Genomic DNA, 57,671 nt, shown 5'->3' with positions numbered 1-57,671 from the left:
TATCATAACCATTTTTGGTGTGTCTGTATTATTCGCAATTTCTTCACGAGTAATACAACTTTTAGGTGCTGGTATCGGTTCAGGCTCCGATTTTACAACAGGTTGTTGCTCTTCTTTTGGTGGGTCTGATTTCTTTTCTTCAACTGGCTGAGTAATTACAGGCTTTGTATCAGGAATCGTAGGCTTTGCTTTTCCATATGGACAAAATAAGTACCAAATAATACCAAGCAAAGAAAGTAATAATAGGGCCAGAAGTAAATAATGCCACCAACGCCAAAATGATTTTGGAAGAATAACTGGTGCTGGAGCAGGTAAAACAGGGTCTTCAAAGGTATTAACAATAACCGGCTCATCATTAATAACATAAATATGATTGCCTAAACTTTTAATTCTAGGTAACCATGATGAAATGAATGCCTGCTGCTCAGCTGTTATGGGTATTAGCTTAACAGTTGTTTCGATATCGTTAATACGATATTGTAGCGTTTTTTCTATCTTAGCTTTAAGTGATTGATCACTAATTTCGTTCAATAAAACAGGTTGTCCTTCTAACTCGGTATACCAACCAATATATTGATTATCGTCAATCAATCTTGCTATTGCTAAGATAGAAAAAGTACGATCAGTTAAATACGGTTTTAGCAATGCTAACAATGAATTATATTGATCTAATAAAGATATTTTTTCAGAATTATTACGATCACACATAACTCTTGTTATTCGCTGCATTGCCTATTTATTCCCTTTTATTTAACTTCAGTTTTTGTTTGAATATTGATTAAACCAGAATATATTTATATATTCAGTGCCTTTTGCAATTGTTGAAGTTTTTTATTTAACTTTTCTAACTCAACTTGTTTTTCAAGTTCAGAACTACCTGAATTGTTAACTTTTTTCAGTTGCTGTTCTATATCTCTGACTTGAGCCTGTAGATCGTCACGGCCTTGGGCTTTTTGTTTAACTTCATCAGTTAGTTTAGTTAAATCAGTTTTTAATTTTTGCTGCTGTGCCTGTTTTTGTTTAATGCTTAATGAAGTGTTATTTTTTTGTTTTTCAATTACAGCATAAATTTCTTTAAACTGCTGATTAGCTCTTACTTCATTCTCTAGAATTTGCTTTTTTTGATCAATTCGAGCTTGGTAATTCCCTGAATAATTACAGCTGATTTTGTCCATAATACCAATGTTAGTATTAGTTGGATCACACTGTTCGGGCGTTGTTGAACAACCAACTAAAAAAATAAACGGGCTGAGTAATAGAAGATATTTTTTTTTCATAATTAGCTAACCTTAACCGCTGAACGTTGTTTTGTAACAAGATTAATTTGATTTTCAAGTACTGAAATTTGTTTATGTAATTGGCTTATTTGTTTATCAAGTTTTGATACATTCATACCTGATTGTCGTTCTTGAGATGATATTGAAATCCAATCATTTTCAACGCCTCTCATGCGTTGTAATTTATCTTGTAAATAAGCAATATTAGCATCAATTTGAACTAAATCTTTTTGAGCCTGTTTTTTATTTAAGGTTTCTTTTTTAATTTGATTATTTAATACATTAAGTGTCGCTAAATTCTTATCTAATACAGCTTTAGCTGTTTCAGTTACAGCTTGTACTTCGTAAGTGTTTTGTTGAATATCTTGGATGTAAACATCGAGGCGCATTTCAGCATCCGCATATTCTGCTCGTTTGTTGTCAAGATAATAGTTTGCTCCCATCATAACACCACAACCTACGGCTGCAGACGCAATACATACGCCTGTTTTCCCTCCTGCTAGCATACAGCCAATACCGCCCAAACCAGCACCAATAGCACAGGATTGCCACGCTGATTTACTAAAAAATTTAGCTGTATTACTTTTGGCCAATGCGGGATCGACATTTCTGGAGCTCACTCCGCCAGAACCTTGGCATCCTGTTAGAATAAGCGATACACACAAAGCAAGTGTTAGGATAATTTTATTCATCATTTATTTCCTTTTATTTCGGTACATGTTTGTAGCCAAATCGTTCGTTCGATTTTTCCCGATTCAATATATTGATTAATATGTTTGAAGTAAAGTTTTAAATAATCACTCATATTAGCTTTGCCACTATTTTCTAAAATAAATTGAGTTGATTTGGCTTGATCATTAATCGTATTTTTTTCGTAATTTGACGCAGTATTAACTATTGTGTCAGAATAATATTTCAATATAAAATCCCGTGCACTTTTAGATTCATCAACAACTTTTTTTAAATTATCTAGCTTCGCTTTTGAGCACATATTGTCATCTTCCAATGCGTCTGTTTCTTTTGGATCACAAACCTCATTGGTCATTGTTTTATATAAATTGTCATTATACTCAAATTTGCTGTTTAAATCTGAAACATTAGCGCACAAAAATGCGCCTAGCTGTAATGCCGATTGAATGGAACGATCCCGTTGTTCATCTCGAGCTTGATTAGCACTTCTTAAAAGCGTATTTAGTTTATTTAATTCTTTTTTTGTTTTTTCATCTTCAACTTGTTTGGTGATTTTTTCAAGCTCATTAACGACATTACCATTTTTTGTACTGTCTGTTTCGTTACCTAACTGACTCCATTCTTTATCTAACTCTTTGATTTTTTCATTCGAATTCATCACTTCGGTTGTATAAACTAAACGAAATCCAACATCTTTACTTTTATACGCACCTTTATCATCATAAAAAGGTTTTTCGGTACGAAAAGCACTGGTAGTTGATGATTCTGGTGTTAAATAACTCCCACCACGGACAATCACTCCACCTTGTTGACCATGGTAGCGATCTAGTTTATTCATTCGAAACGAATCAAACATCATTTCGCTTGCATTACCTAAAATATCATAAAGATCTAGCGGGTTAGGTTCTAACCTACCAATCAGTTGTAATTTACCATTAGCAGATTTTGCGCCAGAAAACCATGCATAGCTTTCGAGATTACCTTTCATCGGAAATAGGGATTCACGAAACTCCGATTCTGTCACTTTTGACCCACCGCGAGCGGCATACTCCCATTCGGTATTATTAGGTAAACGAACATAACCATTAGGTAAATTACTTGATTTTATTTTTGATTGGTTTTCAATTAACCAACGATTATATTTATCCGTAAAGGCGATGACATCAAACCAGCTAATATCAGTAATGGGAAAAGAAAGATTTACTTTAGGAGTTGGGCAAGTCTCGTTCATTACTGATTGATATTGCAATGCGGTAATCTCATATTTACCTATCAGGTAATACCGTTCTTTACCTGCATCAGAAAAACTACCAGCAATATAATTAGGTGTTGCATACTCGGCAAAACCGAGTTCTTTTTGGTTACTGCCTAAAATGATTTTAATATCATCTAACGGTTTATTGGTCGGGGTAAAAACCTTTTTCATCACTAAACTGCCATCACATGGCATAGGTAAAATCACGTCATCTTTTGTTGGTTTGGGATTATAAAATTTACTATCCCAAGGTTGAGCAAAACTTAATGATGGATGTAGATTAATTGCAGCCAATCCCCAACAAGCTAGTCGGACGTATCGAGTACAATTATGCTTCACGTAAGCTTTCTGCTGGTTGAATTTTGATAGCACGTCGCCCTCCTATAAGCACAATGCCTGCAGCAATAAATAAAGTGAGTAAAAAGGCTATGATAAGATGATAAAATTGTAATTGACTTACAACAGATTGTGAAACCAAATTTTTACCTAAAACTAAATTAAACGCATAATTACCTATTACAAAAAGAGTACAAGAGGCAACAAAAGCCAAACAGCTTAAAATCATAGCTTGGTTTATTAAATAAAGCATAATACCTTTAGAGCGAAAACCGATTAATCGCATAAAGGCAATATCTTTACGTTTGCGTTCAATATTTGATAAAAATGATCCTATAAATGATAAAACACACCCTAAAATCGCTGTAATTGCAATAACGCTAAAAATAAAATTAAGTACTCTATTAATCGCTTGCATGTTTTCAATTGCGTTAGCCTGTGTACGCGTTTCAATGTGTTTTTCTCTTAATTTAAATGCTAGTGGTGATACATTATCAAGTGAGTCTGCATAAATACGAGCTCGTGCGAACGAGGTATGTTCAGGTGGATTTAATTGTCCTGTTGAGGTTGGAAAAATGTCACTTTGATAACCATCATAATAATTTTCCATATCAATAAGTAATTCTAAAGTAACAAAAACCGCGGCACGGCTATAACGGTTTTCGGGAATAATGCCAACCACATCTAATTCAGTCATGCCTTTTTCTAGTTTTCCATCAAGCTGCCTAGTAATTACCATTTTGACTCGACTTCCTACTGTTACTTGCATTTTTTCGGCTGATAATGAACTTAATAAAATTTGTTTTTTATTATTAAGTAATGGCAAGTTTTTTGTTATTGGATCATCTTTGGCTGTAGGTATAATTTCGGCATTATTAACAAAATGGCTAGCATCTTTCATTAAATCAGCTTGCGTATTTAATGAACGAGTTAATGGAATAACAAAAGCTGTTTCTGGCTGTTTCTTTATCCACTCAAACACTTCATCTTTTAGTTGTAAATTACCAACTATTTTTACTTCTAAATTTTGCGGGTCATTAAGCAATTGCTCTCGAAGTTGAGAAACCACACCATATTTTAAACTAAATAGCAATAATAGCGGTGTAATTACTGATATTACTGAGGCAATAATACAAAATGAAACTTTTTTGTCATACCATAAGTCAGCTACAGACAAACGAGTTATAAGTAACCATTTTGATATTGCTTTAGTCATCTTTTATGCCTTATCTTGTAATGGTAGAAATTCCGAAGATTGTGAGGAGGTTAATTTAGCCGATAAAGTAAATAATCCTTTGTTAGCTATACGCTGCAGGTCATGTGTTACAATCATGGCAGCTATATTATCCTGCTGAGCTTGTTCTATAATTAAATCAAAAAGTAAATTTGCATTATAGGGATCCAATGCCGAAGTCGGCTCATCGGCAAGTAATAACGCAGGTTTATGAATAATAGAGCGAATAAAGGAAGCTCGTTGCCTTTCACCAATTGATAACTGTTTAGGATATTTATTTAGTAAATGAATAATGTTGAGTTTTTGCACTAAATAATCAAAGCGATCATTATCCACTTTTTTCTGTAATAGCTTTAACGATAATAAAATGTTGTCACGAACCGTTAAAAATGGCAGTAATCCACCTGTTTGTAACATAAAACCTAAATACTTAGCACGAACATCTGCCAATTGATCTATTTTATCTTGTTTGATGAGTGTTGCAATATCAATATCACAACTATCTATAGCCAGATTATAACAGCCAATTTCGTCTGGTTTTAGAATCATCCCCACCATTTCAAGTAAAGTACTTTTACCTGCACCACTGTCGCCCTGAATAACGACCACCTCACCAGCTTTTACAGTTAGCTTTGGTAGGCAAACACTAAAAAAGGATTTGCCTGTTGAGCGTGAAATTGCAATTTGATTGATGGTTAACATATTTTCTAACAACACAACTTTATGGCAACATTTCTAATGGTATAGGATACACATTCTCACGCGGATCGCTACCTTCAGCTAATGAAATCCAACGATCTACATCTGCATTACATTTTTGATAATAGCGAATTTTACTATTTAAATTACGAATAAATTTTTCTTGTTCAAGCCCACTCATACTTTTCCATGTATCTTGATCAAGCCCCGTTACATCGCTCTTATAAGGGATATTATCTAAATATTCACCAAGTAAACCCAAATCTGCAATTTTTGTGACAGAATCTGATTTTAATTTACTTGGATCTTGCCCCATTGCGGCAGCAACAGAGCGAAGTTGCGAAAACATATCATCGGCAGAAATCAATCCATCATTAGCTGCATTTGCAATTTTGCTAACAACATCACTCAGATCACTCAGTTGTGATTTTGTTAATAATATACGTGGCTCTGCTGTTGGTATAGTTGGTTTAACAAAATCTTTATCGGCAATCCAAGCCTTAAAAACTGACGGTGCTTTAGTACCTTTTACATCCCCTAAATAAGCAAGTTGCATTGCCTTACTTAATAACAATGCATCTTTTAACATATCAGAGTTATCATCTTTTGCATTTAGAGCATTACCAACAGAAGCTTCACCTCTATATGCTAGTTTGACTTGTTCAGATAGTGCTTGCGCTAATAAATCTACTTTTTTACCAAATTCATTAACATCACCAGCATTAACTGGGTAATAAAGTGATTTATGAATGAAATCGTTATAAGTTAAGTCTGAATATTGTGCTGCCGCTACTTGGTGATCTTTTGCACCACTTGGCGTTTTTAAATGTAGTGCATAAATGGCAACTCCTTTATGCTGAGCTTCTAGCCTTAATTGCGCTGCATCCATGCCAGTACTAGAAAGCTTATCATCCCCCGGAATCGCACTAGCATCTGTTATTAAAATCATATAACGTGCGCCAAAACTATTCCAATTAATATCATTTAATGCTTGAGCAATGCCCGCATAAGAATCTTCCGCAAAATACGAGGTAGAAACAGAAGCTTGTTTAAGTGAAGCACTTAACTTTTTAAAGTCTTCTTTATCCTTAACTTTATTTGGGTCGGCAAAAATCTTGGTAACAAATTCGAGCTTATCCGATGCTTTTAAGCTTGAGCGGAATGATATCAATCCGAATTTTACTTGTTCTTGTAGCTTTTCTTTTTCAATATGCTGATAAACTCGCGTTACCGCTTCTTTAGTTCTTGAAATATAAGGATCCATAGAAATAGTTGAATCAATAACAAACACAATAGCGGCTTTAAAAGGTACTACTTGATTTGCACTATCATCAGCAGTTTGAGCAGTGTTTTGCTTTGGGTTATTTTTTATCAATGATTCTTGTTTACTTACTGATGCGACCTCTAGCACTCGCTCATAAAACCCTCGCCCATTCATTACTTCTTCACCTTGCAAAATAGGTAATAAATAGAAATTACTTTTAAAATCTACAAACTCTTTAGGTTCTTGAGCAAGCACTTCTGGAGCTGCTTTATTCGCTTTTAGAGCTTCACGAATAGGTTTTAATAAAGTTTCAGGTTTATCGGCATCAACAATCGCAGTCAATGCAGCCTTATCCTTGAAAAATAGCAAAGGATCACGATCAACTGGATTAGTAAAAACTAATGTCATTTGCATATTCCAAGCAATAGTACATGAATCATTAATCCAACCAATAGTTTTTCCATAAGAATCTGGTCCTACATTAAGCCATTGCTGATTATTCTGATTTTTGCGATCATAAACATAATAACGTGAAAATGCAGGTAAAGATTTACCAGTAGGATCAGCAATATTACTTTTTAATTCGCATGTTGGCGTACTTAGTACACGCTGATATAGCGTTTTTTTACCTACCTGCTTAAGTGGCTCTGCGGCAAAACCAATTAATGGTAAACATGTTAAACCTATTGTGGAAATCAGTTTTGAGATAGCTAGCTTATTCATTCTTGCTCCTCACTATTTTTGTAATTGGGTTAAACGATCTTTAACGAATGTATTCTTTGGATCGTTAGTCAAAGATGTTTCATACCAATAAATAGCCGTTTCTTTATCAGCTTCAAAACAATTATTCACTTCATAAAATTTTTCGTCATACTCTTTTGCATATAGCATAGCAATGTTAGCATTTGTTTGTGCTTGATTTGCATATAAACGCTGAGCTATATTACATTTTCCTGCTTTTTTAGCTTCAGTAATTATCTGAATAATTGCTCCCGTTTCAGGTTTAGTCTGTAAACATTGTTGAATAAATGTTAAATCATCAGTAGAAATGTTGCTTAAACTACATTGTTCACTAACTTCCACTGTGGGAGTAGGTTGTAATTGTTTTTGGAAAAATAAAAAATACCACGCCGCAAGACCTAGTCCAATTAGTATCATACATCCAACAACAATAGAAACAATTAGCCCTAGGCGACTTTTTGATTTAACTGGTTCCTCAGGAGTTATTCCAGATTCTGACTCCGTTTCAATAGGTTCGACTAATGTTTCCTTTTGAGAGGTAATATTAGATTCTTCAATTAATGGCGGTTCATCTTCAACAATAGGATCATTAACTGGCTCAGGATGTTCTATAACTTGTTCTTCATTAGATAAAGTTGTTTGTGCGTTTAATGCTGTTGAGGCAAAAACAGTTTCTGCAATACTAACAACACCACCATCAACATAACTTTGATTTTGCTTATCACGAATTTGTATAAGAAATCGGAGCTGACTTTCTTGTGTCACCAAAGAGTCGACCAACCATTCACCAACGTATCCCGTTAATTTTTCATTTTCAACTGACATATTTTCAAGAGTATGCCAATTTTTTTCGGGGTTCCATTGATTCAAACCAGATAAGTAATAGCCATCCTGATTGCGTTGTACAAGTATATCAATTTGAGAACTACCACTCCATTTTTGAGCTAAAAACTTCGCAATACCGGGTTTATAACTATCTAATTCAATTCTTAATGCCATGATATCCTCTATTTTTATACTCAAATACGCGAGTATTATTCATCCGATCTATTGAATAGGGAAACATTTTCAACTCAAATAAGACTTCCCTATTACTCTATTTTTTATTTAATTTTAATTAATCTGCGATTGTTTGAAAAAATTAAGAATTTCACCCAATCGGCTATTTTGTTCTTGACTAATTTCTCGTCCTGCATGGTGCCCCACATTTTCTTGCGCAAGCATTGCAAATGCAACAAACCAATCAAATATCGCATACTGGGAATAATTTTTAGTTTTATCGTCCAGTTTCGGTAATGAATGTGATGATTGAACATTCAATTCACTTAGCGGTGAAGAAAATATCGGTTTCCCCTGATTAACTTTACTCATTGGTATATCATTTCCCTGCCCTTGAATAAAACCAAGCCATGCAATAAAATCGGCTAGTAAAGTGTGAATAGTACTAATTTGTCTAGATTCTAGATCATCACGCTTACTACCAGTATTTTCGTTATTCAAAATATGTTCGGTTAAACTTGCTTCAAGTTTCATTCGATTAGCTGCAGTAATAAGTTCTTCTACAATAAAAGAGAGTGATTTTTGATTGATACCAAAAAACTGTAAAATATGCTTATCTAATACAATATTCCTTAAATGCTCTAACCATGCCGAAAAAACAGTTTTGGCAAACTTTGATTCGGTTGGTAATGTGGCAACTTGTTTAGTGGTCAATGGTGAATTCTCATCAGAAAATAACTCGAAATCAGCATTTAAACCAAAATCATTCGATAAATTATCTAACAAATTATCATTGCTATCTTGCTGTGTTTCATTTTCTATTGTATTGGAATGATAAAGTGCTCTAATTGTTTGATCTGGTAATTCAAACACTTTAAGTAGTTCACCTAATAATAGTGCTTTACTTTGCAATTCTTTAACTGCATCAGCAATTACTTGCTTTTTCTTAACTAGCTCTTCATCACTATCCGCTTGATACCAAGTATCAAAACGCATATTAATAATGTAATCAATTTTCTCATTAAGTTGTTCAACAATACGTTGTTGTTTTACTTCCGTAATGGCAACTTGCTCCAAGTATTGGCTAATTCGGCCTATACCGCCATCATTAAGTTTTAACATGGCATCCCATGCTTCTTCTGGCTGGAACACATATTCTTTAATATCACTATTTTGCACAAATGTATTTTTTAATACATTCATTTTATCTTGATAATTTTCTCTATAATCAATCTCTTGGCTAGTGCTCGGTTCGACATTTAAAAATGGCACATCAAATCCTGGTTTTCGAACTAGAAAAATATTATTAAATTTGTGATTGTTCGACCAATTACTTAACCAATCATAACTACCAAAACGTTCTAAGATAGTTTGTTGTAACAAACCTCCTTTGCCCCAGCTATTTTTTAAATTATCTTCAGATAGTGTTAATGATGTGCCAATGCGTTTATCAAACATGGTTATTGCCCATAATAATCCCGGCTTTTTAGTAGCTCTTTTTTCAGCTGTTTCACCTTGGGTTTTATCAATCCAGCGCTCAAGTACTGGACCTACATCATTAACATCAGATTGTTTATCTGATGGTGTACAAACAACTAGCACATTCATTTCCTGGCTGTCAGTATATTTTTCAAAAAGATAAGCAACTTTACCACGCAATAAAAGCTGAGCAATTGGATTACCTTCTTTAACATCAGAAATCGATATCAAGTTTAGACGGCCTCGGTATCCAGGAAAATCAAGTAAATCTACATTTTCAAATGTTGGTACTCTGGTTTTATTGACTAATGGAAAAATTAATTCGGCAGTTAAAAAAGCCAATTGAGCTAAAGATATAGTTGTTGGTGCGCCATTTAATGGCGTTATAGTGACAGATGAATCTTTGTCGGTATTTAATCGCTCAAGAATATCAACATTCATAATACTGTCAATTTGTGACTTAGTACCGTTATTATCTTTGATTAAGACAGAAAGCGGCGCATATACCGTTTCAGCATGACTAAAACTTGATAAGGTCGTCGCTAGTTGGGTATAGATTGTGGTGAGTTCAGAAATACCACCCCATAAAACAGAAATCAGTTCACCACGATCAGATACAGGCAAATAAGGAAGAAGGTGCGTTGCTTTTTCCCAATATCCCCCTTTCAAACCTTCAAGCGAGTTACCGAAGTTCTCAGATAAATAATCATAAAGATCAACAACATCATCTTCAATAATACCGCCAACATAGCTTATTTGTTTTTTATTTTCTAACCGTTGAATCAACTGATTTAGCTGTGAAAACTCAATTTTATTGGATACTTTTTGTTGGTCAAAATCTTTAAAATAGGCATTTATTAAGATTTTTACAATTTCTATCTCTTTAAATAATTTTAATTCTAACGGATAGTTAGCTATACCACCTTTAGCAATACGGCTAAAACGAGTAACAAGACCTGTCGCTTCTTTACCACTACCTACAGGGTTTACATGATCAATAAAGTCTAAAACTTCGTTATCAACAACCGTTTCAAGCTTACCATTTTCACCCGCAGCTAGCGCTGAAATAAGGTACGATTTACCTGCCTGTGATAATCCAAAAAAACCAACTGCAACAGACTTAGTTGATACATCACCCAATCGTTTTGCACTATTACGTAAACGACGTAAATCTAAAATTAAATTATCTGCTTCACTATCTAAACGTTTAGATGAATGGCGTGTTTGATCTACCCACTCAATGGCCTTTGCTGATGCTTGATAGACCTGTTCCCAAGATTTAGGAAGTTGTTCATTTAAGTTTTTCATCGTTTTATCATTCCACTATCAAGCCAATATTGCGTACTTATTAAACCAGAGTTAACCATTGTATTTAAACTTAGTTTAATGTCCTGATTTTTATTGCAGGCTCGCCCATCAGAGGCTTTTACATCCTTAATATAAAAATTTTCGACCGTTTTTTGTTTGTTTTTTATGCCGAGAGTAACTTCTAATACGACGCCTTCAGCACTTAATCGCTTGGCCACTTCACTATTTTCAATTGTTAAAATATAAATAGGCGATGCTGGCCACCTTTCAACTTCGAGTTGCCTAAAACCAAGTCTTGTGGTGCCTCTAATTTCAAATGAGAGATCAGGGAAATCATAATCAGGATTATCTAAGTCAATATCTTGATAATAAACATTTTCTTTTTTAATCATATTAAGATTATCTAAAAGTCCAATGTATTTAACTGTTGAATATAAATCCATATTAGAAGATCTAAAATAGAAATTAGGTAATCGTAAATTTTTACTTAAAAAACAAAGCATAGCACCCACAGCAGCCGTTGTTTTAGGATCATCAATGCGTTCTTGTTTATGAAAAGGATACCAACCACCAGTATGATAACCATGTAAAGGCAAAATTCGCCCTGCAGGCATAGATAAGCGTGATCGGAAATAACTTTGAATTCCCGGTAATCGAGAAGGGCGACCAGTTAATAAAAGAACATCACACTGATAACAACTAATAATTTCGGATAATGCATCAAACGTTTTACAGATGTTGTAATAATCACCACGAATAAACAAATAATGTATACGTTTAAGGTTAATATCGATACTTAAATCAAGTACCGAAAACTCAGGGTTATTTAATGCGCGCCTAATAGGTTCATTTATAAAATTAAGCACATTGTCAGTCATAGTATTATGTTGTAATAATTCGCCAAAGGTAGAACGATAATCATGTTGCTCTGAATGTAATGGATCATAAAGTTCATACGCTTTTAATATTTGTAATCCAACCGGTGTAAATAACTGTAAAGTGAGTTGTTGGCGCAATACCGCATCTTGGATAGATAGTTGTTGTGAACCAATAATAGTAGATAAAATTGGGTTTGGATCTGCAATTCCAGCTTGTTTTAGACCATTTGTTAAAGCGGTTAGAACGGTATCTTGAATGATATCAAGTAAAATATCATCACCTGCAACTTTGAATCCATCACGAAAACGTTGCGTTGGTACAATATAAGCATTACTACTGTTGGTTTGACCACTTACACCATAATCTAATTGGTAATCGTTAATCACTAAATCTGTTGTGCCGCCACCAATATCAACTGTTGCAATAGTTAGTTTCTGTTTATTAGCTTTACCTGGACGTACCATTGAAGCAATAAATTCTTCACTGCGCCCATTATAATTATTTTGTGTCTCGTTAAAGAGGTAAACCACTTGCCCGCAAGTCGCCTCGTCCCATTGAATATACACTTCAGGGATATTTGGCCATACACTTTTTAGTTGTTCTGGATTATTGAAATCAATATTTTTATCTGAACTATCCCAACCAAGGCTTTTCCAAACCAAACCTATTGCTTGATATACGCAACTTTTAAATATTGCTTGTTCTGGTTTTGGCATAGCTGGCGGAATAGTTAAAATAATAGATCGTAAATTACGTGGAGTTTTAGCATGCTCAAGTTTATTACGCTGAGCAACACTATTCATTTGCATTAATGCATGCATTAATACTTCACATAACATAAAAGTCATCAAAGAACTACGTGAGTATTTGGGGTGGAAAACCGGCATTTTACGGTCATACTCTTCTTCAATATCATTACTTAAAATATGTAATGCTTCACCGTATTCATTAATTAAGCTTGAAAAAGGTTCTGCTGTTGCAAATGGTTCATGATCACTTTTTACATAATGAGAATTAAAACGCCAACCTTGCTCATATTTATCTTGATCCCATAAATAGCGTTTAGGGCTTGAAAGACCCGTTGCACCTTCATTACCCTCTCGCCGACTTGCAAGCCGACTTGCCTCTTGGCCTACACGGACAATACTTGGCCATCGGAATGTATCTCGTCGACCGCTTTGTAATGAAAAATGTTCTTTACCGAAAAAAGTTTGGGCAAATTCTACTCGGCTTTCAAACGGTTCATTGTAAATATGCTCTGGTTGGGTTAAGTCTCGAATTTCAAGCTCATAACGATGATTTAAACTATCTTTATCTTGGGCATGATCTTCAATTAAAATGCCACAAGTGCGTGAATTACCCACATCTAAAATCATATCAACAGGAATTGATTTAACAACATCATCTTTATTGTTTGACACAATTTTAATTGTTGGCAATTGCAAGGAGTCGGCAAGTAAGTGGATGATATTTAGGTAATGCGCATAATAAGATTTATTTTTAATCTCTTTATTAATATCATCTTTATGTATCTTTAAACGTTCAGGTTGTGGCGCAAGTTCTTGAAAGAGATCAATTAACCAACTGGTTATCCATTTGAGTTCTAAATACCATGAAACGTGATCTGAGCGATGTGCTAAACTAAATACTGCACCAGTCATCACATCGTTTTCGGTTGGCGCAAGATAAGCAACATCTTGTAAGTTAGCAAATACTTTTGTATCAAAAGCAAAAGTGATTCGATGTGTATTACCATCAGGATCTTCACCTTCAGGAATACTAACGATTCGAACTCGGCTCCAGTTATGTGGCCCTTTATCAAAACGATTTGAAGGTATTGAACGTAACATAGGAACTGGTAACCAAATGCCATCGTATAGTTTTAAGGACTGTTCAACACTAATTTCCTGTGTTGGATTAACAGCAAATGTGGGATTATCTGGTGTAAAAAATTGACCACTTTCCACATCTTCAACCAACCTAATTAGCGCACCACTCTCAGAGGGATCAATAAAGCACCCATTAACTTTACTGCGCCATTCATTATCTTTCCAATCGATTTTAAGTGCAAAGTCAAGAAACTGAATACCGCTATTCATAATAAGTGTCACTTCTTGACCATAATTGCGTAATTCTGGAAGCATATACAACCTTTATTGTTTTTTCATTGTTATTGGGAATGAAGTCCCATTATTATAAATTCCCTGACAATTAGCATTATTATTTTTGTCTGGTGTACATTGAATCTTTGGTAATTGATATTTGGTATTGTCACTACAAACAGCCTCAGTGTTACCCGATATATCTAAATTGGCATTTTTAATGTTTGTACCCACATTACCTGTACATTTGACACCATCACTACGTGTTACAGTGACTTCGCCATTCCCATCATTAAAGTTATAACTTAATTGTAATGGTTTACCAGTGGCTTTATCTTGAATACCACCATTTACAGACCATTGACCATTTAAGAATTTTGTCGATCCTTGTTTAATTGCATCAGCTGGCATAGCTAAATGATTAGTTTGATCAACAGCTGAATTAGAATCTGATTTATTATCTTTATCCGATGGCGAAGATGTCTGCTCAGCACTATCTTTATCTTGTTTATCTTGCTCGCTTTGATCATTTTGGATATTTGCATCATCTTTTTTATCAGGATCTAAAGGGGTAGATTTGTCATCTTTATCATCCGTTCTTGCCGCATCTTGCTCGCTTTTATTATCTTTAGCATCAGGATCTGGAATATTATTACTATCATTTCCATTGTCTGTAGGTAAAGAATGATCAACTGAATCACCAGCCACGTTGCTATTGGTAGGAATATTATTTGCATTGTCTAAAATCGTACCATTTGGTATAGCGTTATTGGTGACACCTAATCGATTATCAACGACAACATTTTTTGGCTCTGGATCTTTTCTATCTTGTTTTTCATCTTTTTCTGGTTGGCTAATATTACTATTATCTAAAGATACATTCGGGTTAATCGATATTTGAGGTTTTAGCCAACAGCCGCGTAATAAAAACAATGCTAACAAAAGTAACAATAAAGGTAATAACCCTAACAACCATACCCACCAACGTTTCCACCATGGTCTATTATTAATTTGTGGAGTAACTACTTCTGTGATTGTTGGCGTTACTTTTTTTGTAGGCTCTAAACAATAGAATGGAGAATTTACTTGAGGCGTTTGTGGATAAACAAACCCCCAAAAAGTAATCACTGGTTTACCATTAACAATATAAACAAATTGATTACTAGGAAAGCGTATTGCCATCAAGTTAGGTTCTAGACTTTGTGAATTGTGTTTTGGATCATAAATAAGGCGGCTGAACAATAGCTGATCGCCTTTAATATTTGGGTTACTAGCTAGTTGCTCACCTAGAGCCACAACTTTTCGCTCAAATTCCTTTAAAAGCTTAAGGGCGGATTCTTGTTCGGATTCACTAGCCGATGTCCAAGGGACTATATCATATTGCCCATCTGGTTGATTTGAATCAAAAGGAATATACCAATCAATAATATTACCTTGGTCATTGCGTTGAGGAATGGCTAAATAATCGGCAAATTGTTTGCCTAATTTAACTCTAAACGTTTCCCGAATTTGAGCTGCGACTAAATAAGCAGCTTTTCCATCATGCCCAAGCATTTTGAAATCTTTAATATCACCACTTCGAAGTAATGTATTTGCCATATATTTCTTTTCATTCCTTTATATCATTTTTATTTCTTATAATTTCTTTTTAAAATTATGACAAGTTTAACAGAAAACGCCATTATTGTAATTGATATCATCATGGATATTCTGAATTTTAAACATATCTTTTAATAGATTATGTCATAAATGGCAGAATTAATACAGATTATAAAAAATTAAATAATCAATTGAATTATAATAACTTTAATCATAATTGCGATACCATTGATGAGCTTAACTTTTATACTAAAACATATACTTTCCTGAAAGTTTTTTACAAAATTATTTTAAGAACTCATCATCTGTTAATACTCGTAATGGTTGCATATCGCTTTCACCTTTTATAACTAAAGAAGGATCGGAGCGTAAGCAAGTCCCACCATAATGTCCACCAACAGTAAAAGTACATAACTGTAGATAACGATCTTCGACTTTCGGTAAGCACCATAGTTCTTGGTAAATATTTTCTTGTTTAGCAAATCGTCCTACTGTTTTATCAAGGATCTGTTCTTGATTATTTACTAATTGAATATCACTACCACGGCGTCCAGCTATTGGTTTTATTGCATAACCTTTTTTAATTAGGCTTTCATTGAGTTCAAAAGTAGACTCTAATAGGTAACGATGATTAGGAAATAAGGACCATAATACGGGTAAAATAGCTTTATTACTTGGAATAACCGTCCACAGTGGTTCGAAAACGGAGACTTCCGGTCGTAAAAACACATCGAGCAATCTGACTGAATTTTCAGGATGCCATGTACGAATTGGTAACCCTGCAATTTGTGCCTCGCTTTCTTCTCGAAGTTGCTCTAATACTGTTTCCCAAGCCCATGTCTTCCAAACACAAGTTACTTGGCGATCTTCATCATCAACAAGTCGACCACGTTTATCCCATCTTAGTCCAGTAAGCCCTCGTAAAATTTTGCTATTAAATCCCGCTTGAGTAAGTGCTGTTTGCATAAATAATGCATGATAATTTTCTTCACTATCATTATCTTGCATAATATGAACAAAAGATTGAGCATCACTATGCTTCCAACAGTTAGCTAAAGAATTAAGCAAACCACTACTAGGATTGGTTCCTATATTCAGTCCAGCTTGAATAGCCCATTTTTGCAAAATATGACCTGCCTCAGTATGGCAAGAAGCAGAATCAGCATTATATTCATAGACTTTAAAGCCTCGTTCATCCATACAAAAATCTAACCGCCCAGTAATCATTTGGTAACGGCGCTGCTGCCATGAAAGTCTTAATCTTGGCCATAATATTTCTGGGATATTAAAATTAAGTAATAAATTATCGTCCTTTAATACTTTATCTGTGGCATGCAAATACATTAAATGTAATTCATTGGTTGCGCGAATAAGCTCTTGTTCGGCACTTTCAGAAATAGTGAAATAGCGATAGTGATCATCATGACTAATAGCATGACCTGTCGCTGAAACATACGCACTTTCTAATGGATCTGATTCATTTAACCAATTTTTATCAAATTGACCTTGGTTTTCAATATGCGCGCTATGAATTTCAAGTAACGGTTTAGGAATTTTAGGTTGCGGTAAACTATATTCAGTCTTGTCAGTTTGAATCATCCACCCTAAGATTTTCGTATCATCAAACGAGTCATGTAATTGGTAACCGTCACTGGTCACTGTCATTTTAAGTTCACGAGTCCATTGCTGCCCAATTGGTAAACGCTTATGTATGACATTTTGTTCTGCTATCCGTACTTTATCTTTAAATACTTCAGTAATGATCGCCACATGACCTGTACGGTCAAAAAAACCACCATCATCCCAAACAAGTAACGCACCAGCCTCGGGCTTTTTTTTGCTTCCGTTTGCAAAAGCTTGCAAAGGTAAAATCGCTTCATTAACAACTTTCCTTAGAAAACGTAGTGAAAAAATTTCATGCGCCATACCAACATCTGTAAAAACAATACCATAGTTTAAAAATAAAAATCGCCTTGCAAATTCAACGCATTGCCATTTATATCCCATATATTCATAACCAGAATAGCTACGAAAAGATGCATCATTAGGGTATTGTTTTTGATCTAAAGTTTCATAATCAGATGAATAAATGGCAACGCCACCTGGCGCATACCCTAATAATGTACCAAAAGGTTCTTTATTATTGGACTTAGATGACATGTTATTTTAGCCTTATTAGTAAATAGCAAGATACGTTAATTACACTATGTTATAATTTTCTATCATAGATCAAAATATATACTTTAAAAAGCAATGTTTATTATTCGTTACTTGAAGAATAGTAAACTGCCTATATATAGTGTTTATTCTTGGTAGTCGTAACGATACATCGAACCAAATAAACGAGAAAAATAAAATTATGCAAAAAACTAAATTAAATGAGTTATTAGAGTTTCCATGCTCTTTTACCTATAAAGTAATGGGAGAAGCAAAACCAGAGCTTGTAGACAAAGTGGTATCAGTGATTCAACGCCATGCTCCTGGCGATTATACGCCATCAATCAAACCTAGTAGTAAAGGTAATTATCATTCTGTATCAATTACCATTAATGCAACGCATATCGATCAGGTCGAAAATCTTTATAAAGAATTAGGTGAAATCGATATTGTAAGAATGGTTTTATAGTGTTTTACTTTTTGCTAAAAATTGAAAGTTTTATCGGTATAGATAAGGCTTTCTGCTATACAATAAAAAATTCAATAAAATCAATGCCCTACCTGAATGATTTTTAGTGAATATTCATCTTTATTACAACAAAAGAATTAATTAGAAAATATTATAGAATCAATGTATTTTATTAAGATATTCAAATTAGTATTGTATAAGCAGTAACATAAATTCATTCAAGATGATAAAGCGCAAGATAGTGTTAACTGCCTTGCGCTTTTAATAAAAAACAAATTATCCTAAAATTTTCACTAATTCTTTTGTTACTTCAGTTACAGCTTGCGTTCCATCAATACGGAAATATTGTGTCCGCCCTTCTTTGGCTTCATGCTGATAATAACTAATTAGTGGTTTAGTCAAATCGTGATATTCAACAAGGCGTTTACGAACGATTTCTTCGTTATCATCTTTGCGAATAGTAAGTGGTTCACCAGTCACATCATCAACATTTTCAACCTTTGGTGGATTATGGCGAATGTGATAAACACGACCTGAAGGAGCATGAATTCGTCGCCCACTCATACGATCAATAATCACTGCGTCTGGTACATCAAATTCAAGCACATAGTCAACATTTATGCCAGCTGTTTTCATTGCATCTGCTTGTGGAACCGTGCGAGGGAAGCCATCTAGCAAAAAGCCATTAGCACAATCGCTTTGTGCAATACGTTCTTTAACTAATGCAATAACGAGTTCATCGGTAACTAGCTTACCGGCATCCATTAACTCCTTAGCTTGTAAACCAAGTGGACTACCAGCTTTTACTGCTGCTCGCAACATATCACCAGTTGAAATTTGAGGAATACCATATTTTTGCATAATAAATTGTGCTTGTGTTCCCTTTCCAGCTCCTGGTGCTCCTAATAAAATAATTCTCATAAAATAACCTCTTATAGCTTTAATATAAATAAAGCTTCTATTCTGGTAGATAATGAAATATCACCTTACTGCTGGATATTAAACCATCAGTTGGGCAAATATAGTTAACCGCTCCACAACCTTTGATCATTTGAGCTTTTTGCAAACAAGTTGGGCAAATATACTGTTCAAGATAATGTTGCTTACAATGAGGACAATTAAAATTCTGTGGCGAAACAACACTCATTTTATGATGACACTTTGGACAAAGGCCTTCTTTCCCTGAATCATTCATTAATTTTCCTGACATAAATTAGTTTCGCCCTCTTACATGCTTCATTAATCGACGACGTTTACGTTGCTGTGATGCAGTTAAAGTATTTTTTCTACCTTCGAATGGGTTAGCCCCTTCTTTAAACTGAATTCGAATTGGTGATCCCATGATTTTTAGTGATCGTCTAAAATAGTTCATCAAATAACGTTTATAAGAATCTGGTAGATCTTCTACTTGGTTACCATGAATCACAACAATTGGTGGATTATAACCACCAGCATGTGCATATTTCAGTTTAACACGTCGTCCTCGAACTAAAGGCGGCTGATGGTCATCTTGTGCCATTTGCATAATCTTGGTTAATAATGCGGTATTAACACGACGTGTTGCACAATCATATGCTTCTTGAATCGAATCAAATAAGTTACCAACACCACTACCATGCAACGCAGAAATAAAGTGCACACGAGCAAAATCAATAAAATCTAATCTATCATCTAATGTCGTTTTAACTTGCTCTTTGATATCTTGTGATAAACCATCCCATTTATTAACGGCTATCACAAGTGAGCGCCCACTATTAATAATAAAACCAAGCAATGATAAGTCTTGATCGGATACACCTTCTCTGGCATCAATAACTAAAATAACTACATTAGCATCTTCAATTGCTTGTAACGTTTTAATAACTGAAAATTTTTCAACTGTTTCAGTAACTTTTCCTCGTTTACGTACACCAGCCGTATCAATCAAGATATATTCACGTTCATCTCGATTCATTGGTATATAGATACTGTCTCGAGTTGTCCCTGGCATATCATATACAACAACTCGCTCTTCACCTAAAATTCGATTAGTTAGTGTTGACTTACCAACATTTGGTCGGCCAACAATAGCAACTTTGATAGGTTGATTGATTAATGATTCTGTTTCATCAACAAAATCATCACATAATTCAGTTAGATTATCTAATTGTTGATTATCATCCGAGTTATTATCTTCGTTATTATCGAACTGGAAAATAGGATCTAATACAGTTTCAATTAATGAACTTACGCCACGACCATGACTAGCTGCAATTGGGTGAATTTCTCCCAATCCTAAACCATAAAAATCAGAAATCGCAGTATCGACATCAATACCATCAATTTTATTGGCTACTAAAAAAGTAGCTTTATCGCGAGAACGGAGATGTTTTGCAATAGCATGATCAGCTGGCATTGTACCAGCTCTAGCATCAACCAAGAAAAGAACAATATCAGCTTCTTCTATTGCTTGTAGGGATTGTTCAGCCATAAAGCTTTCAACCCCATCTTCTGTTCCATCAATACCACCAGTATCAATCAAGATATATTCATGGCCCTTGATCTCAGCTCTTCCATATTTACGATCACGAGTTAATCCAGGAAAGTCAGCCACTAAGGCATCTCGAGTTCGTGTTAACCGATTAAATAGAGTCGACTTTCCAACATTTGGACGACCAACAAGCGCTACAACAGGTACCATGTTTCTTCTCTAGATTACTTTAATTCTTTGTAAAGGCGTAAATATCACCATTTTTAGCTTGGACAATTAACTTATTGCTTACAACTAATGGTTTAGATATTAATCCGCTACTACTCACTTGTGTTTTAGCAACAAGTTCACCGTTTTCAGCATTTAACCAATATAGGTAACCTTCAAAATCACCAAACACGACATAATTCTGGTAGATGACAGGATCAGTTAACAAACGATGAGTAAAGTTTGACTGAGTCCAAAGTTCTCCGCCACCACTCTTAGCGATGGCCCGAACATTGTCATCCTGATCAATAACAAACAATCTATCGGTATCAACAGCAAAGCTATGAATAGATCCAAGTACTTTACGCCAAACAGTTTGACCATTACTTAAATCAAGCGCAACAACACTACCATTATAACCAACAGAATAGACTAAATTACCTTCAACTACCGGAGTAGAATCAACATCATTTAATTTTGCTATTTCTGTAGAGCCTGATGGCTGTGAAATGCGTTGTTGCCAAATTAATTGGCCATCATTAATATAGTAAGCATTTACTCGACCATTATCATCACCAACGATTGCTGCACCATGAGCGATAGTGGGTGTAGAGTTACCTCTTATTGATAATGTTGGAACTTCGAAGGAAACATCCCACAAATAATCACCAGTGTCACGATTAATACCTTGAAGAACACCATTAGCAGTATGAATTATTAATTTGTTATCAGAAGATACCGGGCGGGCAAGTACTTCCCCTTTCACTGCTTTTTCCCAAACAACTCTACCATTGAGACGATCTAACGCATAGACAATGGCACGTTCACTACCTACATAGACATATTTATCATCAGCACTTACACCACCTGAAAATAGTGCAGTTTTACTACTGAAAAGTGTACTTTTAGATAAATTGACATCCCATATAGTATTACCACTTGATAAATCAATTGCCTTAACTTGTCCACTACGACTCGCTACATAGATAGCATTATCATAATTAATCGGACCTAATAATGAATAAATATGAGTATTACCAGCAGTACTATTTTTCCATACTTGTTGAATAGAAAATTGATTATCTACTTTCGGTGACGGTGCAATTTGTACAATCTCATCTTCTTTACCGAATAAAGAACACCCAGCTAGTGAAAAAACAAAAACACCAACAAAAAGATATTTTGATAACTTCATTGTATAGACCCTTATAGCAGGATAAATTAATTTTTACTTTCTTCAGATGCAGCTTGCTTCGCTTTAGCTTCTTGCTCTGCTTTTTCTTTGGCTGCTTGAGCCTCTTTTTCTGCCTTTTCTTTAGTAGCTAAAACTTCTTGTTCAACTTCTTGTTTTGCTTTTAAATATTCAGCTTGGTTCAACTTCATTTTAATACTTTCTTCTAAATCTTTAGTTGGTGAAGAAGTCAAAGCAACATTATAAGCACTCACTGCGTCAGCATAACGAGTCATTTTAACAAGCACATCACCTCGGAGATCATTAATTACGGCACCCCAACTTTCATTAGTTACATTACCTAAAGATGTTAGGCTTTCTTGATATTGACCTTGTTGATACTGTAAGCGTGCTATACGAATATTGGTAATCGCTTTAACAGGCTCAGAATCCGCTTTCTTTAATGCATCAACTAACAAGGCTTGTGCCTCAGGATAATCTTTTAATACCTCAACATAAAATTTTGCTGCACGCAAATTAGCAAACACGCTATAAATAGTAGCGTTGTTTTTAGCAAAAGATACTAATTCATTAACAGAATCTGGTTTATTATCATCTAATTGAGCAATTAATTGTTCATACTTATCTGATGATGCTATCGCCTTTTCAACTTTATATGATTGCCAATAACGCCAGCCATAAAAGGCCAATAATCCAATCACAATAATGGCAACCATAATTTTCCATGTTTTAGCAAAAAAACCTTTTATCTCTTCAATTTGTTCTTCACTGGATAACTGATGACTCACGTTTTTCTCCTATTTCCTTTACTTAATAGACAAACAAGTTTGGACAATATCTGCTTGTGCCACTTCAACTTGTTCGCCTGTTTGTAAATTTTTAATCATTACTGTCTGATTAGCTAATTCATTTTCACCAATAATAACTGCTATCTTAGCACCTAATTTATCTGCTTTGGTAAATTGTTTCTTAAAATTACTGCTACCATAATTTGTCATGATTCGCCAATCAGGTAGACCATCACGCAATTGCTCTGCAACATTTTGAGCAACTGAAATGGTTTTTTCATCACCAGAGGTGATCATATAAATATCAATCGAATTATCACCATTAAATGATGGATTAACCGCTTGAACTAATAATACTAAACGTTCAACTCCCATTGCAAAACCAACTGCTGGTGTTGGTTTTCCTCCAAGTTGGCCTACAAGACCATCATATCGTCCACCACCGCAAACGGTTCCCTGTGCCCCTAGGCTGTTAGTTACCCATTCAAAAACTGTTCGATTATAGTAATCCAAACCGCGTACTAATCTTTGATTAATATTATATTCTATCCCAGCACTATCCAATAGTCGGCATAAGTTTTCGAAGTGAATTTTGGACTCCTCATCTAAATAATCAAACAATTTTGGAGCTTGATTCAGCAGCTCTTGAACAACTGGATTTTTTGAATCAAGTATGCGCAACGGATTAGTATACATTCTACGTAAACAATCTTCATCCAATTTATCTTTATATTGTTCAAGAAAAGTAACTAATGCATTTCGATAGTTGACCCTAGCCTCAAGCGAACCAATTGAATTAAGTTCAAGAGAAGTATGCTGTTCGATACCAAGTGCTCTCCAAAAACGAGCCGTTAATAAAATCAGCTCGGCGTCAATATTGGGCCCTTCAAGTCCAAAGACTTCAACACCAAATTGATGAAATTGACGATAACGCCCTTTTTGTGGTTTTTCGTAACGAAATGCCGGTCCTAAATACCAAAGGCGTTGTTCTTGATTATAAAAAAGTCCGTGCTCAATTCCTGCACGAACACAACCTGCAGTAATTTCTGGGCGTAAAGTAATGCTTTCATCATTTCGATCATTGAAAGTATACATCTCTTTTTCAACAATATCGGTGATTTCTCCGACCGCTCGCTTAAATAGTGCGGTATCTTCAACAATAGGCGTTCTAATTTCGTTGTAGCCATAACTGTTTAGTACACCTTTAACGATTTTTTCAATCTGTTGCCAACTTGCACTATCTGTTGGGAGTAAATCGTTCATCCCTCGTATAGATTGGATCTTTTTCTCTGTCATTTATTTATTCACTATCTAATAAAATTATAATTCAGTTGCTGCAATTCTGTTTTTCAATATTAATGCTTTAGCACGAATTCTAGCTTCTAACTCATCAATCATTTGTTCATTATCAATACGACCAATACGTACACCATCTTCATAAAAACCACTTTTGTTATGACCGCCAGCAACTCCCATAGTTGAAGCTAATGCCTCCCCAGGACCGTTAACCACACAACCAATAATTGATACATCCATCGGTGTAATAATATCTTCTAATCGCTGTTCTAATGTATTGACTGTATTAATCACATCAAACTCTTGGCGAGAACAGGTTGGACAGGCAATAAAATTAATGCCACGAGACCGTATACGCAGCGATTTTAAAATATCAAATCCAACTTTCACTTCTTCTGTAGGATCAGCAGCTAAGGAAACTCGAAGTGTATCGCCAATGCCTTCTGATAGCAATAACCCCAATCCAATGGCCGATTTAATAGCACCACTTCGAACACCACCTGCTTCAGTTATACCTAGATGTAATGGCTGCTTTATTTGCTTAGCTAGCAATCGATAAGCATCAACGGCAGTAAACACATCAGATGCTTTTACACTGACCTTAAACTGCTCAAAATTAAGTCGATCAAGTATATCGACATGGCGCATCGCTGATTCAACTATCGCTTTTGGTGTAGGTTCACCATACTTTTCTTGAATATCTTTTTCTAGAGAACCAGAATTAACGCCGATTCGTATCGGGATATTTTTATCTTTAGCACAATCAACAACAGCTCGAATTCTTGATTCATTACCTATGTTGCCAGGATTGATTCTTAAGCAATCAACGCCATATTCAGCAACTTTTAATGCAATACGATAATCAAAATGAATATCAGCAATGAGTGGAACTTTTGCCTGCTGCTTAATAAATTTAAAAGCTTCAGCTGCATCCATTGTAGGTATAGAAACACGCACAATATCTACACCAACACGTTCAAGTGCTTGAATTTGGGCTACTGTTTTTTCTACATCTGTGGTTCGAGTATTTGTCATTGATTGAACTGCAATCGGAGCTCCACTACCAATAGGAACATTGCCGACATAAATTCGGGTAGATTCTCGTCTAACAATTGGTGAATCTTGATGACTCATACATACTTAACCATTTTACAAAATAACTAGTAATGATCTTAACAAGATTTAAGACAAATGTCTGTATGAGAATAAGAAAATTTGCTAACTATTAACACGAGTAGCTGAGGCTGGAGAAATATAATGACTTACTTCAATAAGATTACTTTTATTATCTTTATTGGCATAATATAAAATTACACCAAGCGCACAAAGAATTATAAATATTCCCCAAAAAATAAAAGGAGCTTTTCTAGTTCTTTTTGTTTTAAATGCTTGCGTTTGAACTTTCTTTTGTTGAGACTTAGATTGTTTAGTTAATTCATCGAAATACGGTTGATAGTGTTCTGATGATAAGCCAACAATTTCGGCATAAGAACGAATATAACCTTTTACAAAAACAAGTGGGACGTGAGGTAATTGGTCATTTTCGATATCAACAATTACTGTCTTTCGCACATGAATTTTATTGGCAATATCATCTTGAGTTAAACCCATTTGTTCTCGTAAATCAACGAGCATCACTCCTAATGAAATATTATCCATCATACCCTCATTTAATACTAATCGTTAGCTAATTTAATCTTTACAAACAGTTACATATTTTTACAATTAATCAATTTTATTTGCATTAAACCATTGTGCTGGTTTTTCAATTTCATTTTGAGCTGCAACTAATTGTAATTCATATTCATCTTGTTTTAAGGTTTCAAGCATAACCGCATACACGGCCGAAGTAGTATGTTCTAAAGCTTCAACCAATGATTTCCCAAGTAAAACATTAGCTAAAAAAAGTCCACTTGTCATATCACCAACACCAACGGGTTGTCTTACACCAAAGTCAACTAGTGGTCGGTCAATATGCCATGCTTCTTCGCTAGTTACAAGCAACATTTCAAAGCGATCAATTTTATATCCAGCTCTGCTTAAATGTTTAACTAAAATCGCTTTAGGCCCTTTTTTACATAACTCTCGACAAGCTAAAATTGCTTCATCAACATTATTAATACGTTGTTTTCCATTAAGCTCTTCAAGTTCCAAAATATTGGGTGCCATCATATCAGCCATAGGCAATGCTGTATTGCATAAAAACTCAGAAACACCTGGTGCAACAAAACATCCTTTTTCAGGATGTCCCATTACAGGATCGCAAAAGTAAATAGCATTAGGATTAACAGCTTTTACTTTTTTAACTATTTCAATAATTGCATTACCTTGTTCAGGTGATCCCATATAACCACTTAATACTGCATCACACCGTTTCAATTCATCAATTTCATTAATTCCATCAGCAATTTCGGTTAAATGCGATGCAGACATTACCGTTCCAGTCCATTGTCGATATTGAGTATGATTAGAAAATTGTACGGTGTTTAAAGGCCAAACATTTACGCCTATTCGACGCATAGGAAATACAGCCGCACTATTCCCTGCATGACCAAATACAACATGTGACTGAATCGATAAAATATTTCTCATGAAATTAACTCCAAATTAACAAACAGTAATATTTTTTACCACGACGAAGTAAAGTATAACGATTATATAGTTTATCGCTATCAGTAAAATGATAATCAGTTGTAGTGTTACGTTCACTATTAACAGAAATAGCATTAGATTCAATCATCGTTCTAGCTTGTCCTCTTGATGGTGCAAATTCCGCATTAACAATTGCTTGTTGTAAATCAACATTTTCCTCAACAGCTAATGTTGGCATACCATCTTGAGCTAATTGTTCAAAGTCAGCTTCAGACAAGTCAGTTAATTTACCAGAGAATAGGCTTTCTGTAATACGTTTTGCTGCGATCAATCCTTCTTCACCATGAACTAAGCGTGTAACTTGCTCAGCAAGTACATATTGAGCTCGTGGTGCAACACCACTATTTTTATCTTCCTCTTCCAATGCATCAATTTCACTTAGAGGCATAAATGTGAAGAATTTTAAGAATCGATAAACATCAGCATCAGCAGTATTTATCCAGAATTGATAGAATTTATAAGGACTTGTCTTCTTAGGGTCTAGCCATACGGCACCACTTTCAGTTTTACCAAATTTGGTCCCATCGGATTTAGTGATTAACGGTACAGTCAAACCATAAACTTGTTTTTGATGTAAACGACGGGTTAAATCAATACCTGCAGTAATATTACCCCACTGATCAGACCCACCAATTTGTAAAACAACATCATGTGATTTATTCAAACAAGCAAAATCATAAGATTGTAACAAGCTATAAGAAAATTCAGTAAATGAAATACCCACCTCATCACGATCTATACGTTGTTTTACTGATTCTTTATTAATCATCGCATTAACTGAAAAATACTTACCAACATCACGTAAAAATGTCAGTACATTCATGCCACTAAACCAATCATAGTTATTAGCCACAATCGCTGAATTTTCACCACAATTAAAATCTAAAAATGGTGACACTTGTTGTTTGATCTTTTCACTCCACTCAATAACTGTTTCCTCAGTATTAAGTTTTCGTTCAACAGCTTTAAAACTTGGATCGCCAATTAATCCAGTTGCTCCCCCTACAAGCGCAACAGGTTTATGACCAGCTAACTGAAAACGTTTTAAACAAAGTAATGGAACTAAATGACCGAGATGCAAACTATCTGCTGTTGGATCAAAACCACAATAAAGCGCAATAGGATTTTGTTCAATTTGTTCTATTAGTGCTTTTTCATCAGTAAGCTGAGCAATCAGCCCACGTTCTTGTAGTTGTTTGATCACATTTTTTGTCATGATATTTTACCTATTAAATTTATTACAGTTATATTCTAGTTTAAATAAAATTTATTCTAATTTATTTTGTTGTGATAACGTTTATACGCTTGTTTAAAATGATCTGCTACTGTTTCGTTTGGTTTTTTATCAAAAAGACTAAAAATAATAATAGCTATAGAAGCAAATAAAAATCCAGGGATAAGCGAATACAAATTAAACCAATTAAAATTAATCCATAGCAACACAGTTATGGCACCGGTTATCATTCCAGCTAGCGCTCCATTACGTGTCATACGCGACCAAAAAACAGAAAATACGATTATAGGACCAAACGCCGCACCAAATCCAGCCCAAGCATGACTCACTAAATCAAGTACACTATTATTTGGATTAATAGCTAATAAAATAGCAATAACTGAAACTAATAGCACCATTATACGACCAACCCAAACCAGTTCCTTCTGTTTTGCTTTTGGTCTAAAAAACGCACGATAAAAATCTTCTGTTAGAGCACTTGAGCAAACTAATAACTGACAACTTAATGTACTCATGACTGCAGCTAAAATAGCTGCCAACAAAATACCAGCAATCCAAGGATTAAAAAGTAATTTCGACAATTCGATAAAAATACGTTCATGTTTACCATCGTTAATCAAGTAAGATAAATCTGGATTATGAGCAAAAAAGGCGATACCAAAAAAACCAACCGTGATTGCGCCAGCTAAACACAAAATCATCCATGTCATACTAATCCGTCGAGCGTTTTTCATTACTTCATGTGAATCAGCAGCCATAAATCTGGCTAAAATATGAGGTTGCCCAAAATATCCAAGCCCCCAACCTAATAATGAAATAATGGCAATAAAATCCATATGAGCAAATAAATTGGTATAATCTGAATTGAGCGATTCAATATATATCAATGCATCAGAAAGCCCACCAGCATTCACCATAACCATAATTGGCGTTAGAATAAGTGCAAACATCATTAAACTAGCTTGAATAGTATCAGTCCAGCTTACTGCTAAAAAACCACCGATAAACGTATAGGCAATTGTTGCACCTGCACCCGCTAACATCGCCCAGCCATAGCTCATACCAAATGTACTCTCGAATAACTTTGCGCCTGCAACTACACCAGAAGCACAATAAATGGTAAAAAATATTAGAATAATGACAGCTGAAATAATGCGTAGAAGTGAGCTTTTATCATCAAATCGACGAGCAAAATAATCGGGTAAAGTTAATGAATTATGATTGATTTCAGTAAAGACTCGTAATCGTCCTGCAATGAGTAGCCAATTTAAATAAGCACCAATAATCAATCCGATTGCAATCCAACTTTGTGAAATACCAAACAAAAAAACAGCACCAGGTAATCCCATTAATAGCCAACCACTCATATCTGATGCGCCAGCTGAAAGCGCAGTCACAACACTACCGATACGACGCCCACCTAAAATATAATCACCAAAATTTTGCGTTGAGCGAAACGCAAAAAAACCTATGGCAATCATGCCTAAAATATATACAGCAAAGGTGACAATCATTGGTAAGGGCATATCTTTAAAAAACCTTATTTGATAAAATTAAGAAATAGTACGCTAGCTTATCATAAAATGACTATGCTAAAAAGTCAGTGAGTATAAATGTGAATAGACAAATAATAAAAAACTAAACAACATTAAAAATAAAAATATCTTACAATTATTAATCAGTATGTTTCATCGTTCCCATCTATATTAAAAAAACTAAAGGCAACTTACAGATAAACAGTAAATAAAAGTATATAATATGCACCTTACTATTTTTTAATAAAATTATTTTGTGAAACAATCTACCCGAATTCAAATTCTAGAAAGATTAAAGGATCATATTAAAGATCCAACAACAGAACTAGTGTATGAAACACCTTTTGAACTATTAATCGCAGTAGTACTTTCTGCTCAAGCGACTGACGTTAGTGTAAACAAAGCCACAAAACCACTGTTTGCTATTGCAAATACGGCTGAACAAATTTTGGCTCTTGGTATTGAGAAATTAAAAAGCTACATCCGCACCATTGGCCTTTATAACAGTAAAGCAGATAACATTATAAAAACATGTCAAATTTTGGTAGATAAATATCAGGGTGAAGTCCCTGAAAGTTTTGATGCACTAATTGAATTACCGGGTGTTGGTCGTAAAACGGCAAATGTTGTGTTAAACACCGCTTTCGGTTGGCCTACCATTGCAGTTGATACACACATATTTAGAGTAAGCAACCGTACAGGTTTTGCACCAGGTAAAACGGTAGAGGTTGTTGAAGAAAAATTACTGAAAGTCGTACCTAAAGAATATAAAATAAATTGTCACCACTGGCTAATATTACATGGCCGTTATACCTGTATTGCTAGAAAGCCTAGATGTGGATCCTGTGTTATAGAAGATTTGTGCGAATTTAAAGAAAAAATTTACCCAGAGTAGAAATCAATGCCAAATAAATTTAATTTAGACCAAGATGATATAAACTTGTTTAAAAATAGTATTGGTAACATCACCAAAAAACTAAAACAAGATACTGTCGTTCATAAACCACAGAAACGTTCACAAAAAGCAATAGAAACCCAAAAACAGCAATATGAAAAAATTAATGCTGAATTTTATTTTTCTGATGATTATCAGCCGCTATTGCAAGAAGACCCAATTCGCTATAGCCGAGAAAATGCAGATCCCTACGAAGTAAAAAAATTGCGCCGTGGATTTTATGAACCAGAATTCTTTTTGGATCTACATGGGTTAACTCAACAAGAGGCTAAAAAAGAAATTGCCGCTCTTATCGCAGCATGTTTACATGAAAGAGCTCATTGTGCTTGTATCATGTATGGACATGGGAAAAACATCTTAAAAAAACAAACACCCATGTGGCTAGCTCAACATCCTCATGTTATCTGTTTTCATCAAGCGCCTAAAGAATTTGGTGGCAACGCAGCACTTCTCATTTTATTTGATATCGAGAACAAACTAATAAATAGTTAGCTTTTGAAAACTTAACTATCTAGATAATCATAAAAATAATTTTTTACTCTTCTTCCGTCAATTTTCATCTAAACCTTTGTGATGACATTAGCATGTAGATAAAAAACAAAAAATAAAATAACGTTAACTAAAGAATAATGTTTAAAAAATAGTTGTTAATAACATAAAACAAAAAAACCAGCTTAGCGATAACGTCAAGCTGGTAAACATTGGAAGCAATGTGAGCAATGTCATACTTTTTCAAAAGCCTCTAAAGCTCTAACAAAGTACGAATTAATGATAATGATAATGATTATCATTAACAAAATCAAGCATTTTTTTATTTTTCTAAGCTAAATAAAAATAAACGCTTTATTCACTAATTTCATAATAAGAGGATTGATATTTAACAATATAAAAAATAAGCAGAATATTCCTATTCTGCTTTTTATAAAAAATTATACGCAATGGCTAATTTAGGCGAAATAAAATAGAGTATAATACTTATTATTTTTGATAAATAAATTCAACACCTTCTTCATCGCTTTCGTCCCAGTCATCAAAATCATCGTCATCATCAAAAGCCTCATCCATTGCTTGTTGATGGTAATCATCCCACATAAATTCCACTTTTTCAGGTGATGACTCTTCTTGTTCGGCTTCACGTGGATGCGCATTGATATATTCCATTAAGTCCCAACATAAGGCCTTTATACCTTCTTGATTAATGGCTGAAATAATATAATATTTATCTTGCCAATCAAGTGCCCTAGCTATTTCAGCTGCACGTTTAGCGCTCTCTTCAGGACCTAATACATCCATTTTATTAAATACCAACCAACGTGGTTTATTAGCTAATTTTTCACTATATTGTTGAACCTCTTTGATTATTACTTTAGCATTTTCTATCGGATCTGATTCATCTACTGGTGCCATATCGATCAAATGAACTAAAACACGACAACGTTCAAGATGTTTTAAGAAACGAATACCAAGTCCTGCACCGTCTGATGCCCCCTCTATTAAACCAGGAATATCAGCAACAACAAAACTTTGTTCATTATCCATTCTTACTACACCTAAACTAGGCACTAAGGTAGTAAATGGGTAATCTGCAACTTTCGGTTTAGCTGCTGAAACTGAGCGAATAAAAGTTGATTTACCAGCATTAGGCAAGCCCAACATCCCCACATCAGCAAGTAATAATAATTCTAATAATACATCGCGCTTTTCACCTGGAGTACCATCAGTTTTTTGTCTTGGCGCACGATTTACCGATGATTTAAAACGCGCATTTCCAAGCCCATGAAAACCGCCCTTGGCAACCAATACTTTTTGTTGGTGATGCGTTAAATCACCAATAATTTCACCTGTATATTTGTCGGTAATTCGTGTTCCCACAGGCACTTTAACGGTAATATCTCGACCACGCTTACCCGTACAATCAGAACCTTGTCCATTTTGGCCACGCTCAGCGCGGTAATTTTTTTCAAACTGAAAATCAACTAATGTATTTAAATTCTCATCAGCAATAAAAAAGACATCACCACCATCGCCACCGTCGCCACCATCAGGACCACCTTTAGGTATATACTTTTCTCGGCGAAAACCGACACAACCATTTCCACCATCTCCAGCTTCAACACGGATTGATGCTTCATCAACAAATTTCATTATTCTTCCCCTTTATTGCGGTTAATTAGCCAGCCTTTCCTTGGATGCCAAATATAATGCCCCATAGCAAACTTTTCAGGCCAAATTAAAGCAAACAAATCTGAAAAGATGAGCGAAAATAATGGCGTTAAAGTTGTTATTGCACTCACTTGTGCTGCTTGCCAGCGCTCCATAGCCATCACTAACGCACCATAAGCAATAATAGTATTTAAACCACAAAATATGATAGCAAACAGTTGAGTTGCATCAGCATTTATAATTTTACTTGACGACGTAAAAGGCAACAAAAAAACAGTACAAATAAGGTAAATTAACCAAAGTAACTGTTCTGCACGTAATTTCTGTAATAGTACTTTTTGAGCAAGCGCATAGCAAGCCCATGATACCGAAGCCAGTAAACCAAACCACACACCAATACCATACGAAGACATATTAGAAAACAGATCTACAATATTTTTATTAAAAAATAACGCAAGCCCAACTAATAATACTAAAATACCAATAATTTGAGTCGGCCTGAGTCGCTCTCTAAAAATAAAAGCACTTGAAATCATAAAAATCACAATGCCAGTTTGCCCGACAACCTGAGCGGTTGTAGCTGAAAGATACTGAACTGCACTTGCAAACAGTGCAAAATTACCCAACAACCCAAAACCTGCAATCATCAATAAAACAAAACGACGATGTTTTCTGAACATCATTAAATTAGGAAATTGCTTTTTGTAAGCCAACCAAATAGTAATACCAAGAGCTGAAATAGCCAATCTCGACCAAGCTAATGTCAATGGATCAACAACCACTAGCGCATATTTCATTGCAATTGGCACAATGCCCCACATCACTGCGGTTAACATGGCAAGTGCAAAACCTAATTTAACATTTTGCTGCTTTATCATATCACCATCAATTTTATATTAACTTCAAGAAATGAAAAAAGCCCCACAATAATTGTGAGGCTTCTAAAACTTTTTGAACCGTTTATGAATTAACTGTTAGCAACTACACTAACATAACGACGATTCTTAGGTCCTTTAACTTCAAACTTTACTTGTCCATCAATTAAGGCAAATAGAGTATGATCACGACCACAACCTACATTAGTGCCTGGGTGGAATTGAGTTCCACGTTGACGAACTAAAATGTTACCAGCAAGAACTTCTTGACTACCATAACGTTTAACCCCTAAACGTTTACTTTGGGAATCACGACCATTACGTGATGAACCACCAGCCTTCTTATGTGCCATTGTTCGATACTCCTATTAAGCGATTGCAGTGATCTTCACATCAGTGAACCACTGACGGTGACCTTGTTGTTTACGATAGTGTTTACGACGACGGAATTTAACAATTTTCACTTTATCGCCACGACCGTGCTCAACAATTTCTGCTTTAATTGTTGCACCTTCAACAAACGGAGCACCAACTTTGATGTCTTCACCATTTGCTACCATTAAAACTTTATCGAAAACAACTTCTGCACCTGTTTCGACTTCAATTTTTTCCAAGCGAACGACTTGTCCTTCGCTAACTCGGTGTTGTTTACCACCACTTTGGAAAACTGCGTACATACTTAACTCCGCAATAAAAAGCAGACGATTACTTGATTAAACATATATGTCTGCGTGATTAATCTTATAGGGCGTGAATTTTACGCAAATTTTATTCTTGTTGCAAGCGCTGTTTAACAAAAGATCGCAAAAAGTTACAAAAAAGATCAGATAGATACTCTTTTCAAGCTACAATAACCATAAATTACTATTTAGCTAAAATAAAATTACAAAATAATATTGAGTGTTTATATGTCGAAAATAAAAATTCGCCCCACCGAATCAATTATTAATCGTTTAACACTATTACTGTTCTGTTTAGGTGCTATTGCTTTAATCGCTTTATCATTTTCAATCCAGGTAGCCAATGATACAAAAGGTGGGGCATATATGGTTAATCAATTAGGCTTACTAAGAATGAAGAACTACCAAATACTAACAATGGTTCCACTCAATAAGAAAGATTATGATAATTTAAATATTTTTATTAATATTTCTTCATCACAAAAACATTTAACGCTTTTAAAACGCTATAATTTAATTAATGAATTTAATCAGTTAGAAACTGATTGGAATACTCGACTTATTACTAAAATACAGCAAGCACAAAAAATCGATGAAATAAGAATTGATATTGAAAGCTATGTTGCTCGTATCAACCATTTGGTAGATAAGATTGATCAAAAAACCGAAAACAAAATTTATTATATTTCTCAATTACAACAATTATTTATTGTTATTATCGTAATTTTTTTAGCTGTTCAAATTTATTACTTACGTTACTACCTTCTTGCACCATGGCAAAAATTAGTTAGTATGGCTGAAGCAATTTCTAGCCACAATTTTAAAGCGCGTTTTAATATTAAAAGCAGAAAGAATGAATTTGATCTTTTAGGGCTAGCTTTTAACAAAATGTCCGAGCAAATTGAATCACAATATTTATTGTTAGAAAAACAAGTTGCAGAAAAAACAGCTAAATTACAACAAACCAATAAAATTGTTTCATTTCAATATCAAACAATTAAGCAACTACATACTTCAGAGCCATTGTGTGAACGTTTTCTAAAAATACTACACAAATTAGAAGATTTAGTACCATTAACTCAATTTAAAATCCGTTTTTATGAATCAAATGATCCTGAGCATTATCAACAAATCAGTTACGATAATGAGCAAAAATTACCTTATTGCCAAAATTCTAAATGCAAAGCTTGTTTAAGCTCATCAAAATCTTATCAAAAAAATAACTTTCAACGCCATTGGCACCTTCAAGAAAACGGGGAAAAATATGGGATATTATTTGCTTTGCAGCCAAAAAATATCATATTAACCAATGAACAAGAAAACTTAATTGTGGGAGTTATCGAGCAAATGACTACTGCAATGAAGCTCGATAGACAAATTGAACAACAAAAACAATATTTATTAATAAAAGAACGCTCAGCAATGGCCAGAGAGCTGCATGATTCCATTGCTCAATCTCTATCTTGTTTAAAAATACACCTCAGCTGCTTACAAATGCAATCAGATTTAACATCACAAAGCAGTATTGATTTATTGGCAACAATGCGTAAAGAAGTCAATATAACCTACTCTCAACTAAGAGAACTAATTACCTCTTTTCGCTTACGCCTTAACCAAACGGGTTTTTATGCAAATTTAATGGAATTAATTGAGGAATTTAATCAAAAATTACAATTCAATATTCAGTTTGAATATTTATTGCCGCTGAATATTATCAATAGTAAATATGCATTTCATTTATTACAAATTATTCGTGAAGGACTAAATAACATATATAAACATGCTAAAGCCACACAGGTTATTGTCAGTTTAAAAATTGATGATCATCAAATTATTTCCGTCTGTATTGAGGATAATGGCATTGGTTTACAAAACAATATTAAACAGGATAATAGTTATGGTCTAATCATTATGCGTGATAGAGTTGAAATACTAAATGGTAATTTAACAATAAACAGTCCTCCCCACAAAGGGACACAAATTATGATAGCATTTAAGGTTAATAAAACCATTTCATTCAAAGCAATAGAAGAGTAAAAATGGAACAAATAAATTGCTCAATACTTCTTATTGATGATCATCCAATGTTAAGAAATGGCGTAAAACAGCTGATAAATACAGTCAACCATTTTGACATTGTGGGAGAAACTGGCTCTGGAATAGAAGGCGTTAAATTAGCCGAAGAGCTTGATCCTGATATTATTCTACTTGATATCAATATGCAAGATGTTAATGGATTAGAAATATTACGCTACTTGCGTGAAAAAAAAATATCGAGTCGCATTATTATGTTTACAGTATCAGATGCAAAAGAAGATATAATCACCGCACTAAAAACAGGTGCTGATGGCTATTTATTAAAAGATATGGAGCCTGAAGATTTTCTAAAATCACTACAAGAAATCTCGATTGGAAAGCTAATTATGGATAATGCTATTTCACATATTATCCTCAATTATATGCGTAATAACGAACAACTAACTACAAAACAGATGCATGATGTCAGTTTATTGACACCAAGAGAAAATGAAATTTTTAATTTATTAGTACAAGGACTACCAAATAAGCTAATTGCAAAAGATTTAGGTATCGTTGAAAGCACAGTCAAAGTACATATCAAAAGTATATTCAAAAAACTTAATTTTAAATCAAGAATGGAAATGACAGTATGGTATTTACAAAGTAAGGAATAAACGTATACATTGAAAAATAAAATATATCTTGTTCAGCGATGCACCAGATAAAATCATTTATTCAACAGAATAACAAACATCACAAAACGGAGTATAGCATTTAAAAAATATAGAAAACTACCATGATCTATTATAGAATTAGATTAAAAAACAGCCACTATTTATAATAATAAAAATACCAAATCTAAACTAGGAATATTTGAAATGCCAATATTGATAAATGCTTATTCTACAGTCACTCATCCACCAGCCATTAATTTTCCCTGCGAGCGTCTATACCATCGCGGATTGGATGATTCTGAGTTGACGAAACACCTTGATGGTTTTATCGGTTATGTCATGCAAGCAGGAGATGGGCAGATGAATTCACGCCGTTATGCTTTGTATCGCCATATCCAACGAGTTAAACATCAATTTACCTTTGAGATTGAAGAAGATAATTTCAATGAATTTACCACTTGGGGCTGGCAGGCGAATGCAATTATATTTATGCCTGATGGAACTATTCGGAATCCTGACGGAGATGTATTACAAGATCCTGATGGTAACATTGATTTAGATGTAATCGTCCCTTATCCACTAGAAGCATTAAAGCGAAAAACAAAAACTGAACAGTATTTAGCCAAATTGGGGTTGCATACACCTACACATTTACCACCGGTTATTGCCGAATCGGAAGTAATACTTAGAACACCTGACGAAGTAGCTAAACGAGCCTTAGCAATAATGTTAACAGGTATTCAGGCTGAAAGTTTTAGAGAAAATGATCCAATTAATCCGATGGAATTTAAAGAACGTTGTCCAATGGGGTTTGAGGCTTTATCAAATAATGAGCGTGACTTTATTTATAGCGGGCAGCCGACAGAGCAAGATGTGATAGATATGTCTTGGAAATACGAAGCATTATTACCTTTACAATGGGCTATCAATTGGCAATCTGAGCTCCCTTTTGCTGATACTATCTGCGATGTTTCATCGTTAGTTGACCAAGGAATGCAACATAGTGGACAAGATTTTTCAACCGTGGCCTTAAGACCAGTTAGTGAATTGTTGGATGCTTTAGATTTACACTACCGCTTACATTGGATAACCACAGATTTTCGAATGAAAGATAAGCAACCTCCCGCATCGATTATAAGTGATGTTATTCAAGAGCGTCATTATGCTTTAAATTGGTTAACCAATTTTGAAAATGCTGATTGGGATGATGTCGATACACCAACCTAATATTTTCATCTTCTCATTTGTTGACATCATATTTAATATGGTGTCAAAGTTCTAAATATTAACCATAATATCAAAGCTAATAAATAGTTTAAACTTTCGTTTTCTATCTTTTTAAATCGCTAAATATTTGCTGATTATGTCACATCACCATAAAAAGAATTAACACGATCCTTACCAAAATATTATACATAGCCCTCTCTATCATTTTTTTATTTTGATAATATTGTTGTTCATATTGTTCTAGCAATACCTAGTTCTTGGCTGAACAACCACGCATACAATAATAATAGATTTCAATATATTTAAATAGTGCTTTATTGGCTAGCATCCTCGGTCACTGCGAACGAGCATATTTTTAAGAAAGTAGCGCCGAAACAAAGCTTGCTTTAATGTATTACAGACTAAATGACGGTCTAGGTAACGACTCGTTTGCCTAGCTTTTCGATATTATGAAAGTTAATATTCCCCCATAAAATCGTTCAGGTAGAGTATTGATTTTATTAAAGTTTTTTAAATTTAATGTTTTTGTAAAATCAAATACTTATAGTTTGCTTTATGTTTTTATTACGATGTTTTTTGGATTATTTACCACTCTTACAAATTGCTGACAACTGCAGCAGGATAGCAAAGAGACCATTTTATCCCAGCTAAAGCCAAAAATTGCTAAGAAAATCGCTCTATCTTCTTAGCTCATACATTGCTACTAAAACTATTTAAAGCAAAAGCTCAAAACGTCCGAAACTATACCGAATAAAAACAACCATTAAAGTTTACTTTTTTTAATAGATTGTCTGCTATTGAGAATATAATTCCCCCCAGCAGTCAAGGACTAAATCCGAAAGGCTAATTAGCAGCACAAAGTCCATTCCTACTAGCTCTCCCACCGAGCACATCACCGTCGTCCGAGTCAACACCGAATAAGTAATTATTTCCAGTATCACTTGTCCAGTAGTTGCGACTAGCAAAATCTGCGTTGGTATAACAGCTCATATCTCCCCACTCAGTAAAAAAGCCTACGCCAATTCGACGCTGGTAATGATTACCAGATGATGATGGGATGGCACCGACAGAACCTTGACACCAGTGACCTGACCACTTACCGGAACAAACCGCATTAGTTAAATCCCTTACCTGTGGAAAACGATAACCTAAATGGCTACACCAAGAAGCTTGTTTAGAAGCGTCAGTCGCTCGAAATCCACGATTAACGAACCATTGCTTCAACACAAACCCATACTTGACAACCACACTACCTTGACTATCTCTACCCACTAACTCGAATGTTTGAGGCAAGGTTGGCTTGCTAATTGGACTTGGGGAATCTGAGCTTTTTTGGTTATCACTTGCCCTAGGACCCGTTAGCGTAACGCGCATTACCTCTACTGAATGATTGGATATCCAATTATCGCCTGCATTTGGTAACGTCCTTGTCACAGTAGCTGTTATTCCCCCATGTGTAACAGAAGCCCAAGTCAACTGGCGACCTCCCCCTATGTCTAAATCAAAGTACAAGCCATCTGCACCTGTTGTCGGAAAATTTTGTTCATAAGTTGCTGGATTAGTTGATTGGACTAGAAATCCTTTAGTTGGATTCCAAATATTAGCTGGACCAGCGTAATCACCTTCACCATAGGTTAGATTTGGTCTTACATGACAGATTTTAGGAGGTAAATTTGGGCTGATGTAGTACTCCACCGATTGACGGTGGAAATAATTTGTATCTGGTACACCGTACTGTGTTTTTAAAGCCCCCTCTGTACTACTTAATATCACCTTATAAGGTGCTTTACAAATATCTAAAATATCATTACGACTAACAGCATTACCATTTTTATCGGAAAAATAAGCAGATAGATTTCCTTTTGCGGTTACGCCATTTATTCCCTGACCATCACCATCATCATCGCCCCAATAATGATAAGTGTTCACTATATCATTTAAACTGACTGAATCAACTGATGAGGGAATCAACATGTGAATATCACTTAAAGTACTTCCTTTAGGTAAAGTTATTGGATTTGTTACGCTTGATGTATTGGTTGATGGAGTAACTATTGTTCCATCCAATAGAGTGATATTCAATAAATCATCGGTTGTGATCGCTTTAGTTTTACCACCATCAAATGTTAAATATGGTGCACTACCTTCTATAACATTACTAGTATGCGCAGTTAATGCCTGCAAATTAGGCGAATACGGCAATAACAACAATGGCACTAATACCAACGTTTTTTTTGTAGATAATTGTATGGATAATTTCGATGCTAAAAATGAAGTAAGTGTAAAAACTCGTCTAACGTGGTTATTTAATAAATTTAAGACATAGGTTTGCCAGTGCTGGTGTCTGGTGTTGATAAGTATACTGCATAACATCCCTTTTGTAAAGTAATATATTGTTTTATTTTATTTTTTTAACGATCTATAATCTATAAAATATAGCTGAATTAATTCTAATTTTTAAAATTATAATGTTTAAAAAAAATTTGGCTACATTTTTAACTAAAAATTTTGTAAAGATTTATTAAGATACTTGATTTTTTTTGGATGTGCTGAGTTTCGATCGTTTTTATCTTGTAATAAAACACACTCGGCTCAATAAAACAGAGTATTATAAAAAAATGAAAAATAGAAGAATTAAATTCCATTAACTCTTTTCCTTCATCAGGATGTGCTGTCACCTAAGCGAAATTAGCACGCCAAATAATAATATTTGGTAAATTATTGATATAAATGTTATTTCTTTCACGAAAAACTAAAATTTAAACACAGATTTTTATCTGTACTATTTCAATCAATTACGCCATAATGTTATAAAAATAACAGTGCTTGGCTATATTTGTTATTTTTATAACATCCCTATTTATTTACAGACTAACAATATTTAATTAAACATTATTACAAAGACATTTTAAGGATCTCGTTATGAGTTATGCAAAGTATATCGATCATACTTTACTTGCAATGAACGCAACAAAAGACCAAATCACTAAACTCTGTGAAGAAGCTAAACAATATCATTTTTATTCAGTTTGTGTAAATTCAGGCTATGTTCCTTTAGTGGCTAGTTTACTAAAAGGTAGCGATGTAAAAGTGTGTTCAGTCGTTGGCTTTCCTTTAGGTGCAATGCTAACTAGCGCTAAAGCCTTTGAAACCGAAATGGCGGTTAAAGCAGGTGCGCAAGAAATCGATATGGTCATCAATGTGGGTTGGTTAAAAAGCAATGATTGGGATGCGGTTAAACAAGATATTGAGGCGGTATTTAATGCTTGTGGCGCTGTGCCATTAAAAGTGATTTTAGAAACTTGTTTATTAACTAAAGACGAAATTGTTAAAGTTTGTGAAATTTGTAAGCAAATCGGTGTTGCTTTTGTTAAAACCTCGACTGGGTTTAGTGTATCTGGCGCAACGGTTGAGGATGTTAAGTTGATGCGTGATACCGTTGGCAATGAGATGGGCGTTAAGGCATCGGGTGGTATTCGTGATCGTCAAACGGCTGAAAAAATGGTTCAAGCGGGGGCTTCGCGTTTAGGGGCTAGTGCTGGTATTGCGATTGTTTCTGGTGATGTAACTTCGACCAGTGATTATTAATCAATGATATCAATTAATAAGCTACTTATGTAGCTTGTTATTATTGATTTATAGGATCAGCATGGAAACACAATCACAAAAAAGAGTGAATGATCTTATTCAACTTTTAAAAAAAACAGATAAGATTCATTTAAAAGAAGCCGCTAAGTTGTTGGCTGTTTCAGAAATGACCATTCGCCGAGATTTGAGCAATGTTGGTTGTTCCCTAAGTGTTTTAGGTGGCTATGTTGTTAGTGATGCTCGTCATCAAATTACCCCGTATTTTTTGTCAGACCAACAAGATAAACAGGTTTATGAAAAACAATATATTGCCAATATAGCTAGTAAATACATTGTAGAAAACGATACCGTCTTTTTTGATTGCGGTACGACTATTCCTTTTATTATTGATGCCATTGATGATGAAATAACTTTTACTGCTATCTGTTATTCATTAAACGCATTTTTAGCATTACAAAATAAATCTAATTGTAAGACAATTTTATGTGGTGGTCATTATCAGGCTAATAATGCGATTTTTAGCGCTATTGGACAGCATAGTGAATTAAATTCGATTTGCCCAAATAAAGCATTTATTTCGGCCGCAGGGATTGATATTAAGCAAGGCGTAACTTGTTATCATTTTGATGAAGTTGATATGAAATTGCAGGCGATAAAAAAATCAGGTCAAAATATTTTGATTGCCGATCATACTAAATTTAATCAAGTTAAACCGGCTTTTATTGGTGAGTTAACTCTGTTTAATCAAATTATTACAGATAAAGTGCCAACCAAGCAATTTATTAATTTTTTAGCTAACCATAATATAGATTTAATGTATTAATATGAAAAATATCACAATTTTAGGTTCGACAGGTTCAATTGGTTGCAGTACGCTAGCGGTTATTGCTCAAAATCCACATCTATTTAAGGCTTATGCTTTAGTAGGAGGTAATAATGTTGCCAAAATGACTGAGCAATGTCTGGCTTTTAAGCCTAAATACGTTGCCATGGCAACAGCGCAAGCTGAGACGGCATTAAGAGCAAATCTTGCAAATCTAAAATTGGATATTGAAGTGTTAAGTGGTGAACAAGCCATTTGCGACTTATCGCAGTTTCCCGAGGTCGATCAAGTGATGGCCGCAATCGTTGGAGCCGCAGGATTAAAACCAATCCTTGCTGCGATTAAAAAAGGTAAGCGTATTTTGTTGGCCAATAAAGAATCGCTAGTAACCTGTGGACATTTATTTATGCAAGCGGTTAAAGAGTATGGTGCTGAGTTGTTGCCGGTAGATAGCGAACATAACGCTATTTTTCAAAGTTTACCAACGACGGTACAGCATGATTTAGGTTTTGCTAACCTTGCTGAGCATGGTATTACTAAAATCGTGTTAACAGGTTCTGGCGGACCATTTCGTGATTGGGATTTAGCTAAACTGGCACATGTCACCCCCGAGCAAGCGGTTGCTCACCCTAATTGGTCGATGGGTAAAAAAATATCTGTTGATTCAGCAACGATGATGAATAAAGGGCTGGAATATATTGAAGCTCGTTGGCTATTTAATGCTAGTGCCAACGAAATGGAAATTATTATTCATCCGCAATCAATTATCCATTCAATGGTACGTTATCAAGATGGTAGTGTGATAGCTGAACTTGGTGTGCCTGATATGTGCACGCCAATTGCTTATGCCATGTCTTACCCCGATCGTGTTCCTTCAAGCGTACCACCTTTAGATTTTACGCAAATTTCGTCGTTAACATTTAAACAACCTGACTTTGACCGTTATCCATGTTTAAAATTGGCAATCAATGCCTTTAATCAAGGGCAAGCGGCTACCACGGCGCTCAATGCCGCCAATGAAGTTGCGGTTGAAGCATTTTTGCAACATAAAATTGGTTTTATGGATATTGCTAAAAATGTATCAAAAGTATTAGATCAATTGGCTTTCCCTGAGCCATCGACAATTGATGATGTTTTTATGATAGATCAGTGGGCAAGATCACAATGTAGTCGGTATTAAATGCTATTTGATTTTATAAACAGTAATTTAACTAAATAGTTGAGTTATTAAATAGTTAAATTACTGAGTAGTTAAGTTATTGAGTGGTAAAGGGCAGTCAATCATAATTATATTTTGAAACTATTGTATTCAATCTTGCTGCCCTATTAGTAAGTTTTTACTATTTTTAGTATGCCATTTGTTTTGCTGTTAATGTTGGATTATCGCTAATAAATGATTGTAAAAATGTACTATCAGGTAGTGCAGTTAATGCGCCTTTTTTGGTTGTAGCTAAGGCTCCACAAGCGCTGGCAATGGTCATCATGCTTTCTAACATCAGTTTATCCTCAGGCATGCCTGAGGATGCAATACTGCTGAGTAATCCTGCGACAAAAGCATCACCTGCACCGGTTGTATCAACACTATTTACATGGTACGAATCAAACGAAAATGTTTTACCTTTCCATAATACAATGCTGCCATCTTTACCTTTGGTAATTAATTTTAATGGTGCTTCATAGTGTTGTTGTAGTTTATTTAATGCTTCACTCCAATCATTGCTTTGAGTTAACCAAAATAGTTCTTCGTCTGATAGTTTGAGGATATCAGCATCATGACAAAATTGAGTAATAGTGGTGCGCATTTCGTCTTTATTGGCCCACATCTGTTCGCGCAAGTTAACATCAAAGCTGATTAGGCCATTTTTAGCGGTAAGCTGTTCAATCGCAGTTTTAAGTGTTTGACGGCAGGTGTGGCCAACTAGCGCCAAAGAGCAAAAGTGTAAAATATCTTGGTTAAAATTAGGAATTGCTTGCTGAGATAAAAATTGATCAGCTGAAGGTGAAACCAAAAAAGTAAAACTACGTTCACCGTTTTTTCCTAAATCAACAACCACAGTACTTGTTCGATGATGTTCATCTTTTTCAAGGCTTTGGCAATCAACGTTATATTGGCGGAATGTGGTTTCCATAAAATCACCAAAAGGGTCATTACCAACACGACCAATAAACGCTGAAGGCAGTCCTAATTTTGCAATACCAATTGCAACATTTGCAGGTGCGCCACCAGCACATGCTTTATAATTCATATCACCAAATGGCAATAAATCAATAACGGCATCCCCAAGGGACCAAACTTTAGTATTATTCATTTTTTAACTCGATTATAGTCAGTTACTGCGGTAATCTAGTATAGAGACAGATTACTTGAGTTTTTTGAAATATGTCATCTTTTTACTTTTTAGTAAAGTCATTAATAGTTAATCTGTTGTTGAATTTATAATAGTCATTTTTTAATAGTCCGTCATAGACTAAATCATTTGACAAAAAATTCATTGTTAACGTTAAAAATATGTGACTATCATCACATATTTTATCGCTAATTTCATTAACAGTTAACGTTAACAATTAAATTAAGATACTATTAAATAAAGGTATCTAATATTGGATAAAAAAGGGGTTTTTATGTCTACTGCTATTGATAAAGCCAATCTAGCTGTTAAAAATTTAGAAAAAGTAATGAATAAACAATATTATCCACATTTTCATTTAGCTCCACCAGCTGGTTGGATGAATGATCCTAACGGTTTGATTTACTTTAAAGGTCAATATCATGCCTTTTATCAGCATCATCCTTATGATGAAAATTGGGGACCAATGCATTGGGGACATGTTGTTAGTGATGATTTAGTCACATGGCGAAGGTTGCCAATAGCTATTGCTCCCGATCAAGAATTTGATAAGTCAGGCTGTTTTTCTGGATCGGCCGTAGATAACAATGGTGAGTTATGCTTAATTTATACTGGTCATATTTGGTTGAGTGGCCAAGGTTATGATGAACAGATTCGACAAAGCCAATGTCTTGCAATTAGTAAAGATGGCATTCATTTTGAAAAGCAAGGCACAGTACTTATACCCCAAGACGGAGTAATGCACTTTCGCGATCCTAAAGTGTGGCAACAAGATGGTAAATGGTGGATGGTTGTTGGTCAAAGAACGCCAAATAATGTTGGTCAAGTTTTACTATTTAGATCTGATGATTTAAATGAATGGCAATTGGATCATGTTGTAGTGAGTGATATCGATCCTGATGTTTATATGCTTGAATGCCCTGACTTTTTTCCACTTGGTGATAAATGGGTTTTGATGTTTTCACCACAAGGGTTGAAAGCAAAAGGTTATCAGTATCGTAATCAATTCCAATCAGGCTATATAGTAGGTAATTGGCAACCTGGGCAGCAATTTTCAATAGTTAAACCTTTTCAAGAAATGGATTTTGGACACGATTTTTATGCACCGCAATCATTTCTTGCCGCTGATGGACGTCGTATTATTTTTGCTTGGATGGATATGTGGCAGTCAGCCATGCCAAGCAAAAAAGATAAATGGGCAGGCGCATTTACACTTCCTCGTGAACTGATTTTAGATCAAGATAATAAAGTCAGAAATCGCCCAGTAAAAGAACTTGAAGCATTGCGCGAAAAGCCAAAATCATTTGATGAAATAACACTTAATAGTGAAATTAAAAATACCAATATTGAGTCAATTTGTTGTGAACTTTGTGTTGAATTTGATCTAAAAGAAAGTGATGCTGAGCGTTTTGGTTTGCAACTTGCTGCCACTGAAAATGGTAAACAAGCAACATTACTATATGTTGATTTACAATCTAATCGTATTGTTCTTGATCGTAGTTTATCTGGTCTTGAATTAACTGGTTATCGTAGCGTACCATTATCAGAAAGCCAAAAATTAACTTTACATGTGTATGTTGATGCTTCATCTGTAGAAGTATTTGTTAATGGTGATTTATATAGCCTTTCAAGCCGTATCTATCCAAAATTACCAGCGGAGCGAGTAGTTAATTTATTTGCTGAAAATGGTAGCACCAAAATAACCAAATTAGATAGCTGGCAGTTAAAATCTATTTATGCGTAATTGATGATTGAATTGATCGCCATTGGGCGGTCAATTTATTTAAGTAAGTTATAATGAATTCCTTTCTAAATAAGGTGATGCTACCTGTATTATCTGTTTTTGGTTTTTGTTATTAATTATATGTAAAGCTGCTTGTTCTCCAATCTCATAATGAGGCAATTGCACTGTTGTCAGTGGTGGATAAAATAGTTCACCAGTACCTACCATGTTATCGTAACCTAATACAGCCACATCAGAAGGAATATGAAGTCCTTGACCGAGTAAATATTGATAAGCAACAAAAGCTATTCGATCATTACCGCAAATTAATACATCAAAATCGGGTTTTTTATTACAATGCTGTTTGAGTATATCAACCGTCATCATATATTCTTGAGCAAGATCATCTGATAAAGTTGAGGTATGGTAACTAGTAATCTCATTTAAATTGTAACCGGCATCTAACCACGCTTGCTCAACGGCTTTACGTCGAGTTTTTCCTGCTAATGTGGTTTCTGATAAATAGATGCATAATGGTTTTTTATAGCCTTTCTTTATTACTTGTTGCATGGCTTGATATTGACCCAAATAGTCATTTGGAATATAGCAAGCTAGTTGTTTTGAATCACTTATACAGTTGGCTAATACAACATTTTTATCTAATAACTTTTCAGGAAGTTCAACTTTTCTTAATCCCATTGTGGTATAGATAATACCGTTAGGGCGATATGATAGCAGGGTGTTTATTGCATGATCGGGATCTTTATCATCAAATAAATTAACAATAAAGGTATTCCAACCATGATCTTGTGCGGTCTTTTCTATGGCTTGTAGTAATTCTACCGAAAATGGCGTCATTGCTGTTTCTAATGCCAAAACACCAATTGCACTTGGTCCTGACTTATCACCACGAATCTTCCTTGCCGATAAGTCAGGTACGTAATTAAGGTGCTCAATAGCTTGTTTAACGCGCTTATAAGTTTCTTTATTTAATTTTTCAGGGTTATTTATTGCGCGTGAAACCGTCATCAATGAAACAGATGCTAGCTTTGCAACATCCTTAAGTGAAGCCATAGTTAAATCCTTTTGTTTAACAAGATAAAAATGATTATCAGCCATTACTATGCATGATGATACCACAAATAGAAATGATAAAAAGTGTGAGGTAAGTAACATTTATGACAATTGGTTCTATCTATTTAGTATCAAATATGACAATAATGTTAACATTAACATATTAACGTTAAACTTCATCGATTTTCAACAATATAAGAGTAATAAACATGAATATGATAAAAAATAGAAACTATTGGTTCTCGTCTGGTTACCTTATTACTTTTTATGCTGCGTGGTCGCTGTGGTGGTCCTTTTACGCAATTTGGCTAAAAAGTAAAATTGACTTATCCGGTGAGCAGTTAGGTATTGTTTATGCGGCTAATTCTGCCGCAGCCATGTTTTTCATGATTTTCTATGGCATTATCCAAGATAAATTACAAATAGGTAAAGCCGTAGTGACCTTCCAAAGTATTATCATGGTTCTTATTGGCCCTTTTTTAATTTATGTGTATGAGCCTTTATTAAAAAATGATTTTATTTGGGGTGTTTGTATCGGTGCACCAGTTTTAAGTGCCAGCTTTATTTCGGGCAGTGCTTTGATTGACTCTTTTATTGAACGTATTAGTCGATTATTTGGCTTTGAATTTGGTCCTGCTCGTTTTTGGGGATCATTTGGTTATGCTGCTGCAACGTTTGTTGCCGGTATTTTATTTGGTATTGATCCTCATATTAACTTTTGGATGGCGTCGGGTGTTGCGGTTATCTTTTTCACCATTAATATAGTATTTAAGCCAAAACAATATCAAGCATCACCAACTGAAAATAACGATACTGCTTTAGTAGAAAAAACAACGACTATACCAACAATGGGCGAAATCTTATCGCTGTTTGGTTTGCAAAAATTTTGGTTGTTTGTGTTGTTTGTTATTGGTACTTATAGTTTTTATACTATCTATGATCAGCAGTTATTTCCTAATTTTTATACTGGTTTTTTTGAAAAACCAGAAGATGGCTATCAAGTTTACGGTTATTTAAATTCCTTCCAAGTCTTTTTAGAAGCAACTTGTATGATTATTGCTCCTTATTTTATTAACAAAATGGGAGCTAAAAAATCGCTATTAGTTGCTGCATTAGTTATGATTTGCCGAATTGCATTATCTGCAACGTTAGATAATATTTATCTGATATCATTCGTTAAGTTATTTCATGCAATTGAAATTCCATTATTTATTTTGGCGATGTTTAAATATATTGTAGGTAATTTTGATGCTCGGTTATCTGCTACACTTTATTTAGTTGGTTTTAATATTTCATCAAATCTTGGCGTTATTGTGTTGTCATGGTTTGTGGGTAAATTATTTGATAATACAGGATATGCGACAACATTTTATGTGCTTGCAGGTGTTGTTTTGATTACTTCAATAATAGCTATATTTACTTTAAGTGACGAGAAAAAAGCAAAACAACAATAATTTTAAATTAGCCCTTATAATTATAAATATGGAAACATATTGTTTCCATATTGATGTTAAATCAATACAATCCTTGCTTCTAAGGAAAGTTTGCGAAACAATATTAGCAATTTAGATAATATGTATAGGGACTTGTAGTGAACGATGTAAAAGTAGTTGTTAAACCCGAGATGTTATGGAAAACCATTCGACAAGAAGCCTCTGAGTTAGTTGAAAGCGAGCCGATGTTAGCTAGTTATTTCCATGCAACTTTACTCAATCATGAAGATCTGGGGAGTGCTTTAAGCTATATTTTAGCTAATAAGCTTGTTTCTCAGGTTATGCCCGCTATTGAAATTCGTGAAATTGCCCGTCAGGCTTATCAAGCGGACCAAAATATTATTCAGTCAGCTATATGCGATATCATGGCTGTTTATATTCGCGATCCAGCCACTAATTACTATTCAACACCACTTCTTTATTACAAAGGATTTTTATCCTTGCAAGCTTATCGAATTGCACATTGGCTTTGGAAGGAAAACCGTAAATCATTGGCTATTTTTTTACAAAGCCAAATTGCGATTGTATTTGGTGTTGATATTCACCCTGCGGCAAAAATTGGCTGTGGAGTAATGTTTGATCACGCAACAGGTATTGTGATTGGAGAAACAGTGGTAATTGAAAATGATGTTTCTATTTTACAATCGGTTACATTAGGCGGAACGGGTAAAGAAAATGGTGATCGCCATCCAAAAATTCGTGAAGGGGTGATGATTGGAGCTCATTCAACGATTTTAGGTAATATTGAAATAGGTAAAGGTGCTAAAATTGGAGCTGGCTCTGTTGTGTTAGATCCCGTACCTCAGCATACAACCGTTGCAGGTGTACCAGCCAAAGTGGTGGGTTGCCCTGATTGCGAAAAACCAGCATTAAATATGGATCAAGATATTTAATTGTTATTAGATAATAAAAAACTCCGTTGATAAACACAGACGGAGTTTTTAATAATTGATTGGCTACTTATTGTTAAGATTTACATCCATTGTTGGGTATGGAATATTAATATTATTTTCAGTTAATCCATTTTTGATATTTTCAAGCAGCTCACCTTTTACCGCGCCATAATTTTCGTTTAATGTCCAAACTAACACATTAAAATTCATCGAGGACGCATCTAAAACATCTAATCGAATGGTAGGCTCTTTGGATGTTAATATATTATTAGTTTTATCAACTGCTTGCTTTAATACTTGATAGACTTTTTGAATATCTGAATCATAACCAACATTAACCACCAAATCTAAACGTCTTTCTGGTAAGCGAGTATAGTTGATAATATTAGCACTTACTACTTGGCTGTTAGGAATTATAACTAGTTCGTTGGTTGGTGTAACAATAGATGTTGAGAAAATTTGTATAGAATCAATAATACCTTGCTGACTATTGATTATTACCGTTTCACCAACTTTAAATGGTCGAAAAATAATTAAAATCACTCCAGCCGCAAAGTTAGATAGTGAACCTTGTAACGCTAAACCAACAGCTAAGCCAGCCGCACCAATCACTGCAACAATAGATGCTGTTTGTACTCCTAATTGACCTAAAACAGCAACCAATGTCATTACAATAGTCGCATAGTATGCTAATGCACTGACAAATTTAACAACAGTTGGATCAACGTGTCGATTTGATAATATTCTTTTTAATTGGTTGCTAATAAATCTAGCGATAGTTCTACCAATCACAAAAATAACAATGGCAAAGCAAAAATGAGCAATATAGCTAAATACAACCCCATCATATTTTTCAATAAATGAAAGGGTATAATTTAAAAAACCTTCAAAATTCATATTATTATCCTCAGTAATGGGTAATAGAAATTTTTTTTAAAGTATTTTAATTCACAATTGGCTAAACAAGTTGTTTGATTAATAAAGACCAACGTGTATCAAAATTAGTTGTTGGTAGATATTTAAAACCTGAACGAGAATAACGTGCCATCATTCCCTCGCAAAAAGCTAATAATTGGCTAGATAAAATACGTTCATCAGTTATGAAGGCAACACCTTCACGAATTTTTCGCTCGCGTAAAACTTGTTTAATTTGAGTTTCAATTCGTTCAAATAGCTGGCTAATACGTTCTTGTAACTGATCTTGCTCAAACATTAATGCGTGCCCAGTCATAATTCTGGTTAATCCTGGGTTCTTTTCAGAAAATCCTAATATCAAAGCAAGAATAAGTTGTAACCGAGTAAATGTATTTGGCTCTTCATGCATGATCACATTTATACGGGATAACAAAATATCTTCAATATAGACAATTAAACTTTCAAACATTTTTGTTTTACTTGGAAAATGTCGATATAAAGCTGCTTCAGAAACACCTACTGTTGCAGCTAATTTAGCTGTAGTTATTCTTTGAGTGCCTTCATTCGATTCAAGCATTTTTGCCAATGCTTGTAAGATATCTTCTTTGCGATTTCTATTTTTGCTACTCACGATCATTTTTTACCCGAATGTCCAAAACCACCTTCGCCTCGTGCTGATTCAACAAATTCATCAACAATGTTAAATTCGGCTTGTACAACCGGAACAATGATTAGTTGGGCAATTCGATCGCCTGCTTCAATCACAAAAGGAGTTTGGCTTCGATTCCAAACAGGAACAAATAGTTGTCCTTGATAATCTGAATCAATCAAACCCACCAAATTACCAAGTACAATACCATTTTTTGAACCAAGCCCTGAACGCGGTAACACTAATGCCGCTAAACTAGGATCAGCAATATGCATTGATAAACCAGTCGGGGTTAGGATAGTTTCTCCTGGTTTTATTTCGGTTGTTTTATCAAACATTGCTCTTAAATCAATGCCTGCAGATCCTTCAGTTGCATAAGTAGGCAGAGGAAATTCGTTACCTAAACGTTTGTCTAATACTTTTATATCAATTTTTCTTTTCATCATGACTCGCTTTATATCGTGTTATAACAGTTTGAAGTAACTGTGTTGCTAATTGGTTTTTACTGCTTAATGGTAACGTTTGCTCACCATTTTGCCAATACAGTGTTAATGCATTTTGATCGGAATTAAAGCCAATGGTTTTATCAGAAACATCATTAGCACAAATTAAATCTAAGTTTTTTGCGGTTAATTTTTTTAGTGCATAAGCTTTAACATCATTAGTTTCAGCGGAAAATCCTACCACAAAAGGGCGATGTGTTTTTAGCGCTGCGACACTTGCTACAATATCGGGATTTTTAACTAATTCAATCACAAGCTCATCGTTATCGCCCGTTTTTTTAATTTTTTGTGTCGCAATTGTTTTAGCATGATAGTCGGCAACAGCGGCACAAGAAATAAAAATATTTGATTTTTTAGCGTAATTCATTGCTTCATCGTACATCTGTTTAGCGCTTTTAACGTCAATTCGGTTGACATTATTCGGCGTATGTAAATGAACCGGTCCACTAATTAATGTGACATTGGCACCCATTTGAGCAGCGGCGTTTGCAATTGCAAACCCCATTTTTCCTGAACTGTAATTACTAATATAACGAACTGGATCGATTTCTTCGATTGTTGGTCCTGCCGTAATGGTAATTGATATATCTGAAAGCACTGAGGTTGATTTAAAATAGTGGGTTATTTCTTCAACAATAGTGAGCGGCTCAAGCATACGTCCTGGTCCAACATCACCGCAGGCTTGAAAACCACTGTCTGGACCTAAAATTAAGGTATTTCTTGACGCTAATACAGATAAATTATGTTGAGTTGCGGCGGCTTTATACATTTGTTGATTCATCGCCGGAGCAATGGCAATTGGCGAAGATGTTGCTAAACAAATTGTTGATAACAAATCATCGGCAATACCATTTGCCATTTTAGCAATAATATTGGCGGTTGCAGGCGCAATTAATACTAAATCAGCCCATTTGGCAAGTTCAATATGACTCATAGAAAGCTCGGCCGATGGATCAAAGAGATCGCTAGAAACCTGATTGCCAGAAACAGCTTGAAGCGTCATTTTAGTGACAAAATGGCTAGCAGAATCAGTCAAAACAACACGCACTTGTGCGCCACATTTTTTTAAATGACGAACCAGATCAGGGCATTTATAAGCAGCAATGCCGCCAGTAATTCCTAATAAGATACGTTTACCTGTTAGACTCATAAGCCAGCTTCCTTCCTACCAAAATGAAAGCGTTATATTACCACAATTAAGTTAGATAATAAGTAGCTCTTTCGCATTGGCTAATGTTGCGTCTGTAATTTTATCGCCGCCTAATAATCTCGCTAACTCGTTTAATCGCCCATTTTCGTTTAATTTTTGCATATCTGTAGTGGTTTTTTTACCATTAGTTTGTTTACTAACAAAATAGTGTTGGTTAGCTTGTCCTGCAACTTGTGGTAAATGAGTAACGGTAATTACTTGAGTTGATTGTCCAAGCTGCCTTAATAGTTGCCCCACTTTTGCGGCGGTTGGACCGCTGATCCCAACATCGATTTCATCAAAGATTAGAGCTGGCGTATCCATTTTTTGAGCAGTTAACACCTGAATTGCCAAAGCAATACGCGACAACTCACCGCCTGAAGCAACTTTAGCCAGAGGTTGGGGACTTTGTCCTACATTAGTACTAACTAAAAAAGTGACTTGATCAGCACCATCTTCATTTAATCGATTTTCGTCAAAAGAAATATCGATACTAAATTGTCCATTAGGCATAGATAATTCATGCATAATAGTGGTTACTTTTTTAGCTAATGTTTTGCTTATCGTTAACCTTTTTTGATGCAATTTTGTAGCAATTTCAACAGCGATTTGATGGTATTTAGTAATATCATTTTTAAGTTGTTCACTTTGTTCATCTTGCTGATTAATTTGTTTAAATTCAGCTAACAAAGTTTGATGTAAATCTGGCAATTCTTCGGGCAAGACATGATGTTTACGCGCCAAAGCAATTTGTTTAGATAACCGCTGTTCTAGTTGCATAACTCGAGCAGGATCAAGCTCTAAACGTTCACTATAGTGACGAAGCTCATCGCTTGCTTCTTTAATTTGAATAGATGCCTCTTCCAACATGTTATAAACATTATTTAACGCTGGATCGAGCGAGGTTAGTTCTTGAACACTATTTTTTACACTGCTTAGTAAATTACTAACGTTATAGTCGTCTGCCTCGTCTAACAACATGACAGATTGCTGGCTTAGATTAATTAACTGTTCGCTATTAGATAACCGTTTGTACTCTTCATCAATTTGTTGAAACTCCCCTTCAATGGGCGAAAATTCATTAAGTTCTTTTAATTGATATTGCAAAAGCTGCATATGCGCATCACGCTCTTGCCTTGTTGTTTCGTATTGTTGGTAAGCCCGTGTTGCTTCTTTCCATTGCTTATAGGCTTGATGCATTTGAGCAAGTAGTGTTGATTCATTCATATAATGATTTAACAACAACTGCTGATAATCACTGCGTAACAGGCGTTGATGCTCGTGTTGCCCATGAATTTGAATCAACATTTGCCCCAAATCTTTTAATTGCGAAATAGGAACAGCTCGACCATTAATAAACGCTTTAGAACGCCCATCTTGATTAATTACTCGTCGCAAAATGCACTCATTGCCCTCATCAAGTTGGTTTTCACGTAACCAAGCAAAAGCCGCTGGCGTATCATCAAGCACAAAACAAGCCGAAATATCAACACGATCAGCCCCATGCCGAATAGATGAAGCATCAGAACGATTTCCTAAACATAATCCCAATGCATCAATAGCAATCGACTTTCCTGCTCCTGTTTCCCCCGTAATAGCGGTCATCCCAATAGTAAAGTCGACAAGAAGTTGATCTACAATAGCAAAATTATTAATAGTTAGTTGAGTTATCATAATAAATTAATACATAAGGCTAGTTATAATATTGGCAGTATAGCAGTAAAAATACTGTAAATAAATACAGTCTATTTATTTTTTTGAAATGTTTAAAAAATGATTTTTTAGGATATAGATTTGTTGTTATTTTATAATTACAGTAATATTGTACAGTTATATTTTTAGTAATTTGGATACAGATATGAGTTATACATATATAGATTTATTTGCAGGAATTGGAGGGTTTCATTTAGCGTTAAAAAAAGCTGGAATGGAGTGCGTGTTTGCATCAGAAATAGACAAATACGCTAGAGAAACATATATAAATAACCATCATATTAATGAAAATATTTTTAACGACGATATAAGAAAAATTAGCCCATTTGAAATTCCCGATCATGATATTTTATGTGCTGGTTTTCCATGTCAACCCTTTTCACAAGCTGGACAGAAAAAAGGGTTTAAAGATGGAAGTAACTCGGAAAGAGGTAATTTGTTTTTCTGTATAGCTGATATTCTTGCTGAAAAAAGGCCAAAAGCTTTCATTTTAGAAAATGTAAAGCACTTACTAAATCATGATAATGGAAAAACTTTTGAAATAATAAAAAACACTTTAGAAAACTTAAATTATATTGTCCATTATAAAATAATTAAAGCTAGCGATTTTGGAAAACCTCAACATCGACCAAGAATTTATATTATTGGTTTTAATAAAGATTTAGTCTGTCAAGCGGATTATCAATTTCCTCAGGCAATCCCGCTTGAAGAAACTATGTCTGATATTTGGGAAGCTCCCTGCGAGCGTCAAATAGGATTTACATTAAGAGTAGGAGGAAGAGGTTCTTCTATTGATGATAGAAGAAATTGGGATTCATATAGAGTTAATGGAGAAGTAAAGCAGTTGACGCCATTGCAGGGTAAGAGAATGATGGGGTTTCCCGATGATTTTATTTTGCCAAAATCTATTACTCAAGCAATGAAACAATTAGGTAACAGTGTTTGTGTAAACGTTGTGTTTTATTTAGCTAAATCAGTGCAATATCATTTAGACAAATATAGTTTAAATTTTACTGGAGATAAAAAAATGAATAAAGGAGAATGGAGCGAAGTTTATGCTTTTTTTAAATTATTAATTGAGAATAAATTATATTTTGGTAATGAAATAGCAGAAAAGTTAAATGATTACGTTACCGTCATAGCTTTAGCTCATAATAAAGGAGAGCCTGTTTATGAAATATTTGGAAGTGAAATTATATTTAAAAATAAAAATAATAGTGAAATAAAAAGATTAAAAGTTTCATCACTAATTTCTTCTGAAAAAATTGAATTATTTTTAAATGAAATAAAAAATAGTCGAAAAAATTCTTTCAATATTCCAGATATAGAAGATATTCTGACGAAATTAGATATAATTAATGTTGTCAAGGGTTCATCAACAGAAAAAGGGGATTTACAAATAGCATTTGATTATCCTAATTATCCTAACGGACTTTATCCTATTGGTATTAAATCTGATTTAGGTGCAAAACCGACATTATTAAATGCTTCAGCAGCAACCAATTTTATTTATGAAATAAATGGTTTTAATGGTGATATGGATTTAATAAACTCCATAGAAACAAAGTCTAAAATAAAAGATAGATTAAAAGAGATTATAAATAGTAATGGCAAGTTAATATTTTCTCGCTGTGAAGTTAAGATCCATCAAGATAACCTAATGTTAGTTGACTCTAAAATGCCTGAGATATTATCCGAAATATTATTATCTTATTATTTAGGTAAGGGAGCTAAAATTTCAGAACTTGTTATAGACACCCAAAAAGCAGCAAGAATTCAATCATATCTAAAAGCTGTATTATTGGGTATGTTTTCTTCAAAAAAATGGGATGGATATGAAAAATCTACAGGAAGTATTTTAGTTAAAAATGATGGTGATTTAAGATTATTCCATGTTATAAAGGAAGATATTTTGAAAAAATATTTATTTAACCATAGTAAGCTAGATACTCCATCCTCAACCAGACATAGATTCGGCTCTATATATAAGGAAAATAATAAATTTTTTATAAAATTAAATTTGCAAATTAGAATGCTCTAATCTATATATGCAAATACTTCCCCCATGGTTAGTACAAAACTCTCGAAGAAAATTACGTTATTATTGGAAAACCTAGGGGGGAATAATCAATTTTATACCACGAAAGCTGAGATCTTTTTTGGGAACAATAATACACGCATCCAATATTGCACACATTGATCCTCGCCAAAATATTAGACAGTGCCCGCCTCTATCATTTTTTCGTTTTGGTAATATTGTTGTTCATATTGTTCAGGTGATACCCAGTCATTGGCTGAATGACGG

General features: G+C 34.5%; 48 protein-coding genes (1 of these 48 running past the window's edge). 13 read left to right on the top strand and 35 right to left on the bottom strand.

Going from position 1 to position 57,671, the window contains the following annotated elements; genetic code table 11:
* The 12 genes from ACGH6S_RS01205 to gss all read right to left on the bottom strand — a co-directional run.
* Positions 1-729: the 5' portion of a VWA domain-containing protein gene (locus ACGH6S_RS01205; RefSeq protein WP_411578217.1), read on the bottom strand. 639 nt of this gene lie to the left of the window's left edge; only the first 729 of its 1,368 coding nucleotides appear in the window; its start codon is at positions 727-729; the stop codon falls past the left edge of the window.
* Positions 730-794: 65 nt separating this feature from the next.
* Positions 795-1,277, bottom strand: coding sequence for a hypothetical protein (locus ACGH6S_RS01200; RefSeq protein WP_085164554.1), 483 nt, complete (start codon positions 1,275-1,277; stop codon positions 795-797).
* 2 nt (positions 1,278-1,279) lie between these two features.
* Entirely contained in the window at positions 1,280-1,972 is a 693-nt protein-coding gene (locus ACGH6S_RS01195) for a hypothetical protein (protein ID WP_296299834.1), read from the bottom strand.
* A complete protein-coding gene (locus tag ACGH6S_RS01190; protein ID WP_411578216.1) occupies positions 1,969-3,594 on the bottom strand; it encodes an SUMF1/EgtB/PvdO family nonheme iron enzyme in 1,626 nt (541 codons plus the stop codon). The genes ACGH6S_RS01195 and ACGH6S_RS01190 overlap by 4 nt, the downstream gene beginning before the upstream one ends.
* On the bottom strand, positions 3,551-4,774 hold the full coding sequence (locus ACGH6S_RS01185; RefSeq protein ID WP_085164559.1) for an ABC transporter permease: 1,224 nt from the start codon (positions 4,772-4,774) through the stop codon (positions 3,551-3,553). Before ACGH6S_RS01185 ends, ACGH6S_RS01190 begins: the two co-directional genes overlap by 44 nt.
* Before the next feature lie 3 nt (positions 4,775-4,777).
* Entirely contained in the window at positions 4,778-5,494 is a 717-nt protein-coding gene (locus ACGH6S_RS01180; RefSeq protein ID WP_065625390.1) for an ABC transporter ATP-binding protein, read from the bottom strand.
* 19 nt (positions 5,495-5,513) lie between these two features.
* On the bottom strand, positions 5,514-7,478 hold the full coding sequence (locus ACGH6S_RS01175; protein WP_411578215.1) for a vWA domain-containing protein: 1,965 nt from the start codon (positions 7,476-7,478) through the stop codon (positions 5,514-5,516).
* A gap of 12 nt (positions 7,479-7,490) precedes the next feature.
* Positions 7,491-8,495: a hypothetical protein gene (locus tag ACGH6S_RS01170; protein ID WP_085164565.1), complete on the bottom strand. Its 1,005-nt coding sequence runs from the start codon at positions 8,493-8,495 to the stop codon at positions 7,491-7,493.
* 114 nt (positions 8,496-8,609) lie between these two features.
* Positions 8,610-11,282 (bottom strand): putative virulence factor, encoded by a 2,673-nt coding sequence (locus tag ACGH6S_RS01165; RefSeq protein WP_411578214.1) that lies wholly within the window; start codon positions 11,280-11,282, stop codon positions 8,610-8,612.
* On the bottom strand, positions 11,279-14,305 hold the full coding sequence (locus ACGH6S_RS01160; protein WP_065609325.1) for a virulence factor SrfB: 3,027 nt from the start codon (positions 14,303-14,305) through the stop codon (positions 11,279-11,281). The genes ACGH6S_RS01165 and ACGH6S_RS01160 overlap by 4 nt, the downstream gene beginning before the upstream one ends.
* A gap of 9 nt (positions 14,306-14,314) precedes the next feature.
* A complete protein-coding gene (locus ACGH6S_RS01155) occupies positions 14,315-15,862 on the bottom strand; it encodes an SrfA family protein (protein ID WP_411578213.1) in 1,548 nt (515 codons plus the stop codon).
* Between the two features lie 285 nt (positions 15,863-16,147).
* On the bottom strand, positions 16,148-18,022 hold the full coding sequence (gene gss, locus ACGH6S_RS01150; protein ID WP_411578212.1) for a bifunctional glutathionylspermidine amidase/synthase: 1,875 nt from the start codon (positions 18,020-18,022) through the stop codon (positions 16,148-16,150).
* A gap of 199 nt (positions 18,023-18,221) precedes the next feature.
* Here gss and ybeD point away from each other — a divergent pair, with 199 nt between their 5' ends.
* On the top strand, positions 18,222-18,488 hold the full coding sequence (gene ybeD / locus ACGH6S_RS01145; RefSeq protein ID WP_034913328.1) for a DUF493 family protein YbeD: 267 nt from the start codon (positions 18,222-18,224) through the stop codon (positions 18,486-18,488).
* Between the two features lie 276 nt (positions 18,489-18,764).
* Here ybeD and adk read toward each other — a convergent pair whose 3' ends face one another.
* The 11 genes from adk to putP form a co-directional block, all read right to left on the bottom strand.
* Complete coding sequence (gene adk / locus ACGH6S_RS01140; RefSeq protein ID WP_034913307.1) at positions 18,765-19,409, bottom strand: adenylate kinase; 645 nt, start codon at positions 19,407-19,409, stop codon at positions 18,765-18,767.
* Between the two features lie 37 nt (positions 19,410-19,446).
* Positions 19,447-19,698 carry a zinc-ribbon domain-containing protein gene (locus ACGH6S_RS01135; protein WP_081296711.1) on the bottom strand — a complete coding sequence of 84 codons (252 nt, stop codon included), beginning with the start codon at positions 19,696-19,698 and terminating at the stop codon, positions 19,447-19,449.
* A gap of 3 nt (positions 19,699-19,701) precedes the next feature.
* Positions 19,702-21,168, bottom strand: a complete 1,467-nt coding sequence (der, locus tag ACGH6S_RS01130; protein ID WP_296317467.1) for a ribosome biogenesis GTPase Der — start codon at positions 21,166-21,168, stop codon at positions 19,702-19,704.
* A gap of 19 nt (positions 21,169-21,187) precedes the next feature.
* A complete protein-coding gene (bamB, locus tag ACGH6S_RS01125; protein ID WP_065590195.1) occupies positions 21,188-22,360 on the bottom strand; it encodes an outer membrane protein assembly factor BamB in 1,173 nt (390 codons plus the stop codon).
* 26 nt (positions 22,361-22,386) lie between these two features.
* Positions 22,387-23,145, bottom strand: coding sequence for a tetratricopeptide repeat protein (locus ACGH6S_RS01120; protein ID WP_411578211.1), 759 nt, complete (start codon positions 23,143-23,145; stop codon positions 22,387-22,389).
* An 18-nt stretch (positions 23,146-23,163) separates the two neighbouring features.
* On the bottom strand, positions 23,164-24,441 hold the full coding sequence (gene hisS, locus ACGH6S_RS01115) for a histidine--tRNA ligase (protein ID WP_411578210.1): 1,278 nt from the start codon (positions 24,439-24,441) through the stop codon (positions 23,164-23,166).
* 24 nt (positions 24,442-24,465) lie between these two features.
* Positions 24,466-25,575, bottom strand: coding sequence for a flavodoxin-dependent (E)-4-hydroxy-3-methylbut-2-enyl-diphosphate synthase (ispG, locus tag ACGH6S_RS01110; protein ID WP_065590198.1), 1,110 nt, complete (start codon positions 25,573-25,575; stop codon positions 24,466-24,468).
* A gap of 84 nt (positions 25,576-25,659) precedes the next feature.
* Positions 25,660-26,103 carry a helix-turn-helix domain-containing protein gene (locus ACGH6S_RS01105; protein WP_296299857.1) on the bottom strand — a complete coding sequence of 148 codons (444 nt, stop codon included), beginning with the start codon at positions 26,101-26,103 and terminating at the stop codon, positions 25,660-25,662.
* 63 nt (positions 26,104-26,166) lie between these two features.
* Positions 26,167-27,033, bottom strand: a complete 867-nt coding sequence (gene pdxY, locus ACGH6S_RS01100) for a pyridoxal kinase PdxY (protein WP_174798833.1) — start codon at positions 27,031-27,033, stop codon at positions 26,167-26,169.
* Positions 27,034-27,037: 4 nt separating this feature from the next.
* Complete coding sequence (tyrS, locus tag ACGH6S_RS01095) at positions 27,038-28,309, bottom strand: tyrosine--tRNA ligase (RefSeq protein WP_411578209.1); 1,272 nt, start codon at positions 28,307-28,309, stop codon at positions 27,038-27,040.
* 56 nt (positions 28,310-28,365) lie between these two features.
* Positions 28,366-29,853 carry a sodium/proline symporter PutP gene (gene putP, locus ACGH6S_RS01090; RefSeq protein ID WP_174798832.1) on the bottom strand — a complete coding sequence of 496 codons (1,488 nt, stop codon included), beginning with the start codon at positions 29,851-29,853 and terminating at the stop codon, positions 28,366-28,368.
* Between the two features lie 265 nt (positions 29,854-30,118).
* Here putP and nth point away from each other — a divergent pair, with 265 nt between their 5' ends.
* Entirely contained in the window at positions 30,119-30,757 is a 639-nt protein-coding gene (gene nth / locus ACGH6S_RS01085; protein WP_065561076.1) for an endonuclease III, read from the top strand.
* Between the two features lie 6 nt (positions 30,758-30,763).
* Positions 30,764-31,309, top strand: coding sequence for an endonuclease SmrB (smrB, locus tag ACGH6S_RS01080; protein ID WP_065590202.1), 546 nt, complete (start codon positions 30,764-30,766; stop codon positions 31,307-31,309).
* Positions 31,310-31,795: 486 nt separating this feature from the next.
* Here smrB and cgtA read toward each other — a convergent pair whose 3' ends face one another.
* From cgtA to rplU, 4 genes are all read right to left on the bottom strand, one after another.
* Positions 31,796-32,962 carry an Obg family GTPase CgtA gene (cgtA, locus tag ACGH6S_RS01075; RefSeq protein ID WP_065590203.1) on the bottom strand — a complete coding sequence of 389 codons (1,167 nt, stop codon included), beginning with the start codon at positions 32,960-32,962 and terminating at the stop codon, positions 31,796-31,798.
* On the bottom strand, positions 32,962-33,858 hold the full coding sequence (locus tag ACGH6S_RS01070; protein WP_411578208.1) for a DMT family transporter: 897 nt from the start codon (positions 33,856-33,858) through the stop codon (positions 32,962-32,964). The genes cgtA and ACGH6S_RS01070 overlap by 1 nt, the downstream gene beginning before the upstream one ends.
* An 89-nt stretch (positions 33,859-33,947) precedes the next feature.
* Complete coding sequence (rpmA, locus tag ACGH6S_RS01065; RefSeq protein WP_034915250.1) at positions 33,948-34,208, bottom strand: 50S ribosomal protein L27; 261 nt, start codon at positions 34,206-34,208, stop codon at positions 33,948-33,950.
* A gap of 15 nt (positions 34,209-34,223) precedes the next feature.
* Positions 34,224-34,532 (bottom strand): 50S ribosomal protein L21, encoded by a 309-nt coding sequence (rplU, locus tag ACGH6S_RS01060; protein ID WP_025314436.1) that lies wholly within the window; start codon positions 34,530-34,532, stop codon positions 34,224-34,226.
* Between the two features lie 231 nt (positions 34,533-34,763).
* On the opposite strand from rplU, the gene narX reads away from it, so the two are divergent.
* From narX to ACGH6S_RS01045, 3 genes are all read left to right on the top strand, one after another.
* Complete coding sequence (gene narX / locus ACGH6S_RS01055; protein WP_296299866.1) at positions 34,764-36,572, top strand: nitrate/nitrite two-component system sensor histidine kinase NarX; 1,809 nt, start codon at positions 34,764-34,766, stop codon at positions 36,570-36,572.
* Positions 36,573-36,574: 2 nt separating this feature from the next.
* Positions 36,575-37,228 carry a two-component system response regulator NarL gene (narL, locus tag ACGH6S_RS01050; RefSeq protein ID WP_065590206.1) on the top strand — a complete coding sequence of 218 codons (654 nt, stop codon included), beginning with the start codon at positions 36,575-36,577 and terminating at the stop codon, positions 37,226-37,228.
* Between the two features lie 204 nt (positions 37,229-37,432).
* A complete protein-coding gene (locus tag ACGH6S_RS01045) occupies positions 37,433-38,455 on the top strand; it encodes a DUF4272 domain-containing protein (RefSeq protein WP_065590207.1) in 1,023 nt (340 codons plus the stop codon).
* 843 nt (positions 38,456-39,298) lie between these two features.
* On the opposite strand, the gene ACGH6S_RS01040 is transcribed toward ACGH6S_RS01045, so the two are convergent.
* The gene (locus ACGH6S_RS01040) at positions 39,299-40,828 is read right to left on the bottom strand and encodes a hypothetical protein (protein ID WP_411578207.1); all 1,530 of its coding nucleotides are present in this window, start codon (positions 40,826-40,828) and stop codon (positions 39,299-39,301) included.
* A gap of 549 nt (positions 40,829-41,377) precedes the next feature.
* Here ACGH6S_RS01040 and deoC point away from each other — a divergent pair.
* From deoC to ispC, 3 genes are all read left to right on the top strand, one after another.
* Positions 41,378-42,043 carry a deoxyribose-phosphate aldolase gene (gene deoC / locus ACGH6S_RS01035; RefSeq protein WP_065639686.1) on the top strand — a complete coding sequence of 222 codons (666 nt, stop codon included), beginning with the start codon at positions 41,378-41,380 and terminating at the stop codon, positions 42,041-42,043.
* Between the two features lie 61 nt (positions 42,044-42,104).
* Positions 42,105-42,866, top strand: coding sequence for a DNA-binding transcriptional repressor DeoR (gene deoR, locus ACGH6S_RS01030; RefSeq protein ID WP_174798830.1), 762 nt, complete (start codon positions 42,105-42,107; stop codon positions 42,864-42,866).
* Position 42,867: 1 nt separating this feature from the next.
* Entirely contained in the window at positions 42,868-44,046 is a 1,179-nt protein-coding gene (ispC, locus tag ACGH6S_RS01025; protein WP_411578206.1) for a 1-deoxy-D-xylulose-5-phosphate reductoisomerase, read from the top strand.
* 166 nt (positions 44,047-44,212) lie between these two features.
* Here ispC and ACGH6S_RS01020 read toward each other — a convergent pair whose 3' ends face one another.
* The gene (locus tag ACGH6S_RS01020) at positions 44,213-45,175 is read right to left on the bottom strand and encodes an aminoimidazole riboside kinase (protein ID WP_411578205.1); all 963 of its coding nucleotides are present in this window, start codon (positions 45,173-45,175) and stop codon (positions 44,213-44,215) included.
* Positions 45,176-45,488: 313 nt separating this feature from the next.
* Between ACGH6S_RS01020 and ACGH6S_RS01015 the strand changes: the two genes are divergently transcribed.
* A complete protein-coding gene (locus ACGH6S_RS01015; RefSeq protein ID WP_411578204.1) occupies positions 45,489-46,958 on the top strand; it encodes a glycoside hydrolase family 32 protein in 1,470 nt (489 codons plus the stop codon).
* A gap of 48 nt (positions 46,959-47,006) precedes the next feature.
* Here ACGH6S_RS01015 and ACGH6S_RS01010 read toward each other — a convergent pair whose 3' ends face one another.
* The gene (locus ACGH6S_RS01010; protein WP_034909633.1) at positions 47,007-48,011 is read right to left on the bottom strand and encodes a LacI family DNA-binding transcriptional regulator; all 1,005 of its coding nucleotides are present in this window, start codon (positions 48,009-48,011) and stop codon (positions 47,007-47,009) included.
* Between the two features lie 209 nt (positions 48,012-48,220).
* Here ACGH6S_RS01010 and ACGH6S_RS01005 point away from each other — a divergent pair, with 209 nt between their 5' ends.
* Positions 48,221-49,465, top strand: coding sequence for an oligosaccharide MFS transporter (locus tag ACGH6S_RS01005; RefSeq protein ID WP_065590214.1), 1,245 nt, complete (start codon positions 48,221-48,223; stop codon positions 49,463-49,465).
* A gap of 170 nt (positions 49,466-49,635) precedes the next feature.
* Positions 49,636-50,397, top strand: a complete 762-nt coding sequence (gene cysE, locus ACGH6S_RS01000) for a serine O-acetyltransferase (protein ID WP_034909630.1) — start codon at positions 49,636-49,638, stop codon at positions 50,395-50,397.
* A gap of 63 nt (positions 50,398-50,460) precedes the next feature.
* On the opposite strand, the gene ACGH6S_RS00995 is transcribed toward cysE, so the two are convergent.
* From ACGH6S_RS00995 to recN, 5 genes are all read right to left on the bottom strand, one after another.
* Positions 50,461-51,294, bottom strand: coding sequence for a mechanosensitive ion channel domain-containing protein (locus ACGH6S_RS00995; protein WP_085164619.1), 834 nt, complete (start codon positions 51,292-51,294; stop codon positions 50,461-50,463).
* Between the two features lie 61 nt (positions 51,295-51,355).
* A complete protein-coding gene (gene slmA, locus ACGH6S_RS00990; protein WP_034909580.1) occupies positions 51,356-51,949 on the bottom strand; it encodes a nucleoid occlusion factor SlmA in 594 nt (197 codons plus the stop codon).
* On the bottom strand, positions 51,946-52,404 hold the full coding sequence (dut, locus tag ACGH6S_RS00985; RefSeq protein WP_034909576.1) for a dUTP diphosphatase: 459 nt from the start codon (positions 52,402-52,404) through the stop codon (positions 51,946-51,948). Before dut ends, slmA begins: the two co-directional genes overlap by 4 nt.
* Positions 52,388-53,614, bottom strand: coding sequence for a bifunctional phosphopantothenoylcysteine decarboxylase/phosphopantothenate--cysteine ligase CoaBC (gene coaBC, locus ACGH6S_RS00980; RefSeq protein ID WP_296299891.1), 1,227 nt, complete (start codon positions 53,612-53,614; stop codon positions 52,388-52,390). Before coaBC ends, dut begins: the two co-directional genes overlap by 17 nt.
* A gap of 51 nt (positions 53,615-53,665) precedes the next feature.
* A complete protein-coding gene (gene recN, locus ACGH6S_RS00975; RefSeq protein WP_411578203.1) occupies positions 53,666-55,327 on the bottom strand; it encodes a DNA repair protein RecN in 1,662 nt (553 codons plus the stop codon).
* A gap of 184 nt (positions 55,328-55,511) precedes the next feature.
* Here recN and ACGH6S_RS00970 point away from each other — a divergent pair, with 184 nt between their 5' ends.
* The gene (locus tag ACGH6S_RS00970) at positions 55,512-57,407 is read left to right on the top strand and encodes an HpaII family restriction endonuclease (RefSeq protein WP_411578202.1); all 1,896 of its coding nucleotides are present in this window, start codon (positions 55,512-55,514) and stop codon (positions 57,405-57,407) included.
* Positions 57,408-57,671 lie beyond the last annotated feature (264 nt).

The sequence above is a fragment of the Gilliamella sp. BG3 genome (genome assembly GCF_046635605.1).
GTDB lineage: Bacteria > Pseudomonadota > Gammaproteobacteria > Enterobacterales > Orbaceae > Gilliamella > Gilliamella bombi.
Note: the sequence above shows the minus strand (reverse complement) of the source record. Positions and strands in the feature narration are given on the sequence as shown.

Excerpts from the sequence above, each read along its gene's own strand:
- ACGH6S_RS01040 (WP_411578207.1), bottom strand. The coding sequence starts at position 40,828 with ATGTTATGCAGTATACTTATCAACACCAGACACCAGCACTGGCAAACC.
- dut (WP_034909576.1), bottom strand. The coding sequence starts at position 52,404 with ATGAAAAGAAAAATTGATATAAAAGTATTAGACAAACGTTTAGGTAAC.
- ACGH6S_RS01175 (WP_411578215.1), bottom strand. The coding sequence starts at position 7,478 with ATGAATAAGCTAGCTATCTCAAAACTGATTTCCACAATAGGTTTAACA.
- tyrS (WP_411578209.1), bottom strand. The coding sequence starts at position 28,309 with ATGACAAAAAATGTGATCAAACAACTACAAGAACGTGGGCTGATTGCT.
- cgtA (WP_065590203.1), bottom strand. The coding sequence starts at position 32,962 with ATGAAATTTGTTGATGAAGCATCAATCCGTGTTGAAGCTGGAGATGGT.
- bamB (WP_065590195.1), bottom strand. The coding sequence starts at position 22,360 with ATGAAGTTATCAAAATATCTTTTTGTTGGTGTTTTTGTTTTTTCACTA.
- deoR (WP_174798830.1), top strand. The coding sequence starts at position 42,105 with ATGGAAACACAATCACAAAAAAGAGTGAATGATCTTATTCAACTTTTA.
- ACGH6S_RS01015 (WP_411578204.1), top strand. The coding sequence starts at position 45,489 with ATGTCTACTGCTATTGATAAAGCCAATCTAGCTGTTAAAAATTTAGAA.
- ispC (WP_411578206.1), top strand. The coding sequence starts at position 42,868 with ATGAAAAATATCACAATTTTAGGTTCGACAGGTTCAATTGGTTGCAGT.
- ACGH6S_RS01105 (WP_296299857.1), bottom strand. The coding sequence starts at position 26,103 with ATGATGGATAATATTTCATTAGGAGTGATGCTCGTTGATTTACGAGAA.
- ACGH6S_RS01020 (WP_411578205.1), bottom strand. The coding sequence starts at position 45,175 with ATGAATAATACTAAAGTTTGGTCCCTTGGGGATGCCGTTATTGATTTA.
- cysE (WP_034909630.1), top strand. The coding sequence starts at position 49,636 with ATGTTATGGAAAACCATTCGACAAGAAGCCTCTGAGTTAGTTGAAAGC.
- ACGH6S_RS01010 (WP_034909633.1), bottom strand. The coding sequence starts at position 48,011 with ATGGCTTCACTTAAGGATGTTGCAAAGCTAGCATCTGTTTCATTGATG.
- ACGH6S_RS01195 (WP_296299834.1), bottom strand. The coding sequence starts at position 1,972 with ATGATGAATAAAATTATCCTAACACTTGCTTTGTGTGTATCGCTTATT.
- der (WP_296317467.1), bottom strand. The coding sequence starts at position 21,168 with ATGGTACCTGTTGTAGCGCTTGTTGGTCGTCCAAATGTTGGAAAGTCG.
- ACGH6S_RS01170 (WP_085164565.1), bottom strand. The coding sequence starts at position 8,495 with ATGGCATTAAGAATTGAATTAGATAGTTATAAACCCGGTATTGCGAAG.
- ybeD (WP_034913328.1), top strand. The coding sequence starts at position 18,222 with ATGCAAAAAACTAAATTAAATGAGTTATTAGAGTTTCCATGCTCTTTT.
- smrB (WP_065590202.1), top strand. The coding sequence starts at position 30,764 with ATGCCAAATAAATTTAATTTAGACCAAGATGATATAAACTTGTTTAAA.
- rplU (WP_025314436.1), bottom strand. The coding sequence starts at position 34,532 with ATGTACGCAGTTTTCCAAAGTGGTGGTAAACAACACCGAGTTAGCGAA.
- ispG (WP_065590198.1), bottom strand. The coding sequence starts at position 25,575 with ATGAGTCATCAAGATTCACCAATTGTTAGACGAGAATCTACCCGAATT.
- ACGH6S_RS00995 (WP_085164619.1), bottom strand. The coding sequence starts at position 51,294 with ATGAATTTTGAAGGTTTTTTAAATTATACCCTTTCATTTATTGAAAAA.
- gss (WP_411578212.1), bottom strand. The coding sequence starts at position 18,022 with ATGTCATCTAAGTCCAATAATAAAGAACCTTTTGGTACATTATTAGGG.
- ACGH6S_RS01045 (WP_065590207.1), top strand. The coding sequence starts at position 37,433 with ATGCCAATATTGATAAATGCTTATTCTACAGTCACTCATCCACCAGCC.
- hisS (WP_411578210.1), bottom strand. The coding sequence starts at position 24,441 with ATGACAGAGAAAAAGATCCAATCTATACGAGGGATGAACGATTTACTC.
- recN (WP_411578203.1), bottom strand. The coding sequence starts at position 55,327 with ATGATAACTCAACTAACTATTAATAATTTTGCTATTGTAGATCAACTT.
- ACGH6S_RS01165 (WP_411578214.1), bottom strand. The coding sequence starts at position 11,282 with ATGAAAAACTTAAATGAACAACTTCCTAAATCTTGGGAACAGGTCTAT.
- coaBC (WP_296299891.1), bottom strand. The coding sequence starts at position 53,614 with ATGAGTCTAACAGGTAAACGTATCTTATTAGGAATTACTGGCGGCATT.
- narL (WP_065590206.1), top strand. The coding sequence starts at position 36,575 with ATGGAACAAATAAATTGCTCAATACTTCTTATTGATGATCATCCAATG.
- ACGH6S_RS01005 (WP_065590214.1), top strand. The coding sequence starts at position 48,221 with ATGAATATGATAAAAAATAGAAACTATTGGTTCTCGTCTGGTTACCTT.
- pdxY (WP_174798833.1), bottom strand. The coding sequence starts at position 27,033 with ATGAGAAATATTTTATCGATTCAGTCACATGTTGTATTTGGTCATGCA.
- ACGH6S_RS01155 (WP_411578213.1), bottom strand. The coding sequence starts at position 15,862 with ATGGCAAATACATTACTTCGAAGTGGTGATATTAAAGATTTCAAAATG.
- ACGH6S_RS01185 (WP_085164559.1), bottom strand. The coding sequence starts at position 4,774 with ATGACTAAAGCAATATCAAAATGGTTACTTATAACTCGTTTGTCTGTA.
- ACGH6S_RS01135 (WP_081296711.1), bottom strand. The coding sequence starts at position 19,698 with ATGTCAGGAAAATTAATGAATGATTCAGGGAAAGAAGGCCTTTGTCCA.
- ACGH6S_RS01160 (WP_065609325.1), bottom strand. The coding sequence starts at position 14,305 with ATGCTTCCAGAATTACGCAATTATGGTCAAGAAGTGACACTTATTATG.
- adk (WP_034913307.1), bottom strand. The coding sequence starts at position 19,409 with ATGAGAATTATTTTATTAGGAGCACCAGGAGCTGGAAAGGGAACACAA.
- rpmA (WP_034915250.1), bottom strand. The coding sequence starts at position 34,208 with ATGGCACATAAGAAGGCTGGTGGTTCATCACGTAATGGTCGTGATTCC.
- ACGH6S_RS01200 (WP_085164554.1), bottom strand. The coding sequence starts at position 1,277 with ATGAAAAAAAAATATCTTCTATTACTCAGCCCGTTTATTTTTTTAGTT.
- narX (WP_296299866.1), top strand. The coding sequence starts at position 34,764 with ATGTCGAAAATAAAAATTCGCCCCACCGAATCAATTATTAATCGTTTA.
- ACGH6S_RS01180 (WP_065625390.1), bottom strand. The coding sequence starts at position 5,494 with ATGTTAACCATCAATCAAATTGCAATTTCACGCTCAACAGGCAAATCC.
- putP (WP_174798832.1), bottom strand. The coding sequence starts at position 29,853 with ATGCCCTTACCAATGATTGTCACCTTTGCTGTATATATTTTAGGCATG.
- ACGH6S_RS00970 (WP_411578202.1), top strand. The coding sequence starts at position 55,512 with ATGAGTTATACATATATAGATTTATTTGCAGGAATTGGAGGGTTTCAT.
- ACGH6S_RS01070 (WP_411578208.1), bottom strand. The coding sequence starts at position 33,858 with ATGATAAAGCAGCAAAATGTTAAATTAGGTTTTGCACTTGCCATGTTA.
- slmA (WP_034909580.1), bottom strand. The coding sequence starts at position 51,949 with ATGATCGTGAGTAGCAAAAATAGAAATCGCAAAGAAGATATCTTACAA.
- deoC (WP_065639686.1), top strand. The coding sequence starts at position 41,378 with ATGAGTTATGCAAAGTATATCGATCATACTTTACTTGCAATGAACGCA.